The organism is Nocardia iowensis (assembly GCF_019222765.1).
In the GTDB taxonomy this organism is placed as follows: Bacteria; Actinomycetota; Actinomycetes; order Mycobacteriales; family Mycobacteriaceae; genus Nocardia; species Nocardia iowensis.
This window is the reverse complement of sequence record NZ_CP078145.1, coordinates 1,892,703-1,950,373: the sequence shown is the minus strand read 5'-3', so window position 1 is coordinate 1,950,373 and position 57,671 is coordinate 1,892,703. Positions and strand designations below refer to the sequence as shown.

The following is a 57,671-nucleotide window of genomic DNA, read 5'->3' as shown; positions in this document are numbered from 1 at the left end:
CCTCGAGATCGGCCGGGTACTCCGCGTTCGGCTTCAGGCTGAACGGCGGGTACTTGTCGGTGCCGAGTACGGCCAGCGCGTAGAACTCGACCCGCCAAGTCCAGCGCATGACACCGACATTGAAGTCGAACAACGCCCGTGGGTATTTGCCGGTGAACAGAATCGCGAAGAACGCTATCACCGTGAGGACGAAGTAGGCGATGTGCAAAAAGAACAGCACGATGTAATGCGGAATGGCCAGCAGCCACTTGACCAGCCACATCCATCGGGACAGCGCGGGATCCAGATCCCCTCGGACCCGAACAGGATTGACCGGATAGGCCAACTCGGCGGCTTTGTCAGGATTTTCGGGTTCCATGATCGATGCTCCTTTCAGATGCTTTCGATCCACGCCACAAACCAGGTGCGGAATATCCTGATTGTCGCGTACTCGGCCGCTCGCCGAGCCACGATCGGGCACCGACACGCCAAACGAATAGCGCCGCCGAAATGGCGTATCACAAACTCCACCGTCATCGTGTCCGGGCTCGGCGGCTACCTCGCCGCACCGGCGGCGCGACCGTGCGCGACCTCGGCGCGCCTGCCCGGCGATGCACACCGGTCCGGCGCTGCCGTCAGTTCAGCGGCCTGCTCAACGGCACGTTCACAAAACTCGGCGCGGCGGGATCGAGGACAAGGTGTTGCGGTGCAAGGGCATTCAGAATTCCGCCGTCGAACAGCATCGGCGGCGCGAGGAACCCGCGCGGGAAGTTGCTGGCGAAGACGTTGACGCGCAACCGATGTCCCGGTTGCAGCACCGCGTCGAGCGGATTGACGGCGACGTCGAGGGTGGTCGGCTGTCCCGGCACCAGGATCTGGCGATCGGCGAGGGTCAGCTTGTAGACGGTGTGCGTGTAGTCCCCATCGGCGTCCTTCGCGCTCCTGGCCTCGTCCACCGCGCGCAGTGAGGCGGCCAGCTGTCCACTGGCCAGCACCGTCGACTGTCCGTTCGGCGCAACATCATTCACGCTCACCGCCCAGTAACCCTCGATGTTGTCGTACATGGTGTTGAGGTGCACGGTGATCGGGCCCGACAGCACGGTGGGCTCATCGACCGGCGCCGCGGTGAAGGTGAGGCCACCCAGCTCGTGGATGCGGTCGTCGCGGCCGCAGAAATTGGCCAGGCCGATGACGCCGGCGGATTCGACCGCGGCGTCGCGGGAGCACAGCGAGGTGATCCCGGTGACCGGCGATACCGTCAATCGCGCCGCGCCGTCGGGGGTTCGCGCGGTGAGCGAGCCGTCGTAGACGCTGGTCGCGGTGCCGCTCGGGGTGGGCGAGAGGTACATGCGCTGGTAGTCCATGCCGGGACGCGGGAAGGCCGACGTGGTGGTCCAGCCGCCGCCCTGCTGCCACAGCGCGACCGGCCCGTACTCGTCGATGCCGTTATCGATGCCCTTGAGCCATTTGTCGAACCAGGCCTGCTGCAGCACGTCCAGCCGCGGCGGTCGGCCCGGACTACCCAGGCCGGAACCGGGATTGAAGTGGTAGGTGTCGCCCATGATCAGCTTTTTGCGGTCCGGCGGCAACGGAATGTCAGCGAACGAGCGAGCACTAGACGAGGCGAAGATGTCCTGCCAACCGCCGTAGACGAACGTTGGTACTCGAATCCGCTCCGGGTGGCTGTCGGTGAACGCCGAGCGCAGCGGGCTACCCGGCAGGAGCTGCTGCTTCAGCGGTTCCGGTACCGAATCCACGTTGAGCGCCAAGGCCATCAGGATGTAATCGAAGAATTCCAGCGGCGTGGCCACGCGGTCCAGCAGCCATTTCAGGTCCAGGTGGCCGAGCGCTATGCCGACTGGGTCGGGGAAATTGGAGATCAGGTCGACCGCCGCGATATAGAGCGGTCCGAACAAACCCAATCCACCGCCGGGGAAAGCGACATCGGTCAGCGTGTCGGTACTGCCCTCGACGGGGAAAATCGCCTTGAGCGCGGGCGGATTCTGTTCGGCCGCCTTGAATTGATTGATGCCCGAGTACGAGATGCCGGACATGCCGATATTGCCGTCCGACCACGGCTGCTTGCTCGCCCAGTCGATCATTTCCAGGGTGTCCTGGGTTTCCCTGCTCTGCAGGAACTGCCAGGCGCCGTGCGAATACCCGGTGCCGCGCACGTCGGCCACGATGTAGGTGTAGCCCTGCTGCACCAGCTTCCGGTCCGCGCCGAAGGTGCGCGCGGCGCCGCCGCTGAGCGCCTTGGTCAGATCGGTGATCGAGTCGAACGGCGTGCCCGCGAAGTCGAACCGGTCAACCAACTGGATCAGCGCGTCGGACAGCACCGGGATGTTGAGGGCCAGATCCGCCAGCAGCGACACGAATTTCGTGTACGGGGTCAGGTTGATGATGGTGGGCAGCGGTTCTGCCACTATCCGCCCCGCCGCGTCGACCGGACGATAGATGTTGGCTTTCAACACCGTTCCGTCGGTCATGGTGATCGGCACATCGAAGTCGATATGCACCGGACCGGGATACTTCGCCGGACCGTCGTGCGCGGCGGTCCACGCCTTGGCGAGTTCACCGCCATCCGGCGCCGACTCCGCCACGGCCGTGCTCGGCACGACCCACAACGCGGTCATGGCCGAGGCGACCACCAGCACCGCAACGCGACTCAGCTTCCGGCGCACTGTCCTCATCGACCTCGACCTCTCCTGCTGAACCACTTAAAAACACTGCCGTACCTATGGTGGATGCGAGAGTAACGGGGACCACAGCGGGCGGGCAAGTATGACCCTGGTCACTGCCGAGCGGTGGCTATCCTCGGGGAATGGGACTCGAAGCCGGTGTCGATCGCGGTCGCCTGCCACGCGGCACCCACGGCATGGCGCCGGAGGCGGTCGCTCATTCGCAGCGCATGCGGATGTATCTGGGGGTGTTGGAGGCGGTCGCCGAACGCGGTTACGCGGCAACGACGGTCGGCGATATCGTGGCCCGCGCCACCGTCTCGCGGCGCACCTTCTACGAGCTGTTCCGCGGCCGGGACGACTGCTTCGCCGAGGCCTTCGAAGCCGCGGTCGGACTGGTGCTCAGCGAGTTGGACACCAGCGTGCAGGCCACGCCGCGCGCCGAGTGGCGGGCACTCATTCGCACGACGCTGCAGACCTATCTGCAGGTGCTGGCCGACAACGGCATCTATGCCCGCGCGCTGCATATCGAATGCCTGGTGGCAGGCCCGATCGTCGCCGAACAGCGCCGTCAGATGAAAACGCTGCTGGCGAACCGGATGCGCGCGGCCTTCCGGATCGGCCGCGCCGCAGGCGATATTCCGGTGGACATTCCGGCGGACATCTTCGACGCGCTCATCGGCGCCGTGGACGATCGCATCCGCGATTGCCTGGAGGGTCCCGGACCACAGGCACTGCCGACGCTGAGTGGACATCTGTACCAGATCACCATGGCGCTCTTCGGTGTTCCGGAATGGCAGGACGACTAGCCCGGCCCGCTCCCCTGCGCCGAGTACAGGCTTACTTCGCCATCCTCGCTGAGGAACGCGTTGACCAGCATGATCCGTTGCGCCTGCAGCTCGTCGGTGTCGGGCACGGCGGTGGTGATCGAAATCTGGGGTATGGCGGCCCAGTTCACCACATAGCGCTCGGGCGGCCCGTCGTCGTCGGAGAGTCTGGCCAGACGGAAGACCGATACGGTCTTGCGCACGATGAGGGTGCGGACCACCTCGCCGATTCGCTCGGGGTCTTCTAGCGCGAACATGAACCCGAATGTCAGCTCGGGTGAAGACACGTAGGCGGGCACGAACATCGAGGTTAGCCTATCCAACGACGCCGCGCAGCCGCCGCGCCGAATCGGTTGCTGCCCATGCGCTCATGTCTTCATGTCGGCCTCGGCGACGGTGCACTGATGTGACCGATCCGTGACGGATCATAACAATTTACAAGCGGCTTTCGGATTCGTACACCATACTATTGCGCCGATTAGGCAACCGCGCTTTCCTGAAAGAGTCCCGATTTCTCGGGGCGTCTTCCTCATCGCATCGTCGCGGATTTCCCGGTTTCTTTGCCGTGCTGGTGGACTGTGGGGGGCGACGTCCGAGCTCGGGGCTGCGCCGGAGCCGAGGGGTGCCCCTCCCCGAAATCCCCCTCGGCCCTGGCGCATCCAATGGATCGTTACCGCAGGGGTGTGCGCATATGCCGACCGAATTCGCAGCAGTCCGTATCGGGACCGAAGAGCTGCCATCACCCATGGAACTATTGCGCGCCTTCCGCGACGATCCGAACCGGCACAAGCACATCGTGCTGCGGGCGGCGCGCGAACTCGTCGAATGCCATGAGCGACGGCACAAGACGGTCGAAGCGGCGCACGCACCGGACGCCGCCAGCGGGCGGGTCGCGGCGTGCAGCAAATTGGTCGAGGACATCGATCGAGATCGGGCCGAACTCATCGGACGGATCGACGCGTGGGTGGCCGACAATATCGAGCACCGCGGCGGCGCCTCGCTGCATACCGAGACGCTCGGCGCGGTGATCGACCGGCTGGCCGCGAAATGGGTTGCGGCACAACGGGCTTTGCGAAAGACACCGCGGCGGCAGGCACACACCGTGCAGGTGGACGGGGAAGCCCACCTGCAGTGGTGCAGGCTCGCCGAACTGACCGACGGATACCGGGACCTCATCACCGATGTCGCCGAGCACCGGCGCCGGCTGCCGGTGTGGTGATCAGCGGGTCTCGTCGACCCCCGGCTCGACCACCTCGGCGTCGACGAACGACGTCTCGGTGGTCACCGGATCGGCGACCGTCGGCTTCGGCGCCTGCGGTTCCTGATCGTCGTGCTCGAGATCTGCCTCCCGCCGCGCTTGGGCATCACGCCGGGCGGCCGCGGCGGCCTCGTTCATCTCGATCGCGTCGGTGAACCAATCACCGATCTCCTTGGTGACCTCCGCGACGGTGCCCGCGATGATACCGGCGATATTGCCGACATGCTTCGCGCCGGAAGACGTCAATTCCTGAATGAGGTCCTTGTTACTTTCGAATTTCCCGATCATTCACACGCCCACTTCGCTTGCCTTTCGCTGACGCATCACAATAACACCGGGAGACGATTCGCTCTTGACCAAGCTCGGCGGCAGTGCGAGCTTGCAAATCTTCCACCACACCGAGCCGATCTGCTTGCCCAACGGACCCGTGTTGTACGGCAGCCCGTACTTTTCACACAATGCCCGGACCTCCGGTGCGATCTCCGGGTAGCGGGCCGCCGGGATGTCCGGGAACAGGTGGTGTTCGATCTGGTGCGACAAATTGCCGGACATGATGTGGAACAGCCTGCTGCCGCTGATATTGGCCGAGCCGAGCATCTGCCGGATGTACCACTCGCCGCGGGTCTCGTCGGCGGTCTCCTCCTCGGTGAACGTCTGTACGCCGGTGGGGAAATGACCGCAGAAGATGATCGAGTAGGCCCACACGTTGCGGACCAGGTTGGCGGTGACATTGCCCGCGAGGGTGCTGAAGAACAGCGGGCCGGTCAGCGCCGGGAACACCAGGTAGTCCTTGAGCGCCTGCTTGCCCGCCTTGCGGAGCTGGCCGCGCAGCAATCGCTTGACGTCGGACCATTTCCGCTTGCCGCTCAGCACGTTCTCGACCTCGAGGTCGTGGCCCATCACGCCCCACTCGAACAGCATCATCAGCGCGAAGGCGTACAGCGGCTGGCCGAGGCGCAGCACGTTCCACGACTGGCTCTCGTCCATCCGCAGGATGCTGTAGCCGATGTCGCGGTCCTTGTTGTGGATGTTGGTGTAGGTGTGGTGCAAGTAGTTGTGCGAGTGCTTCCACTGGTCCGCCGGGCAGACCGTATCCCATTCGAAGACACGGGAATTCAGGCCGGGCTCACGCATCCAGTCGTACTGGCCGTGCATGACGTTGTGGCCGATCTCCATGTTGTCCAGGATCTTCGACACGCTCAGCGCGGCGACGGCGGCCAGCCAGACCGGCGGCAGGAAGCCGAGGTACATCAGGCCGCGCCCGGCGACCTCGAAACCACGCTGTGCCTTGATGATCGAGTACAGGTATTCGCGGTCGCGGTCGCCCAGGTCGGCGACGGTCTTGGCACGCAGCTCGTCGAGCGCCTTGCCTAGTTCTTCGATCTGGTCCGGGCTCAGTACCAGCGGGCCGTCTTTGGTTTCGGTCAGGATTGTCATTCGATTAATCCTTTGCTTGGTCAGATGTCGATGTCGACGTCGCCCACGGGCGCGTTGATGCAGAGCTGGATGGGCTGATCCGGGTCACTGTCGGTTTCCCCGGTCCGCAGGTTGCGGGTGCAACCGGTGCGGCGAACCGCGGTGCAGGAGAAGCAAATTCCCATCCGGCAGCCGTATTCCGGAGTGAGTCCGGCGGATTCGGCCTGTTCCAGCAGTGGTGCGCCGTTGTTGTCCGCGGCGACGCCGCTGGCCGAGAAGCGCACCGTGCCGAACGCCTCGTCGGCGTCGACGGGCGCGAGCGACAGGGTGAATTCCTCGGTGTGCAGCCGGTCGTCGAGCTGTTCGGCCTCGAAGATCTTGCGCACCGCGGCCATCAGCGACTGGGGGCCGCAGACGTAGGTGTGCGCGTCGGCGAACCACGGCGCCACCCGCTCCAGTTCGTCGTAGTCGAAGTACCCGCTGGTCTTCGCGGGCGCCACGTCGACCCACGGTGCGGTCGGGTCGACCCGGGTGGTGTCGGCCCGCCACGGGTGCCGCAGCTCGATACGAAAGTTCTTGTGCCGCTCGGCGATCGCGTCGAGTTCCGCACGGTGCGGAACCACCTCGGGCGATTTCGCGTAGTGCAGGAAGACGACATCACCCGGGTAGTCCTCGTCGGCCAGGGTGCGCAGCATCGACAGCACCGGCGTGATGCCGCTGCCGCCGCTGATCAACAGCACCCGCTCCGGGCGCGGGTCGGGCAGCCGGAATACCCCGGCGGCCGGCTCGAGGTCGACCACCATGCCGGGCTCGGCATTGCGGTAGAGGTACTGCGATACCAGACCGTCGGGGTGCGCCTTGACGGTGAGCTGGAGGTGCCTGCCTCGGCCAGCCGGACCGACCGGCGAATAGCAGCGGGCGTGCCGGACACCGTTGATAACCACGCCGATCTGGACGTACTGCCCGGCGGCGTGGCCTTTCCACTGTCGGGTCGGGCGCAAGGTGAGCGTCACCGATCCCGGCACCGAGCGGTCGACGTGGACGATCTCGGCGCGCATCTCCCGCGCGGTGAGGGTGGGGCGCACGAGTTCCAGATACCGATCCAGCGGATGCGGCGAGGTCAGGGTCTGCACCAGGTTGATGAGATCCACCATTCGTTACTCCGTGCCTCTTGTCGGGGCTGATCGACTTGCAGGAGCCGCGACGTTGCGTTCCAATTTCAGTGCACGTCTGTACACTCAACTAGTGTGACTGATAGCAGGGCCCCGGTGTCAACCGGCAAAACATGTGACGCGAACAACACATTGGGATTAGGCGAATGGTGAACGGATGTATGCTCACCGTGATGAGCGAGCAGGCGGCAACCCGAGGCGAGCGCAAGGAGCGCACGAGACAGGCGCTACTGGACGGCACCCTGGCGCTGGCCGCCGAGCGCGGTTTCGCCGCGCTGAGCCTGCGGGAAATCGCCCGCTCAGCGGGCATTGTGCCGACCGCCTTCTATCGGCACTTCGCCTCGCTGGACGACCTCGGCGCGACACTGGTCGACGACGGCATCACGGCGCTGCGGCTCGCGCTACGCGAGGTGCGCCGCAAACCGGACGCCGGCCTGTCCGACACGGTGCGTTTCGTGTTCGCGCAAGTCGGGCCGAAGCGGGAACTGTTCGGTTTCTTGACCCGGGAACGGCACGGCGGCTCGGCGGCGCTGCGGAAGTCGATCGCGCTGGAACTCCAGCTGATCGTTCGCGAGCTCGTCGCTGATCTTTCCCGCGTCCCCGCGCTGGACTCCTGGACGCCACCGGATCTGGAGATCGCCGCCGATCTGCTGGTCGCGACGGTCACCGACGGCATCGCCGCCTACATTTCGGCGCCGTCGCGCGAGCAGGACGTCATCATCGATCGCACGGTGCAACAGGTCAGACTGATCGCGCTGGGCATGGGCGCGTGGTGGCCGCAGAAGGAGCGTTGACGGTCAGGACTGTTCGTCCTGCACGGTCCGCGCTATCGCCACAGTGACAGTCGGCGGGTGTGCGCGTCGATGGTGTCTACCGGTCCGAACGCCGCGACGCACAGCGGGATGATGTCTTCCTCGGGAGTCGCCGCGACACGGGCGAGCTGTTCTTCGGTCGATCCGTCGAGCATGCCGTCACAGAAGTCGATCGAGTGGACATCCTGCTCGGCGAACGTGCGCCGAAGTGTCTTCAGCTGCCCGGTTTTGGCCGACAGCACGATCAGGCCGTGGGCGGATCACCTTGCGGCGCTAGCTGTCAAACGTGCTGCCGTGGGCGACGAACTCGCAGCGCCCCTGCAGATGAATACGATCGTTGTCGATGAGTACGGTTACGTCGCCACCTGGCATGGTAACCGTGACCGATCGGTCGACGTATCCAGCGCGGAAAGCACTGTACGCTGCCGCGCAGCTGCTGCTTCCCGATGCCAGCGTATAGCCAGCCCCACGTTCCCAAATCTGAAGTTTCAACGTTTGCCTGTCGACGGCAGTGCAGAGCTGAACGTTGGTGCCGTGCGGACCGAATACGGGGTGGTGTGCAGCCCAGGCACCGACACTTCGCGCCAATTCCTCGGTGGCGTCCGGAACGAAGGCGACGGCGTGCGGATTGCCGATGTCGACGCGATGGAAGGGGATAACCGTGCCCTCGGGGGTTTCCAATTCCATATCACCGAGGGACTCCGCCATCCCCATATCCACCGACACCTCCCACGGATCCGTGCTGATGATCTCGACCGGGCAGTCGCCCGCCAAGACCTCGAGCACGAATTTATCGGCGGGCAGGTAGTTGCGGCGCAGGTACGCGGCGAACATGCGCAAGCCGTTACCGCTCTTCTCGCACTCGGAGCCGTCGGAATTGAAGATCCGCAGACCGATCGTTGTTTCGGCGCCACTCTCGCCTATCCGTTCGGTCGGACCGAGGAGCACCCCGTCCGCCCCGATACCGAAATGCCGGTCGCACAACTGCCGGACGAGAGCGCCGTCGATCGGACGCTCGAGGTGGCCGGGTTCGACCACGAGGTAGTCGTTGCCGAGGGCCTGCATCTTGGTGAATCGAATCATTGGTCTGCACTTCCGGTCACGTCGTCGCCAACCAGCCGGCCAAGCAGAGAAATATCGCCCCGGCGGTGTTGTTGATTCTGCGACCGTAGCTGCTGCTGGTGTCTGCGATACGGTCACCGAACATGCCGGACAGGTAACCGATGGGGCCGTCGATCGCAAAATCGATCACGACGAGAACAAGGCCCAGAATGGTGAGCTGCTGTGGCACATTGCCCAGGTCGGGGTTGGTGAACTGGGGCAGGAACGCAAGGTTGAACAGAATCACTTTGGGATTCAATAAATTGGTAATGGTCGCACTTCGAAATGACGCCAGCACCGGCTTGGGCAGGATTTTCGAAGTGGATATCTCGCCGGTGGCCGGTGCGTGGTCGGCCCGAAACGACGAGATCGCAAGATAGACGAGGTAGATGACGCCGAGCCATTTCAACGCCTGGTACATGGCGGGGAATTTGTGCAGCAGGGCGGATAGTCCGAGCACCGTGATGGCGATATGGACGGTAAGCCCGATTGCCACTCCCGCAGCGGCCGCCACACCGGCGGTTTTACCGTGCCGAGTGCCGAGAGTGACGATCAGAATCATATCCGGACCGGGTACGACCACCAGCACGACCGCGGCGAGCACGAACGGCCAGAACAAATTCCAGTCAATCATCGGTATCCTGTCGGTCGAGCGGCTGAACGTCGACATTATTGTCGTGGAATACCGCTCCACCGCCCAGGTCGGCGTCGCGTTCCTCCACCGTTGCGTTCACCGTCGGGCCGCCGACGATCTTGATCCAGCTGCCCTTTGTCATCGCGACGACCCCCGGTGGGACCGTATCGCTGATCTCGGCATGGGTGCTGAATTCGCCTCGGCCGTTGAAAACCCTGACGCGGCAGCCGGTACCGATTCCACGAGCGTCGGCGTCCGTAGGGTTCAAGGTGACCGCGGTCCCGCTCGACTTGCGGGAAAGCAGCTCATTGTTGAGGAACGTCGAGTTGAGTGTGTAGTGCGCGGCGGTCGCCAGCAGGGTCAGCGGGTACCGCTCGTCCTTTCCTGGCTCCGCCGCGGTCTCCGCGCTGAAGTCGGTGTTTGTCGGGAACTCGAATTTCCCACTCGCGGTGTAAAAGCCATCGCCGAAGGGGATGAACTTGTCCGGGTAATTCAGGCGTTGCCATCCGTGCGAACGCAATGATTCCAGGGTGATGCCGTGTAGCGACGGGTGCGTGGAATTCATCAGCTGGCGAGCTATTTCGAGGTCACTGTCATAGAGGCACGGCTCGCTCAGCCGTAGTCCAGCGGCGATTCGACGGAAAATTTCGGTCGTAGACAGCGCCTGGCCCGCGGGAGCAACGGCGGGTTCGTTCCATGCGATGTACATATGGCCGTTTCCGTCGTGAATGTCGAGGTGCTCTGTTTGCATCGTCGCAGGCAGAATAAGATCGGCATAATCGCAGGTGTCGGTTTGGAAGTGGTCGACAACCACAGTGAACAGATCTTCGCGCGACAATCCGCGGATGATGTTGGCCTGGCCGGGCGAGCTTGCCACGGGGTTGGCGCCATAGACGAACAGAACCTTGACCGGCGGCGACAGGTCCGGATCGTTGAGTGTGTCGCCGAGCCGGGTCATGGACAGGCTTCGCGCCGGCTTCGCCCGTAGGTCGTTGCGCTCGAGGGCTTCCCGGTTGAGCCCGAAATAGCCGTCGGTCGAATAGGACACGCCACCGCCGTAGCGGCCCCAGTCGCCGGTTACCGCCGACAGGCATGCGAGCAATCGCAGCACGTTGCCGCCCCCGGCATGGCGTTGCAACCCCATCCCCGCACGGATGCCTACCGGTGGCGACGACGCGATCCTTGCGGCAAGGCGCGCGATCACCGATGCGGGTACGCCGGTTGTCTTTTCGACGGCTGCGGGGGCGAATTCGGGCAGCCGGTCGCGGAACTCAGGCCACCCATTGGTCATCGTCTCGATGTAGTCGACGTCGATCGCCTGGCGCGTGAGCAGCTCGTGGATCAGGGCCAGAATGAGCAGAGCGTCGGTGCCGGGACGGGGTGCGATGTGCTCATCGGCAAGTCTGGCCGTCCGGGTCCGGATCGGATCGATCGCGACGATCCACGCACCGTGCGTACGCGCCCGCTGCACGAATTTCCACAGATGATGCCCTGAACTGAGCGTGTTGACACCCCACATGAGCACAAGGCGAGACGCTGCCAACGATTCGGTGTCTATCCCCAACGAGATACCGGTGGACCGCGCAAGTCCTGCATGTCCGGCGATCGAGCAGATCGTCATGTCATGACGTGACGCGCCGATCGCGTTCCACAGCCTTTGGCCCGACTTGCCCTGCAGGCCTTGGATATAACCCAGGTTGCCGGTGCCTTGGTAGGGCCATATCGACTCCCCACCCCACCGATTGATCGCGTTCTCGAGCCGGTCGGTGATCATGTCGATCGCCGTCGCCCAATCGACATCCTCGAATTTCCCCGACCCCTTCGGACCCGCTCGACGTTTCGGATTCAGCAGCCGAGCGGGTGACCGGGTCTGTTCGAGGTATTGGCCGACCTTGACGCAGAGCGAACCCGCGGTGAATGGGTGATCTTTACGCCCGGCCAGTTTCACCGGCTCATCCCCGTCGACGGTGACTGTCCAACTGCACGCGTCGGGGCAATCCAATGGACAGGCACCGTTGACCAGCCTCACTGCGGAGAGCGCTGTGTCGCCGTCATCGGCGGGGCCGGGTTCAGACTGCATCGGAGAGGACCGCACGTTCGTGTTCCTCGCCATACCAGCGTTCGTCCCACGGGGAGAACGAGACGATGAGGATGTCGCGGGTGCCGGTCTCCGAACCGTGCGGTTCGATCGGCGTCACATCGTGAAAGACGCGTTTATCATCGAGGAGCACCGCCTCGCCCGCACCGAGCGTGCCGCGCCACATCGGCTCGGCGGCGTCTTTCGCGGGCCAGAGACGCATTTCGCCGCCCCGTACATTGTGCCTGTTCAGGACCCAGATGATCACGAACGTGCGACCGTCCTGATGAATCCCCTCCGGCGTGAGCTCTGCCGACTTGTCGAACGTCGCCTTGCTCCGGTTCTGGTGGACATTGATCTGCCAGTCGAAGGTCTCATCGAGGAAGCGCTCCTTGTCGACGACTGCCTTGATCGCGCTGACAAAATCAACGGCGATCGGCGTGTACTCGCGGAGGAAGCCGCCTGCGACGTTATTGAATTTCTTGTATGCCGCGTACGCACGGTGTGGCAGCAGTTCGAACTGCCATCCCGCGTCAGCCGAGAGGCTCAGTCGGTACTGTGAGAATCGTTTGTACCTGGTGCCATGTGCCATGTATGGGTCGAGCTCGAGGTCGTCGTAGCTGGACAGCACGTCATCATCGGCCGGCGGAAGGGTGACAAACGTGAATCCACGATCATGCAGTTCGGACACAGGTCTTCCTTTCAGTGTGCAGCCCGCTCATCGGGGCTGGTTATATGGCTCGGTCATCCGGAAATACGCACGGTGACGAAGTCGGTTTCGAGCGGTAGTTGGTTGATCAGTTGTGCACAGGACGGCGGGACGGTGATGGTGCACGGAACATCGAATACATCCGACAGTTCGGTAATGGCGACGACGAGTTCTCTTTCGTTCTCGTCGAGATCCGCCGCGGTAGCCGATACGCGTAGCTCGGTGGTCTGCATATTTAGGGACAGACACCATGCATGGAACGCGGCGGACTCGACGCTGGTCTCGCCTTTCCGGACCGCCAGCGCGTTGTCATCGACCTCGATCAGCATGCGACGAGCTCGTTCAGCAGCGCATCGAGATAGCGTTGCGAAGAGTTCATCCGGGCTATCGCTCCCCAGTAGATATCACCGGTGGCGCTCGGATCCTTGCGAATCTCGGGCTTGATGACGTTCCGGAAGAACCCGCTCGCATGCCGGGCGTCGATACCGATGTGCTCCTTGTGGTACTCGCCGTTGCGAACGGAGAGGTTGTTGCGCCGCCACGCCTCGAGGAGTTGAGCGCAGCGGCGGGGGAACAAGAACTCCGTCACCGCGAAGCTGCCGATGGAGCGGTAGTAGAACCGGGGATTCACCGCCAGCGTCGCCGAGAGGTTCCCGCAGATGAGCGTTTCCACCAGCCGATGCGTGCGGACGAACTCGGGATCCGCCCCCACCTCGCGCATCGCGTTCTCGAACATCGCCGTATGGACCTGAGCGGGGTTGCCGTTGCCCATCTCGTCCCAGTAGTTGCCGGCCAACTCCAGCTTCTGCTGGCTGTCGCAGCCCAATTGCATCAACGCGATGAAATCGTCGAACCGCGGATCCAGGGCGGTTTCCTGGGCAAGATAGTATCGAATATCGGCGACACCGGCTTTGAATGGCAGAAAGTCGATGTAGAAGGGATGCCGGTTGGCGGGGTGGGCGCGGACCGCTTCCTTCAATTGCTGGACGAACTGATCGGGATCGTCGGTGAAAGGAATCTCGCCCTCATCCATCCACTGGTCTTCGTACTCGATGACGAAATCTTCGAGGATCGCCTGCACCGGATCGAGAATCCCCTTCCGGTTGCACCATGACTCGTTGGGGCGCGGCTTGGCGAAATACGACCGGTGAATGGACTCGAGGGCAAGATGCAACTCGGTCAAGGCGTCGGTAGAACCTTTGCGTGCCCGCTCGACGGTCTCCTCGGCGGCTGATCTCAGCATGCTCGCCGACTCGGCCGCGGCATCGCCGCTGAACTGATCGTGAATGGCCCGTGCGGAACCGAATTGGATTTCTTGAACGATGGCCGATAGATTTTGGCCGATCGCTACCGACGTTGTCATACTACCCCCCATTGGGATGTCCAATTATGAATACTTGCTAACTCGACTTTATGCGCCGACTCGTGGCGAGGCTCAAATCGGCGTCGCGCTCAACTTTGTTGACCCAGTTGTCAACGACGTGTGTTTATACCCGCAATGGAGGGGGTATTGGTATCCCCACCGACCCTCCTGCGGCCGTATTAAGGCCGTGGGATGACCATACGACCGCACCCGCAGCCGAGTCAAGAGCGAGATGTCGATTATGGTGCGCCGCAACGGAAAACAAACCGAGGTGTCTTCGATCGCCGGGGGTTTGCGAGTTAGCGTATTTATGCGTTTAGCATGAATTCACCAAAGCGTCCGGCGGTACGGCGAATGCCGATTCAGCGCGGCGTTGTCGAGGAGGGAATCGCCTGCTTATCCGGGGCTTGTGTCTTCGTCCGGCAGCAGGGCACCGCCTGATACGACCTCTCGGTGCGGGCGAGCGCGGCAGCATCGCGGCAAGACCAAGGCACCGGACCAGCGCGCGGCCGATGATGCCTGCGCGGTCGCTGTCGAGACCCGGCCGAACAGGCCGAAGAGTTGGTTTCCGCAGGCGGATAGCATGATCCTGCTACTAGCGAGCCTCCGGATCGATCGCGAGCACCGAGCGGCCACCATCCACCGGCAGCACCGCGCCGTTGACGAAGCTCGCGTCCGCCGAGAGCAGATACGCCACCGCCGCCGCCACTTCGGCGGTGGTCGCCACCCGGCCGATCGGATGCAGATCCGCCATCTGCCGCTCGACTCGTTCCGCCACCGAAGGATCAAGGCTCGCAAGGAATTCGGCGTACCGCTCGGTAGCAACCGACCCGGGCGCGACGGCATTCACCCGGATATTCCGCGCGCCGTACTCCACCGTGAGCGCCCGCGTCAGGCCCTCGATCGCGGCTTTCGCGGTGCTGTAGGGCAGCGCACCGGGCACCGCTCGTTGCGCTTGGTGCGACGTAATATTGACGATCGCGCCAGTGGTTTCGGCACGCAAAAAGCGCCGGACCGCAGTGGTGCAGCCGACGACCGCTGGTGCCAGATTCGCGGTAATCATTTCGACGACCCGAGTTGCCGACGCGGAATGCACTGAGGCGTCCCGAAATACCGCCGCATTATTCACCCACCCCGCCAACGTGCCCGCCCGCTGCGCGAGATCAGCGGCCTCTTCGGCGATCTCCTCAGCGGCCGCATCACCGATCACCGGAATCACCCGGTCACCCGCCGACGCCAGCGCATCGGCGTCCCGTTCAACGGCTACAACAATATTCTCGTCGCCGAGCAACCGCTCCACGATCGCCCGCCCGATCCCCCGTCCGCTACCGGTTACCACATAGGAAAGCGTCATGAACCGATGCTAGACAGGCGCTTTCGTTGTGGACGCCGTTACTCGGTGGGCTTCGGGTGCGCCGAGACAACCTCCGTCGGATCAGGCGAGCGGACCGGAAGCAGGACGAGCAGCCCGATGGCCAGCACCACCAGGAGGCCGACAATACCGGCGCGGTCGGCGTCGAAGAGCCAGACGAAGAGACCGAAAAGAGTAGGGGCGAGGAAGGTTACGGCGCGTCCGGTGGTGGTGTAGAGGCCGAAGAATTGCCCTTCGCGGCCGGGTGGGGCCAGGCGGGTGAGGAACGAGCGGGCGGCGGACTGGGCCGGGCCGACGAATATGGTCAGCAGGAGGCCGAATATCCAGAACATCAACGGGCCGGATACCAGAAGCAACGCCACGCCGCAGACGATCATCGAGGCGAGCGAGACCACGATGACGATCTTGGGTCCACCGCGGTCGTCGAACCGACCCGCAACCACCGCGCCAAGGGCCGCAACGACATTGGCCGCGATACCGAAGAGCAACACGTCCGAGTCGGCGATGCCGTACACCCGGACCGCCAGCACGGCACCGAAGGTGAACACCCCCGCGAGCCCGTCGCGAAAGACCGCACTCGCCAACAGAAAACCGACGGCGCGCCGGTCGACGACCCAGAGCTCACGCAGGTCACGCCACAGCACCCGATACGACCCGAAGAACCCGGCGTTCGCCGCGCCGGGATCGGCGTCGGTGCGCGGCAATTCGGGCACCGCGAACAACACCGGCAACGCGAAGGTCGCGAACCATACCGCGGCGACCACCGCGACCAACCGTATGTTCAACCCGTCGTCGGTGGGCACACCGAGCAGGCCGCGATTGTCGCCGTCACCGGAGATGAAGCCGAAGTAGCAGATCAGCAGCAGGAATATGCCGCCGAAATATCCCATGGCCCAACCGAATCCGGAGACCCGGCCGACCGTGGCGGGGGTCGAGACCTGACGCAGCATGGCGTTGTACGGCACGTTGGCCAGCTCGAAGAACGCCGCACCCAGGGCCAGCAACACCAAGCCGAGCCACAGGTCCCGGTAGTCGTCGTGGACGAAGAACATCCCGGCCATCGACAGAATGGTGAGTCCGGTGAGCACGGCAAGGGAGCGTTTGCGTTTCGCGGTGGCGTCGAACCACTGCCCGAAGATCGGCGCGGTGACCGCGACCACCAGGCCACCGATGCCGAGCGACCAGCCGAGCCACGCACTCGCCGAGATCCCACCGGGCAGATCGTCACCGACTTTGTCGGTGAGATACACCGAGAACACGAAGGTCAGGATCACCGCGTGGAACGCCGCCGATCCCCAGTCCCAGAACCCCCACGCCAGCACTTGCCCGCGCCCGGCGGCCTGCCCGACGGTCGCCCGCGCGTCCACCTCGCTCATGCCGCGCAGCCTAACCGCCGAACCGCCACCGAGTGGGCCACACACGTACCGCACCGCTGATTCGGCCTGGGGTACCCGGGTAGTCGGCGAACATGGCTACTACTGCTCCATTACCGCAAGACCGGGCCGGCGCGCCGCTGCGCGCGGTGGTGACCGGTTCCGACTCCGGCATCGGCAAGGCGATAGCCGTGGCCTTGGCGGGCGGCGGCGTCGATATCGGTATCACTTTCCACAGCGATGAACAGGGCGCCGAGGACACGGCTCGGCAAGTGCGCGAGCGCGGTGCCCAAGCAGCGATCCGCCGACTGGATCTAGGTGATTTGCCGACTGCCACAGCGGCGGTCGATGAACTGGCCGACGAACTCGGCGGCATCGACGTCTTGGTCAATTGCGCGGGCGTCGGCTCCGCGCAGAAGGCCATGGACATGGATTTCGACACCTGGCGCCATGTCATCTCGGTCGATCTCGACGGCGCGTTCCTCTGCGCGCAGCGGGCCGCCAAGCGGATGATCGAGGCGGGCAGGGGCGGTCGGATCATCAATATCACCAGCGTGCACGAGCACGCGCCACGCGTCGGCTCAGCGCCGTACTGTGCCGCGAAGGCGGGCTTGGGCGCGTTGACCAAGGTGCTCGCGCTGGAGCTGGCCGAGCACGACATCACGGTGAATTCGGTGGCGCCCGGTGAGATCTCGACGCCGATCACCGGCCAGGAGGATGTCGACCCGCGCACGCAGCCCCGCCCCGGCTTCCCGCTTGGCCGCCCCGGACACGCGGGCGAAGTCGCCGCGGTGGTCGCCTTCCTGGCCACGCCGGCCGCCAGCTATGTGACCGGGGCGTCGTATGTCGTCGACGGCGGCATGCTGCTGATGGGCCCGCAGGCCAGCGGGATTCTCACCGACGAGAAGTGGCGTCAGGGCTGAGCGTATGCACCCAGTTGCATAGTACTGGGTGTTACGGTTAATCTTGCGGCATGGCCCTCGAGCATGCGCTGCTGGTATCGCTGACCGAGCGCGCCGGCTCCGGATATGAGCTGGCGCGCCGCTTCGACAAGTCCATCGGGTACTTCTGGAGCGCGACGCATCAGCAGATCTACCGCGTGCTCAAGCGGATGGAGGAATCCGGCTGGCTGAACAGCGAGTCGGTGACGCAGGATGGCAGGCCGGACAAGAAGGTGTACGCGGCGAGCGAGGCGGGGCGCGCCGAATTGGCCCGCTGGATCGCCGAGCCCTCGGACACCGGCACGCCGCGCAACGAGCTCGCGGTCAAGATCCGCGCCGCCGCCTATGGCGATATCAACGCGCTGCGCACCGAGGTCGCCCGGCATCGCGACGAACACGCCCAGCGCCTCGACGTCTATCGCCTCATCGAAAAACGCGACTTCCCGGCACCGGATCAGCTCTCCGGTACGGCTCTGCACCAATACCTCGTCTTGCGCGCGGGCGTCCGCGTGGAGTCGGGGTTCATCGAATGGTGCGACGAGGTTCTACACGCCCTGCACCCGCCTGCGACAGCCCCGCGCGCGGATTGAGTACCGGAGAAAGGTGAGACGCGCCCATGAGTGAGCGAATCATGTGCCAGCGTGCGGAACGCATGCCGAAGCCGAGCGTCAGCGAGGCACGGGCATGAGTTCCTTTCCCCATCTGTTCGAACCTCTTGATCTCGGCTTCACCACCTTGCGCAATCGCGTGGTGATGGGGTCGATGCACACCGGGCTGGAGGACCGCGCCTGGGACACCAACAAGCTGGCCGCATACTTCGCCGAACGTGCCCGTGGCGGCGTCGGACTGATCATCACCGGCGGCTACGCGCCCAACCGCACCGGCTGGCTGTTGCCGTTCGGCGCCAAGCTGACCAACAAGTCCGAGGCCTACCGGCACCGGGCGATCACCAAGGCGGTGCACAAGGAGGGCGGCAAGATCGCCATCCAGATACTGCACGCTGGCCGCTACTCCTACATGCCCGGCAGCGTTTCCGCGTCCTCGATCAAGGCGCCGATCAACCCGTTCCGGCCGCGCAAGCTCTCGGCCAAGGGCATCGAGCAGACCATCGATGACTACGCGCGCTGCGCGCGGCTGGCCCAGTTCGCCGGGTACGACGGCTGCGAAATCATGGGCGGTGAAGGTTATTTCATCAACCAGTTCCTCGCGCCGCGCACCAACAAGCGCACCGACAAGTGGGGTGGCTCGCCGGAGAACCGGCGCCGGATCGCGGTGGAGATCGTGCGTCGCACCCGCGCCGCGGTCGGCCCGAACTTCATCATCGTGTTCCGGCTGTCCATGGCCGAGCTGGTCGAGAAGGGCCAGACGTTCGACGAAATCGTCGCGCTGGCAAAGGAACTCGAAGCCGCCGGGGCGAACATCCTGAACACCGATATCGGCTGGCACGAGGCGCGCGTCCCGACCATTGTCACCTCGGTGCCGCGCGCGGCTTTCGTCGAGTTCACCGCGAAGATCACCAAGCAGGTGAACATTCCGGTGTGCGCGTCCAACCGGATCAACATGCCGGAGATCGCCGAGGAAATCCTGACTCGCGGCGACGCGCAATTGGTGTCGCTGGCCCGCCCGTTCCTCACCGACCCCGAGTGGGTGAACAAGGCCAAGCAGGACCGGGTCGACGAGATCAACACCTGCATCGCCTGCAACCAGGCCTGCCTGGACCACGCCTTCCAGCACAAGACCGTGTCCTGCCTGCTGAACCCGCGCGCCGGACACGAGACCGAGCTGAAGTTGCTGCCCACCCGGCGCACCAAGCGCGTCGCGGTGGTCGGCGCGGGACCGGCCGGGTTGTCCGCGGCGGTCAATCTCGCCGAACGCGGCCACCAGGTGGATTTGTTCGAGGCCGACAACAAGATCGGCGGCCAGTTCGACATCGCCCGCCGCATTCCGGGCAAGGAAGAATTCAACGAGTCCATCCGGTACTACCGCCGGATGCTCGAAATCACCGGCGTGACCGTGCATTTGAATAAACGCGTGACCGCCGCCGAACTCATCGAGGCCCGCTACGACGAGGTGGTGCTCGCCACCGGCGTGAAGCCGCGCATCCCGAACATCCCTGGCATCGACCACCCGATGGTGCTGTCCTATGCCGAGCTGGTTCGGGAGGAGCGACCGGTCGGCAAGCGCGTCGCGGTCATCGGCGCGGGCGGCATCGGCTACGACGTCAGCGAATTCCTCACCGTCGAGGGACATCCCACGCTGAAGCTCGACGAGTGGAAGGAAGAGTGGGGTGTCACCGCCGACGACGAGCAGGTTCGCGGCCAGCTCAGCACGCCGAAGCCATCGCCCGCCGCCCGCGAAGTCGTTCTGCTGCAACGCAAGACCAGCGCGTTCGGCAAGGATCTCGGCAAGACCACCGGCTGGGTGCACCGCGCCGCGCTGAAGGCCAAGGGCGTCGAGCACATCGGCGGCGTCAACTATGAACGCATCGACGACAACGGCCTGCACATCAGCTTCGGCGAGAAACGCCAACGCCCGCAATTGATCCCGGTCGACAACGTGATCATCTGCGCGGGCCAGGAATCCGTCCGCGACCTCGAGGACGAGCTGCGCGCCGCGGGTGTGAACCTGTACCTCATCGGCGGCGCCGAACTCGCCGCCGAGCTGGACGCCAAGCGCGCCATCGATCAGGGCACCCGCCTCGCGGCCCGGCTCTGAGCACGCGCCGGTGTCGTTGCCGCGCCCGGCAACGACACCGGCACCCTCCGGGTAGCCGCCTTCATGATCAACAGCACCTGGCTGCGGCATTTCGCGAGTGGCGCCGCCGTCATGTCCCGTCGGGAGCGCTGTCCGACCATCGTCAGCGGCCGTAGGACGGGTGATGGTGGTCGTCTGGACCGGCCATGCATCGCATAGGCTCCACTTGTGAGCTTGCCCTCCCCTACTTCTGAGAATCGCGCGGTGGTTACCGGCGCATCGTCCGGCATCGGCACCGCGCTGGCCGCTGAACTGGCCGCGCGCGGCTATTCGCTGATATTGGTTGCCCGGCGCGGTGCGGTGCTTTCCGAGCTCGCGGAGCGGTTGACGTTGGCGCACGGGGTTGCTGCCGAGGTGCGGGCGGTCGATTTGGCCGATCGGGACCAGCGCGGCGCATTGGTCGAGGAATTGTCGGCGCGCAATATCGCGATCCTGTGCAACAACGCCGGGATCGCGACGTTCGGGGCGGTGGCAGAGCTGGATCTGGCTTACGAACGCGCGCAGATGGAACTCAATGCTGTTGCGGTGCACGATCTCACGCTTGCCGTGCTGCCGGGAATGATTGCCCGCGGGGGTGGCGGGATCTTGATCAGCGGATCGGCGGCGGGGAACATGCCGATCCCGAACAACGCCACCTACGCGGCGAGCAAGGCGTTCGCCAATACGTTCTCCGAGTCGTTGCGCGGCGAGCTCAAGGGGTCCGGTGTCAATGTCACGCTGCTCGCGCCGGGGCCGGTCCGCACGGATGCGCCCGACCCGGCCGACGCGTCGATCGTCGACCGCCTGGTGCCCGGCTTCATGTGGGTGTCGTCCGAGTACACCGCGAAGGTCTCCATCGACGCGCTGGCCCGCAACAAGATGCGGGTGGTTCCGGGGCTGATCAGCAAGGGGATGAGCGTCGCGGGGCAGTACGGTCCGCGCGCCGTCACCGCGCCGATCGCGGGCGCCTTCTACAAGAAGCTGGGCGGCTGAACGTCGCGGAGACCCAGCTCACGGCCTGGTCAACGTTCCGTCAAGATCGGCCTTCCGTTCGTCAAGCAGTCGTAAGCTGGACGTTTGCCCAAGAGGAATCGGCGTAGTCCTGACATCGGCCCCGCATACGGAATAGCGGGGGCGCACACAGGAGACACCGTGACGCTGCTGGAAATCTTCCCGTCGCTGAAGTCGGGAATGCCCTCGCGCCTGGACTCGGCCGTATGGCCGCGCGACACGCATTACGACGACGCTGGGCGGATCACGATCGGCGGGGTGGCACTGGCCGACATCGCCGATCAGTACGGCACTCCGACCTATGTCCTCGACGAGCGCGAGGTCAGGGAGCGCTGCCGGGCCTACCGCAAGGCCTTCCCGGAGGCCGAGATCATCTACGCGGGCAAAGCACTGATGATCCGCGCGGTCGCCAACTGGGTCTCCCAGGAGGGGCTGTCGGTGGACGTCTGCTCGTCCGGCGAGCTGGCCATCGCACTGGCCGCCGGCGTCGCCCCGCGACGAATCATCATGCACGGCAACGGAAAATCGTTCGATGAACTGACCGCCGCGGTCAAGGCCGGTGTCGGCCGGATCGTGGTGGACTCGCTTGCCGAGATCACGCTGCTCTCGGCGTTGGTCACCGATTCCCAGAATGTGCTGCTTCGCCTGTCCCCCGGCATCGACGTGCACGGGCACCCGGCGGTGAAAACCGGTGTCACCGACCAGAAATTCGGCTTCCCGCTCGGCGGCGACACGGCCGCGGAGGCGGTCGCGCGGATTCTTCGGCAGCCGAAGCTCAACCTGATCGGCTTCCACTGCCACCTCGGTTCGCAGATCTGCGACCCGGACTACTACGGCGAGGCGGTGCGCCGGATGGTCGCGGAGATGGCGCGGGTCCGGCAAGAGCACGGCCACCTGCTCACCGAGCTCGACCTCGGCGGCGGGCACGCGGTCGCCTACCGCACCGGCGACGCCGAAATGAACCTTCCCGAGCTCGCCGCCATCATCGAGGACGCACTCGACGCGGCGTGCGCGCGGCAGCATTTCCCGCGCCCGCACATTTCGCTCGAACCCGGCCGGGCCATCGTCGCCCGCTCCGGGGTGACGCTGTACCGGGTGCTGTCGGTCAAGCATGTCGAGGGCGGGCACACCTACGTCACCGTCGACGGCGGGATGAGCGACAACCCACGCGTCGCGCTGTACGGCGCGCGCTACAGCGTCGTCGTCGCGAACCGGCACCCGATCTGCGCGAGCATGACCGCGACGGTGGCGGGCCGGTTCTGTGAGGCCGGGGACATCCTGGCCACCGACGTGCAACTGCCGGTCGACCTGCGGCCGGGCGAGGTGCTCGCGGTGCCATGCACCGGCGCGTACCACCACAGCCTCGCCTCGTCCTACAACAGCGTCGGCCGTCCCCCGATCGTCGCGGTGCGCCACGGCCAGTGCCGCGAACTGGTGCGCCGGGAAACCACCGCGGACCTGATGAGCCGCGACGTCGGCTGCTGAGCCACGGCCGGCCGCCGACGCTCCCGTCGCGCGGCCGGCCTGTCAGCGATCCGTCAAGATCCGGTCGGCGGCGGTCAATGTTGCGCTAAGCGACCTGCTTCCGCCCGCGCGCGGGCGTAGTTGTTGGGAGGCCCCGCAGACGGAGAAAACGGGGAGCGGATCAGGAGAGCACCCGTGACGCTAGTGGACTTCTTCTCGCCACCTCGGTTGGGAACGGCCGCGAACCTGGATTCCGCGGTATGGCCCGGCGACGCGCGGTATGACGTGGACGGCAGGATCGTGGTCGGTGACGTCGCACTCGCCGACATCGCCGATACCTACGGCACGGCGGTGCGGGTGCTCGACGAGCGTGAAGTCCGACAGCGCTGCCGCGCGTATCGCAAAACCTTTCCCGAGTTCGAGATCGGCTACGCCGCAGCGGCATTGCCGATCGGAGCGGTCGCGGACCTGGTCACCGGGGAAGGGCTCGCGCTGGTCGTGTGCTCGTCCGACGGGCTGGCCACCGCACTCACCGCCGGGGTCGATCCGAAGCGAATCATCCTGCACGGCACCGGGTTGTCTCGCGACACGCTGCAAGCCGCGGTCACTCGCGGGGTCGGCCGGATCGTGCTGGGTTCGCCCGCCGAGATCGACCTGCTCGCCACGGTTGCCACCCGTCCGCAACGGGTGCTGCTTCGGGTGTCGCCCGGCATCGAGCAGGACTTGCCCCGGCAAGCCATCGGTTTTCCGCTCGATGAAGTCGCCGCGGCTGTCGCGCGAGTGCTCGGCGCGCCGCTGCTGGAGCTGATCGGCTTCCACTGCCATCTCGGCTCACAGATCTACAACCCCGACCACTACGGCGAGGCGATCCGCCGGCTGGTCGCCGAGATGGCGCAGGTTCGCCGAGAGCACGACCGGATTCTGACCGATCTCGACCTCGGTGGCGGGCACGCGGTCGCCTACCGCAGCGGGGATGCCGAAATGAATCTTCCCGAGTTGTCCGCGATCACCGAGGACGCTCTCGACGCGGCTTGTGCCCGTCAGCATTTCCCCCGGCCGAACGTCGCCCTCGAACCGGGTCGCGGGATCGTCGCGCGGGCCGGAGTCACCCTGTATCGGGTGTTGTCGGTCAAGCAGAACGATGGCGGGCACGCCTCGGTCGTGATCGATAGCGCGGCTCGCGGCAGGACCGGTGACTGCGCGGGCATGGTCGTGGCGAATCGGCGGGCGACCGGCCCGCAGCTGAGCGCGACCGTCGCGGGGCGCGCGGGCGATGTCATCCTCGCCACCGACGTCCGGCTTCCCGCCGATCTGCGGGCGGGTGAACTGCTCGCCGTGCCGTGCACCGGCGCCTACCAGCCCGGCGCTACCCGCCCTCCGGTGATCGCCGTGCGCGACGGCCACTACACGCAGCTCGTGGCTCGCGAGCCCAATCTCCTTGACCGCGACGCGAGCTGAATACCTGGTGATTCCCGCACGCCCGATCGGGCGTGCGGGAATTCGGGGCGGGTCAGCGCTTCCTGGTCCCGAAGATGCTGCGGCTGATCTCGCGTCCAGCGGCGGTCGCGGCGGAACGCAAAAAGCTCTTCACCGCAGGGTTTTTCATAATGCGCTCGGCGGTGGAATCCTCTTCGGCCTTCGACGAGCGACCGGGCGCCGGAGCGGCCTCCGGGCCCTGTTCTGCCGCAGCGACTTTCGCGGCGAGGATTTCGTAGGCCGATTCGCGGTCAATGGTCTGGCCGTACTTGTTGTGCAGCCCGCTGGAGAGTGCGCACGACTTGATCGCGTCGTCGCCGATGGTGTCCATCAGCGAGCGGGGCGGCTGAATCCTGGTCCAGGCCACTGGAGTCGGCGCGCCCTTCTCCGAAAGCACCGTCACGACAGCCTCGCCGGTGCCCAGTGAGGTGAGGGCCTTCTCCAAGTCGTAGGTGCTGGTCTTGGGGTAGGTGCGCACGGTTTTGGACAGTGCCTTCTGATCGTCCGGGGTGAACGCGCGCAGCGCGTGCTGGATGCGCGCACCCAGTTGGGACAGCACCTGATTCGGAATGTCGGTGGGCAGCTGGGTGCAGAAGAACACGCCGACACCCTTGGACCGGATCAGCTTGACGGTCTGCTCGACCTGGTCCAGGAACGCCTTCGACGCGTCCGCGAACAGCAGGTGCGCCTCGTCGAAGATGAATACCAGCTTGGGCTTGTCCACGTCACCCACCTCCGGCAACGTCTGGAACAGGTCGGCGAGCACCCACATCAGGAAGGTGGAGAACATCACCGGCCGCGCCGCCTGCGCACCGAGCTCGAACAAGGTGATCACGCCCTGGCCACCCGCGACGCGCACCAGATCGCTCGGATCCAGTTCCGGCTCACCGAAGAACGTGTCGCCGCCGTCGGACTCCAGGTTCACCAGCGACCGCAGGATCACACCCGCGGTGGCCGCGGAGACGCCGCCGATGCCCTTGAGGTCTTCCTTGCCCTCGGGGCTGGTGAGGTGGGTGATGACGGCGCGCAGGTCCTTGAGGTCGAGCAGCGCAAGACCGTTCTTGTCTGCCCAGTGGAAGATCAGGCCAAGAGTGGATTCCTGAGTTTCGTTGAGTCCCAGCACCTTACTGAGCAATATTGGGCCGAACGACGTGATGGTGGCGCGGATCGGTACACCGATGCCATTGGTGCCGAGCGAGACGAATTCGGTCGGGTAGCCGGTCGGCGTCCAGTCGTCGGCGCCGGTTTCGGCGGCCCTCGTGCTCAGCTTGTCATTGGTCGCGCCCGGTTGTGACAGGCCCGACAGGTCGCCCTTGATATCGGCGAGCACAACGGGAACGCCTGCGCGCGAAAGCTGTTCGGCGATGCCCTGCAGCGTCTTCGTCTTACCGGTGCCGGTCGCACCGGCCACCAGCCCGTGCCGGTTCATCGTCCGCATCGGAATGCGCACGCGCGCAGCGGGATCCACCTCACCGTCGACCACCACGGTACCCAGTTCCAATGCCACCCCCTCGAACGCATAACCGGCGGCGATCTCCCGCGCCGCCGCGGACCCCGCGGGTGCGCCTGTCTGCTCCGCCTCACTCGCCGCGGCCGCGTCCGCCTTCTTCTGCTTGGCCTTGGTCGCGGCTTCGGCGGCGGCCGCCGCGGTCTGATCGGCCTTCGCCGCCGCGCTCTCCGCCTTCGCCGACGCGTGCGCCCCGCTTTCACCCGAACCCGCCGCCTGCTGCTCCGCCAGCTCGCGCTCCGCGGCCTCCGCGGCAGCCGCCGCCTCCGCCGCGACCTTCGCCGCCTCCTCGGCAGCCTTACGCGCCGCGGCCGCCTTCTCCTGGGGGGTTGTCATCGCACGTCCTCCGTCTGGTCTGACTCGAACTGCATCACGCAGTGTTGCTGTCGTACCGAAAACGCCTGTGCCGATCTGCCAGAAACTGTATCCCCGCAAGTGCCGCATGTGGGCTTCTCTCCCCGCGAGCCAGTGCTCTTCGCAAACACCGCCGCAGGCACCCCCAATTAGACCCAGCTAATGTTGCTCGCGTGTCGGATAAATACATGGTGTGGATGGACTGTGAGATGACGGGGCTGCGCCTGGACAGCGACAAGCTGATCGAGGTGGCCGCGCTGGTAACCGACAGCGACCTCAACATTCTGGGTGAGGGCGTAGACGTGGTGATCCACGCCGACGACGCGGCACTGGCCGCCATGCCCGCCGTGGTCGTCGACATGCACGCGCGTTCCGGGCTGACCGAAGAGGTTCGCCGTTCCACCGTCACCATGGCCGAGGCCGAACAGCAGGTGCTCGACTACATCCGCCAGTACGTGCCAACCCCGCGCACCGTGCCGCTGGCCGGCAACTCGATCGCCACCGACCGTGGTTTCATCGCCCGCGACATGCCGCTGCTCGACGCCCACCTGCACTACCGGATGATCGACGTGAGCTCGATCAAGGAGCTGTGCCGCCGCTGGTACCCGCGCATCTACTTCGGCCAGCCGGAGAAGGGCCTCAGCCACCGCGCGCTGGCCGATATCAAGGAATCCATCCGCGAGCTGGAGTACTACCGCCGGACCGCGTTCGTCGCGCCGCCCGGCCCGTCCACCACGGACATCGCCGAGATCGCCGCCGAGATCGGTGGCACCGCGGCACCCGGCGGCAGTGGCACCGCGACACCCCTCGAATCACCCCAGGTCAACGCCGTGTCGGAAACCGATTAGGGAGACGAAGGGGTAACACGCTAATATCGACGGCGCCGGTGTTCAGCCGGTGATGGTGACCGTAGTTCAGTTGGTAGAGCACCAGGTTGTGATCCTGGCTGTCGCGGGTTCGAGTCCCGTCGGTCACCCGGATAGCCCGGGAGGCTCCGAGAAATCGGACCTCCCGGGCTTTTTCTTTGCTCGAAGACAGCAAAACGGGCCACCAGTTCGCACTGGTGGCCCGTTTACCGTGCCGGTCAGCTCGGGTCGGCGTTGCCTGCCTTCCACACCGGCCACGGGATGTTCCAGTCACCCAGACCGTCGGTGCCCGACAGGGTTCCGCCCACGGTGTTCTTGATGATGGTGATGTCACCGCGCTTGGCGTTCTCGTAGACCCACCGCGCGTTCGCGGGGCTCAGGTTCAGGCAACCGTGGCTGGTGTTGCTGTAGCCCTGCTGCGCGACCGACCACGGCGCGGAGTGAAAGAAGATGCCGCTGTAGGAGATTCGGGTCGCGAAGTCGACCGGCGTCTTGTATCCGTCCGGCGAGTTCACCGCCACACCGTAGGTCGAGGAGTCCATGATGATCTTCTCGAGCCGGTCGCTGACGATGTAGATGCCGTTGTCGGTGGGTGTGCTGTTCTTGCCCATCGAGGTCGGCATGGTCTTGATGACCTCACCGTTGCGCTCCACCACCACCTGCTTGGTGTTGTCGTCGGCGGTGAAGATCACCGCGTCGCCGACGGTGAAGAACGAGTGGATGTTGTCCTGGCCGTAGAGACCGTTGCCGAGATCACGTCCATACACGTTCACGTCGATGGTGACCTTGGTGCCCGGTGCCCAGAAGTTCTCCGGGCGCCACCGGACTTCACGGTTGCTCACCCAGTAGAACGCGCCCTCCACGGCGGGCTCGGTGGTGATTTTGATCGCATCCTGAGCTGCCCTGCGGTCCGGAATGTTCTCGTCGAACTGGACCGCCACCGGCTGGCCGATACCGACCACCTCACCCTCGCCCGGCAGCAGATATGGCTTGGTCTGGCTGTCCGGGGAACTGGTGGTGAAGCTCAGCGTGGTGGTGTTGGCGCCGCCGAGGCCGATCGCGTCGGCCTTCAGCCGGTAGGTCTTGCCGTAACCGAGCACCTCGGTGGTCTCCCACGAGCGACCGTCGGCGGCCAGCCTGCCGCCCACCGGCTTGCCCTGGCCGTTCACCAGGGTCACGTTGGTGAGCTTGCCGTCCTCGACCTGGAATGCCAGCGGCACGCCCGGCGACACCCCCACGTCGCCATCCTTGATGGGGGACAACAACTTCGGCTTGATCAGCTCCAGGATCGGATTGCGGTCGATCGCAACCGATGCCGAGTCCGAACTCGACGAAGAGCACCCCGATAACGCCAGCGCGGCCACCGCTAACAAGACGACAGGTGCGGTGATATGTCGTATCCACCGACGTCGACCCTGACCAACGCTCATCTCAACCCCGTTTCAAGTCTCGGTGCATCAGAAGCACACCGATGGCTTCGGATCCCAACCGCTTACAGCTCAACCCGCCGTGCCTGCGGAGCGGTCGAGACCACGTTCCGTCATTCTGCCAGTACGAGGCGCTCGCACCAACGCGAATACCCCGTCGACACAGTCGTGTTACACGGGATAGATCCGAACTACCCCTCCCCTTGTTAACACCCCCGTCGATCCGCCCATCGCCCCCGCTCAGGACACGATTTCACATCTGCCGCCTCGGCCTGTTAAGGTTTGTCCCGCACCGGAACACGGAGCAAGCGCCATTAGCTCAATTGGCAGAGCAGCTGACTCTTAATCAGCGGGTTCGGGGTTCGAGTCCCTGATGGCGCACCGCAACTCGTGCAATCGCACCATGTCGCACTCGGCGGCATCCAGCTCGGGTGGCTGAGAATCTATTCGTCCAGCAATTCCTCGAACCTGGATATGTGCCGTCTACCTCGGCGAATGGGGCGACGGCTGAGTGTTTCACTGGTCGCTTCCGGTGTTCGAGTGCACTGCGACACCAGCGATATCGCGGTGCTAATCCTGCTAATCCGAGCTCCCACCCACAGTGTCGGGCCGGAGTGGTTCCGGGTGCCCTGGCCAGGGTCCAACCCGATCGCGCCGCCTGCACTGAGGTGCTCAACGCTACATTGCCCGAATTGAGTGCGTTGGTGGGCTGAGGCTAACAACCAAGACCGAAGCGGGAAGGTCGGCCGGAAGGATCCTTGTTCGTACGGGTCGGGCTGGCCAGGCAACTCGGCCGGAAGCCTGACCCTGGTTGATTTGCCGGTCACAGGGCTGTCGGCATCGGCAGCGGGCCCGGTGATGGACACAGACGGAGACCGAGCTCGGTGGTCATGTATAACACGTTGCGTACGGCTCGTTCCCGCGCGAGGAGTCCGGTCTCGCGCAGCACCCGAAGATATTGCAACACTGCGCTGGGAGTGAGGACGAAGGCTCGAGCCAAGTTGGTTGTCGTCGCGGGGGAACGCAGTGCCTCGAGCAATTCGGCGCGCGCCCGACCGAGCAACCGGACCAGGCTGTCTGCGGGTGCTCGAGTCCCTGCGGCCCACAATGCCCCGACGCCTCGTGCCGGGTAGCACACCGTGGTTTGGGTCGTGGTGTTCTTGATCAGCACGTGCTTCGAGCTGAGCACGACGGGGATCCGACCAGCCCACCTGGCCCCTGGTTCACCACGCGCTCGGTCTGCCAACCCGTTCCTGTGACGGCTATCCCGCCCTCGCTACAATTCAGGTCCGGGTGCAGGGTGGTGAACAAGTTCTCGGCACCGCCCATGGGCTAACTGTTTGGCGCGATAGCCGACGTCTGCATCGAGTACCGCCCGGATACGAGCCCAGTGCGGCGCGAACAACCGATCGTGCGCTGCCTGCAGCTCTGCGATCACCCGCAAACCCGTGGCCAGCTGCCTGGGTAACGCGCCAGCGACGACATTTGCGAGTGGTGTCTGAGCCACGCCAGAAGACCGACCAGCGCGAACGGGTTGGTCTCGGTCAATTCTCGGTCTTCCGAAACGCACCGCTCATCGTGGTCTGTTGGGCAGGATAGTCTTTCGGCGGACACGAGTTCGACGGGACGCCGGACATTGCATGACGACGGGGTGGAGCGGGAGCGAAGGGGTGACGCTGATGCAGGGCGACCGGTGGGTTGAGGAAAGTCCCTCGCGGTTCCCGCACGAACGCGAAGGTTTGCAGATTGTCAGGGACCTACTCCCCGATGCGCCGCCCTATCGGGCCTGGTCGAATTTTGAGTTCCGGGATCAAGATGGGCGTTGGCACGAAGTCGATCTCCTGGTACTGACCCGCGGTGGCATGTACCTGCTAGAACTCAAACATTTCTACGGCACGATCGGTGGCGACGACAAGCGTTGGAAACGCAGTCACGGCAAGAATGTGCCCTCACCTCTGTTGCTCGCCCGGCGCAAGGCGCAGTATCTCGCCAGCCAGTTGAAGAACGAACTGCACAAGGTGTCCAAGGGCAAGGCCCCCTCTCAGACTGTGCCTCATATCCAAGAATTGGTGTTCCTGCATCACGAGCACACCCGCTGCGAGCTGCCGCTCGCCTCGCGCATCAACCTGTACGGTCTCGACAACCACGACCAAACATCCGGCCTGTCCGGAATATCGAGCGTCCTGCTCGCCCCACCTCAGGACCAGCCGATCTCCGAAAAGCAGTCCGACCTGCTTGCCGGCCTCATCCACTCCTTCGGCATTCGCGCGCAACGTTCCCGCGAGGTCGGCAACTGGCTCATCACCGACGACACCCTGGGCGACGGCAATGGCTGGCAGGACTGGCCCGCAACCCACTACGTCGACGACACCCGCAAAGCCCGCATCCGGTTCTACCCACCGGTCCCCGGTGTCCCCGATGCCGAGATCCACAAACGCAAGCGTGCTGTCACACACGGCTTCCGACTGCTGAACCGATTGCGGCACGATGGTCTCCAGGTACCGGTCGAACTGTGCGAGGACGCCGAGCTCGGCGTCGGCTGGGTCTTCGACGACCCGAAAGACTATGCGCGCCTGGATCTCTGGCTGCTCGATAAACAAGCCGGGCTGAGCCTGGACCGACAATTGGAGCTGCTGAACCGGATCGCTACCGTCGTGCAGTACGCCCATCGGCACCGCGTCGTGCACCGCGGGCTGAATCCGCAGGCCATATTGATCAAGGAGCGCGGCGACCTATTACTACCGCTGGTCTCCGACTGGGATACAGCCGGCGTCCTGCCCGCAGGGACGCTAGACACCGGTCTGCGAGGACTACCGTCCAGCCCGCTGTCCGGGCTAGCTGGCGACCGTCTCGACATCGTGAAGCTCTACGCTTGCCCGGAGGGTCGTACGAGCTCCGACCCTGCGCGCATGGACGTCTTCGGCCTCGGCATGCTGGCGTTCTACCTGATCACCGGCGGCGCGGCCCCGGCAGCAGAACGTGGCGAGTTGATGGCGCGGCTGCGGCGCGGCAGCGGACTGGACGTGTCGGCGGAGCTGCCCCAAGCGCCGTCGCCGTTGCGCAAACTCATCCTGAACGCCACGCATCCCAGCCCGAGCGAGCGACTGGGCACCGTCGCCGAATTCCTGAAACAGCTCGACGCGGTACGCGCTGAACTAGTCGGGGTACCAGGGCGGACTGATCCGCTGGAGGCCGGTCCGGGCGATACCCTCGACGGCCGGTTCGTCTACAAGCAACGGCTGGGCTCCGGATCGACGGCGGTGGGTCTGCTCGTCACGGACGAGGATGCAGCAAGCGTCCCACGAGTGCTGAAAGTGGCCAAGGACGACGCCGCGGCGGTGCGATTACAGGCAGAGGCTCAGCTGCTCGCCAAACTCGAGCATGGTCACGAACGCATCGTGCAGTTCATACAGAACATCGATGTGGGTGGCCGCTCGACCCTTGTACTGGGCTTCGCCGGCGCGACAACGCTGGCCGAAGAGCTGTCGGCCAAGGGACGACTGTCGATCAACTTGCTGGAACGGTGGGGCACCGACCTGCTGTCCGCGGTGCGCGGACTCGAGCAGGCCGGCCTCGTCCACCGCGACATCAAACCGGCGAATCTCGGTGTGTCCAGCCACAAATCGGAATCCCACCTGACCCTGTTCGACTTCTCCATGGCTGCAGTCGACGCCCGCAACGTGGAAGCAGGCACCCCGCCATACTTGGATCCGTTCCTCGGCACATCCGACCGTAGGCAGTACGACAGCGCGGCCGAACGCTATGGCGCCGCGGTCGTGCTGTACGAGATGGCTACCGGTTCTCTGCCTCAGTACGGTGCGGATCCGGACGCGAATCCGGCCGCAGTCCAGCACGATGTCACGATCGACCCGGAACGATTCGAACCGGCCGTTGCACCGAGCCTGGCTGAATTCTTCGCAACCGCTTTGTCCCGGGAAACCTCCCGCCGTCCGGGCACCGCTGAGGAGATGCTGCGGGCGTGGCGCCAGGTGTTCAGCGAACTCGGCACCGCGCCGAAGATCGTGGACGCCGATCAGCACGTCGGTGAAACGACATCGCTTGCCGATTCCGGCTTGAGTGTGCGCGCGGCATCCGCACTGGCGACCCTGCAGGTAGCGACGATCGGCGAGTTGCTAGCTCTGGACTCCACCAAACTGAACCGACTGCTGTCCAAAGAGTCCGCCGCCACCCGTAAGGAGATCGCAGCCCGCTACAAGCAGTGGAAACAGCAGCTGGGCACCAGGAAACCCCCGGCCCGCACCGAACTTCCCGGTCTGTCGGAGGCGGTCGATCTACTGTTGGCCGCGGTCGGCACCGGCAAGCGCACTCGACGCAAGGCGCAATCGGCGGAATCCGATGCCGAGCAGAAGTCGACCCGGCAGCAAGCCGCCGAACTGATCCTCGGCAGGTCAGGCCGCCTGGACGCCTTCGCCAGTGCCGGGGAGCTCGGTAAGACTCTGGGGATGAAGGAGTCGTCGCCTCGTGGCCATCAACTGCTCAAGGAGCTACAAGTCGATTGGGGCGCCGTCCCCGAGACTGCGGCCCTGCTCGACGACGTGGCGACCGTGGTGACCCGGGTGATCAACGATTTCGGTGGGGTTGCAGCGGTCGACATGCTCAGTGCCGAGGTTCGGGCGTTGGCACCCGAGCCGACGGATACTCACGAATACGTGGCCAGGCGGGCCGCCGAGGGCCTCGTGCGAGTCGCGTTCGATCGACTCAGCGAACACGAGCAACTCGACGGCGCCCGTAAACTCCTACGTCGTCGGCACGGTGGCCGCCTCACACTGGTCGCGGGTGATGAGAAACTACTGGCCGCAGCCGAACGCGCGGGACGGCGCGCCGACGACCTGGTACGCGACGTCCCGGAGGGCGTCGTCGCGCCCACGGTCGGGGCCCGGGAGGTGCGTGAGGCGTACCTGCAGGGGTACCGCAGTGCCGCACCGGGTGTGCTCGTGTCACCACCCCCGGACGAGCGGCTGATCCGCCTTGCGGCCGCTGCCTCCCGCCAGGCCGTCGTCTCGGGGCGCGGCGAATTGCACTGCAGACACATCGCGCCGGCGGCGATGATCCGTATCGCCCTGGCCGGGCTGTCACAGTCGGAATCCCTCAGCACGACCGAGTTGCGCCAGCGTGTGGCCGCGCGGTTCCCGGTGCCAGACAAACTGCCGATGCGCCCGGCCCTGGATGTCATCGTCACCAATGCCGAACTCGGCCTGGGCTACGACGAATCCGCCAAGGTGTACCGGTTCCTGGACGTTGAGCCACCCGGTGGCACAGGATTGCCCACCCGGAAGTCCACCACCGGCGCGTCCGTGCCCGCCTCCGATATCGAACGCGTGTGGACCGGGTACGCGAACAGTACTCGCGCCACGGTCCTGCGCCGCTCGATCGACGGTTACGGATTCCTGGCCATCGGCGTGCCTATCGGTCGCGCGGACGATCACACCCGCGCTGCTGAGCAGCTGGCCGACCATTACTGCGGCGACATCCTCGACGTCGCCGGCGCGATGGTGGCCGAAATCCGGGGGTTCACCGACGGCCGAGTACCGTGGCCCGACGTGCTGACCGCCGACGCCGCCAATGCCGTACCTCGCGACGCGCGCGGCTTGCGCACGGTCGTGGACCGTGTCACCCCGGTAATTTTGGACCGCATCGACGCGAAGGTCTTCACCGAACCAGCGTCCGCAAGGCCGCTGATCCTCACCGAACTAGGCCCCTTGGCCCGATACGGATTCCTGCAGCGAGTGGGCCGCTGGAGCGATCTGACTGCGCCGCGCCGCCGCCCGATCTGGGTGATCTTGCCCGAACTGCACCAGATCCGCGGCGCACAGGTGGATGGACTACCTATCCAACTTGGTTCTCCCACTGGCCAATTCGTCGAGTACCGGCCCGGTGCCGACGCCCCCGACCCGGAAAGGGTGATGAGGTAGATGACCGGCATCGTCGGCCTGGTTCCCGCGCTGCGCAAACTGGTGCTCACGCTGGAGAACGATCTACGCGCGCGGATCGACGGGCCGGAAGTGGCGGCGCGGCAGGGCGGTGCGTACACAGCGTGGCGCGGAGAGTACGACGAGGCGTCCGCGGCCCGTCGCACAGCCGCGTCCTGGGAAGCGTGGCGCGACGAGCGAGTATCCCAGTCGGCCGTTGCCTGGGTTCTGCTGACTGTCTTCGCTCGGTATGTGGAGGACAACGCGCTGGTCACCCCACGTTGGATCGCCGGTGCGACCCCCGACGAACGCCGCAACGCCCTCGACGCACGGCAGGCGTACTTCGCCGAGCAGACCACTCCGGAGTTCATTCCGTCGGACCGGGAATGGCTCGAGCAGATCGTCACTCATTTCGCCCGTTACGACGCCACCCGCGCATTGGTCGACGAGTATTCGCCGCTGCACCGCGTCGCCCCCTCCGGTGACGCCGCCCGAGCGATCCTCGAATTCTGGTGGTATACCGATGAATCTGGGGAAACACAATGGAGCTTCACCGGCATAGATTCCCGGTTCCTCGGCGACGTGTACCAGGATCTGTCCGAATATGCGAAGAAGACCTACGCCCTGCTGCAGACCCCGGAGTTCGTGGAGGAGTTCATCCTTGACCAGACCTTGACTCCCGCTTTGGCAGAGCGGCAGTTGGAGGGGTTCACCGTCATCGACCCGACGTGCGGGTCGGGACATTTCCTGTTGGGCGCGTTCCGGCGGGTGCTGCGGGAATGGGAGCGGCAGGCGCCAGCCCTGCCGGTGCGGGTGCTCGTGGGGCGAGCGATCGCGAGTGTGTACGGCGTAGACATCAACGCGGCGGCTGTGGCGATCGCGCGGTTCCGGCTGCTACTCGCGGCGCTCGAAAAAAGCGGAGAGCAGCGGATCGAACAGGCAGTTGACTTCGAGCTGAATCTAGCAACCGGGGATTCGCTGTTGTGGGGCGCCCGGCAGCAGGCACTGGGCGGCATGACCACTTTTGGACTCACGCAATTCACGTATTCGATTGAGAATGCCAAAATGTTGGCACATATCCTGCAACGAGAACACGATGTCGTAGTGGGCAATCCACCATATATCACCGTCAAAGATTCGGCGTTGAACTCCACGTACCGCTTGTTGTATTCGTCGTGTCACCGCCAGTATGCACTGACTGTGCCGTTCATAGAATTATTTTTCGATCTTGGGTACACCGATCAGTCCACTCGAAAGGCCGGGTGGGTCGGCCAGATAACCTCAAATTCATTCATGAAACGCGAGTTCGGATCAAAACTGATCGAGAACTTTCTGCCCACACGCGATCTAAGGCAGGTGATAGATACCTCCGGCGCTTACATCCCAGGCCACGGAACACCTACCGTAATCGCAACAGGACGAAATCGACCGCCGACCAGCGACCACTTACGAGCCATCCTCGGCATTCGTGGTGAGTCAGGACGTCCTGACGATCCCGCCAATGCTGAAGTCTGGTCATCAATTCGAGACAATATTGATAACCCCGGATTCGAGAATACCTGGATTAGCGTCGTAGAGTTGCCCAGAGACACCATGGACACCCACCCATGGAGCCTAACCGGCGGAGGTGCAGTCGATACGCAGGCCGCTATCGAGAACGGCGCATCGAATGCTCTGTCCAGTCTCGCGAACGCCGTTGGCCTCGTGGCCATACCGGGCGAAGATTCCGCGTTTCTACTGCCCAATATGCTAACAGCTAGGCGAATTCGCACATCGGCCATCAGTATAATAGAAGGCGATCAGGTACGCGACTACACAACGAACCTGCGCAGCGTATCCATATGGCCATACAATAACGCCATTGAACCCTCGATCGAGAAGGAGACGCTGAGATCACTGTGGCCAAATCGAAGAATTCTGCAACGACGCAAGCGTTTCGGCGTGCCGATTGAAGATATCCATACCATGCATTGGTGGGAGATTCGAGAATTATATAAGGATAAACTGAAGCGCCCGCTGACCATTACATTCCCACTGGTATCTACTCATAATCATTTCGCGATCGATCGCGGCGGAAGTATTTTTCACCATTCCGCGCCAGTGATCAAGCTTCCAGAAAGGGCCACACTGGAAGATCACATTAGTCTGGCGGCGACACTAAATAGCTCTGCCGCGTGCTTTTGGCTGAAACAGAACAGCCACGATAAAGGCAATGGTGGATATGGTGGAGGAATTGCAGATCAGGAATGGGAGCGGTTCTATGAACTTACCGGAGCCACCCTTAAGAACTTCCCCCTCCCGCCATCACTCCCCCTCGACCGTGGCCGCATTCTTGATCAACTTGCGCAGGAACTCAAATGTTATGTGCCCCATTACATAGTCACTTGTGGAGGGCCAACAGCAGATTCACTGAACACGGCATCTCAGAAGTACACTCGCCTCATCCGCCAAATGATCGCCCACCAAGAAGAACTCGACTGGGAGTGCTACCGCCTCTATGGCCTGACCGACGAAGACCTCACCTACCCCGGCGACGTCCCGGAAATCTCTCTCGGCCAACGGGTGTTCGAAATCCTTCTGGCGCGTCGGATGAAAGGTGGCGAGCAGACCTCCTGGTTCGAACGGCACCGGTCGACACCCATCACCGAGATCCCGCAGCATCTCCCCGACGACTACCGGCAACTCCTGCAGCGCCGTCTGGATGCTATTGCCGATAACCCGCACCTGCGCCTGCTGGAGAAGCCGGAGTACAAGCGTCGTTGGGCGACCGAGCCGTGGGACAAACGGGTTACCGAGGCGCTGCGGGACTGGCTGCTGGACAAGGTGGAGGATCACGGCATCTGGTTCGATCGCGACGATCGGCCCACCCCGAAGAGTGTGGCCACCCTCGCTGATGAGTTGGACCGTGACGCCGATTTCGCCCGTGTCCTCCGCATGTGGGCCCAGTCCCCGGAAGCTTCCACCAGCGCCGCGCTCAAGAGACTTCTCACCGAGGAAGGTGTGCCGTTCCTTGCCGCCTATCGGTATAAGCCATCGGGTTTGGAGAAGCGTAAGGCATGGGAGCACACCTGGGCCGAACAGCGCCGCGAGGATGCCGGCGAATCACTGGACAAGCCGATTCCGGTGCCGCCCAAGTACAAGCCGACCGATTTCACCAAGCCCTCCTACTGGTCCCGCCGCGGAAAACTCGACGTCCCGAAGGAGCGTTTCATCTCCTACCCGAACGCCAACAGCCCTAACGACAAGTCCGAACTTCTCGGCTGGGCTGGTTGGAATCACGCGGAACAGGCTCTCGCTCTGGCAGGGATCATCGGCAACCGAATCCAAGACGGTGCCGCCGAGGCCACACTCACTCCCCTGGTCGCGGGCCTTATGGAGCTGTCTCCATGGGTGCGGCAGTGGCACAGCGAGATCGACCTCGAGTACGGCATCAGCATGGCCGATCTGATCGAGGAGGAGATCCGTACCCACTGCGTCGAACTCGGTATCGCCCCAGAGGATGCGGCAGCATGGCGGCCGGAGCCGGCCGGACGAGGCCGCCGGACCACCGCGCGCTCTGAGGAAGCCGAGACCCTGCTATGAACATCGTGCGCCACAAGGCAACCCACGTCACCGCTGAGAGGGAGGGCCCAGCATGAGTACGTTCCTCCGGGACGTCATCGACATTCCAGCACGCGCTGGCACCGACGATTACGTGCTGAAACTGACCGAGGGCACCAGCGCCGAACATCTGCGACAGACCCTCGCCGAGTACGTGCTCACCGACTCTCTGAGGCAGAATTTCGAGCAGGCGCTCGGCCTGATCGCCGATGCGATCGGTCAGCGGCAGTCCCGGGCGGCATTCCTCAACGGTTCGTTCGGTTCCGGTAAAAGCCATTTCATGGCCGTGCTGTATGCCCTGCTCGGCAACGCTCCGGTGCTGCGCGATGACCCAGAGCTGCGCACGACCTTCACGCCTCTAGTCGGCATGTACGACGATCTCCTGCCGGGGCGCAAGATCCTGCGCCTCACGTACCATATGGTCGGCACGGATTCACTGGAAGAGATGCTGTTCCGCAAGTATGTGGAGCAGATCCAGCGCCTGCACCCGGACACGACCCTGCCACCGCTGTATCTGAGCGACGAGCTGCTTGCCGATGCCGAGGTCGCCCGCGCCACAATGGGTGACGACTCGTTCTTTGCGATGCTCGGCGGCCCCGGGAATCAGCCCACCAGCGTCTGGGACAACGTCGACAAGCAGGGAACCTGGACTGCCGACAGTTATCACCGCGCCCGCGCCGCCGCCCCGGAGTCGGAAGACCGCGCGAATCTTGTTACGGCGCTGGTCAATTCGATGTGGGGATCGTTCACATCTCAGGCGCAGTTCGTGGATCTGGACAAGGGCCTGCGGATTATCTCCGAACACGCGAAATCCCTTGGCTACGAGGCAGTCGTGCTGTTCGTCGACGAGTTGGTGTTGTGGCTGACCTTCCATGTCCGCAACCACGAGTTCTTCGCTCGGGAGAGCCAGAAGTTGTCGAAGCTGGTGGAAGCGTCCAGTGCTCGGGCGATTCCGCTGATTTCGTTCATCCCTCGACAGCACGATCTGCGCAAATGGCTGGCCAACGCAGGGGCGTCGGGCGCCGAGCAGGAGGCACTGGATCGTGCCTTTCATTTTCAGGAAGGCCGTTTCCTGCCGATCCGACTCGGCGACGACAATCTCGTCGAGGTGGCGCACGCGCGCGTGCTGAAGCCGAAACCCGGTATGCAGCCGGTCCTCGATCAGGCGTTCCGCAACGTCACCCGAGATCCACAGATCTGGGACACGTTGCGCGACAGCATGAACACCGACGACGAGCATCGCGGTGCGTCGGAGGCCGAGTTCGCCAAAACCTATCCGTTCTCCCCTGCTCTGGTCTCGACGCTGCGCAATCTGGCCGGGGTGATGCAGCGTGAACGCACCGCGCTCAAGGTCATGCAGAAGATGCTGTCCGATCGGCGGAACACCCTGACCGTGGACGACCTCATCCCGGTCGGTGACGCGTTCGACGACATCGTGGTCGGCAATACGCCGTTGGACGCTGGTACCGCAGCCATGTTTCGTTCCGCGGTCGAACTGTACCGGGGCAAGCTGCGCCCGTATCTGCTGCAGCTGGCCGGTATCACTGAGGAGCAGCTGCTGAGCGATCCGGCCTCACAGCAAGCACGCCTGTTTCTGGGCCGGGACCGACTCGCGAAAACCCTGCTGCTGTCGGCGATCGCGCCGAAGGTACCAGCCCTACGTGACATCACCGCCAGCCGGCTGACGGCGCTCAATCACGGTTCCATCAAAAGTCCCCTGCCGAACGGCGAACAGCGGATCGCGCTGTCTGCGGTCCGTGACTGGAGCCGCACCGTCGCCCCGGAGATCAAGGTCCGCGAAGGCAACGATCCGATCATCGATGTCACTCTCGCCGACGTCGACTACAAATCGGTCCTGGACCGCATCAAGGGAGAGGACAATGCCGGCCGCCGCCGGGCGCTCATCCGCCGCCTCGTGCATCGGGCCATGGGCATCGTCAGCGATCAGGACGATCTCACCGGCGCCGCCACCAAGACCGTGGTCTGGCGCGGCAGCCGGCGTGAGGTGGACATCGTGTTCGGCAACGTCCGCGACGCCGCCTCCCTCAACGACGACGCCTTCGAAGCGCGCCCCGGCACGTGGCGATTCATCATCGACTACCCGTTCGACGAGCACCCGTACTCCTACGCCGACGATTTGCGCCGCATCGACAGGTTGCGCAACAGTGGCGGCGACCGCGACACCATCGTGTGGCTGCCGCAGTTCTTCACCGACCGGATCAACGAAGAGCTCGCTCAGCTGGTGATATTGGACTGGCTATTCACCGGTAGCGGCGACCGCTGGCGCACCAACTCCGACAACCTCTCCGAAACCGAACGCGCGCAGGCCCGCGGAATCCTGGAGAATCTGCGGCACGGGTCGCAGAATCGCATCGAGCAGATGCTCCGTATGGCTTACGGCCTGGATCCGGCGGACCCGCGGTTCGTGACGCCGGTCGGCGATGGTGAATTGCTGCTCTCGCTGACCAGGGATTTCCAGCCGAAGGATCCGGTCGCGGTAACTATGGGCGATGCCCTTGACCGAATGATCGATCAGGCGTTTGCGGCAAGCCATCCGGCGCATCCGGAATTCGTGCCAGCTGATGAGGAGATCCGGCCACCCATCCTCGAGTTGGTGCGTACCGCCGTCGCCGAGGCGGTCGCCGACCCGCATGGTCGGGTGGTGATCGAAGCCGGTCCCGCACGCAAGGCGGTGCAGAAGATCGCCGATAAGCTACGGGTCGGCCGGGCTACGGGCGATGGCGTCTTCTTGTTCGGTGAGCAGACCTTCGCGTTCTGGGCCACGGAATTGGACCGCGCCCCTGCTCGGCCCGATGCCGCCGTCACAGTCCGTGAACTACAAGGGCGCATCAAGTCCGTGACCCCGTCGTGGGGTCTGCGAGACGAGGTCCGGGACCTGATCATCGCGGCCTGGGCAATGCTGCGGCGTCGCGCCTGGTACGAGGCGGGTACCGCGATAAACCCACCTCCGTTGGGTCGGCTGCGTGAACATCTCGAATTGCGGCCACAGCGCCTACCCACGGCCACTGCGTGGGACCGCGCTCGCACTCTGGGCTCGGAGTTGTTCGGTTATACCTCCGCACGCACTCATCTGACCCCCGACAACGTCGCCGAGCTGTCCCAGCAGTTGCGCACTCGTGCCACCGCCGCAGAATCAGCGCTGCGCGCGGAATTGGATCAGTTGCAGGCGGCCTACGCCCGCCTGGGCATTCAGCCCGACAGCGGCGATCGGCTGACCATCGGGCAGCGTTTGCTCGAGTTCCTCGCTCAACTCGCCGCCACCGGCGACAACGTGTCAGTGATCGACACCGCGGCCGCCGCGGACCTTCCGATCGCACGGGCTACTCTCGCTCGGCTGCTGGCCCATGGCAACGAGGACACCGCGGCGTTGAAAGGCTTCGACTGGCCGTTGTTGAACAACGTCTCCGCCGGAACCGAGGGTTTCGGTGTGCGAAAGGAGGAAGCCCGGGCCATCCTCAACCAGCTGCGCTCTGTCCTCTGTGCCACCGATCCCGACCTGGCCGCGCGGCTCGCCACAGTCAAGGCCCGCATTATCGAATGGGTGTCGACCACCCCGGCGGATCCTCGACCTCCGATCACGCCGGAGCCGACCGATCCGACCGTCCCGCCGCCGGGTCCTGTTACCTCTGCGACGCAGAACCGCGGCGCCGTGCGCAAGGCGGTAGCGGAAACGCTCACAGACCCTGAGACCGTCACCCTGTCCGGTGCCGACGACATCAACTCCGTCACCACCCGCCTGCACAGCGCCTACGAGCAGGCAGATGCCTCGGGTAAACGGCTGCGTGTCAGCTGGTGGATCGAATGACCTTGCTCGTTGCGACGCGCCCGATCATCACCGCCAAACTCGAATCCGCGATTCGCAAGCGCTACCGACCCGGTGTGCTGGGCCTGCACGCCCAGCCAGTCTGGCGCGGCGACGGTTTCAGTCATCACGGGGTGCCGGTCACGGTGGCGGCCTGTCCTTCGGTGCTGGCGGTGTGGGAGGCGATCGGGCAGCGTAAGCCGGGCGAGTGGCTGGTCATTCTTACCTCCGCAGAACAGGATGAACTCGGCATCGGCCTGCTCGCGCATCTTCACGGCGCAAAATTGGAGACCCCGCTGCAGTGGGATGCGGTGCGCGACAACTTCTCAGCCGCCACACTGGAGCCCGCGCTATACCGAGTCCGCGAGAATGGCAATGACCGGGCACTGGCAGATGGCCTGCTCGCGGTCATCGACGAGTACCGGCCCGCACCCGGCGGCGTGCTCACCCGTGACCACGCCTTCACTACGGTTGCACAGCGCGTGCTGCACATCACCGACGAGTATGACACCGAGATCGACGCCTTCACCGTGCTCGAGTGGAGTCTGCGCCCCGGCGCCGACCACGGCTTGCGGATCCTGGACACCGTGGGTGGCGCGGAGCTCTCCGCGGCGGTCACCGGATGGCTTGCTCAGCGTTGTGGCCGCGTACGCCGTCCAGTGGCAGCTCTGTTGACCCCAGATCTGGTCGCCGATCTGCTGCCGCTGGGATTGATCGCCGGACTGTTCGACGGCAGTAGCGGTGCCGACCGGTCCCTTGGGCATTTCGAGAGCACCTACCGGCTGCGCGGCATCACCCTTGAGGAGCTGCGCGCCTGGTACGACGACACCACTGCGGTGCTGACCGGCGTTGTCCATCCGAGTCACCGCGACCAGATCTTCGCCCGCGCTGAAAAGCTGGTAGACAACCTCGGATTGAACGATCTGGCAACCGGTTCGGAACAGCTGCGGCCCGGTTTGGAGGCTCGCCTGCACGTCCTTTCCGCCGCCATCGACGTCGTCATGGAGTCCGGACGTGAAGTGACCGCCGCAGCCCTCGACACAATGGAAACCGCCTGGCAGGACGTGCAGCGGCATCTTCTCGCCGACACCGATCCGACCTGCACCGCCTACCGTGCCGCCGTGCGTCTGGTCCGCTGGTTGCATACGGACGCGCAGACCCCGGCGGGAATCACCCGTCTAACCCATCGCCACGTGAATGCCGACGCGTGGGCCGACGCTGCTATCGCCGCGGCGTACCGGGGCGCCGATACTGCTCGCGCTGCAGAGACACTGCGCCGTGTCATCGAGGCTGCACAGACCCGCCGCCGCGACCACGACCGGCAGTTCGCCTCCGCACTTGCTGCCACCAGTGAACCGGAAGTGCTCGGCGTCGAGCACCTGGTACGCCGCGTCGTCGTGCCGATCGTCAAGCGCGGCAGGCAGAAACAGCCCGTCCTGTTGCTGGTGCTGGACGGGCTGTCGATGGCGATGGCCACCGAATTGGCCGCTGATGCCATGGATCACGGCTGGTCGGAGGCGGCAGTTCCCGGAGTCACCACGCGCACTGGCGCGCTGGCCGTGCTGCCCAGCCTGACACACCGCAGTCGTGGATCGCTGCTGTGCGGGCAGCTGACCGAAGTGAATTCCGAGGGTGAACGAGCAGGATTCCGCGCTTTGCTGGCCGAGCACTCGTTGTCGGCACCGTCCGATACGGCCCCGCCGATCTTCCACAAGGGCCAGCTCGACGCAGTGATCCCAGGACAGCAGCTGGCCACCGAGGTCCGCAACGCAATCGCCGACACACAGGAGCGACCACTTGTGGCGGCAGTCCTCAACTACATCGACACCATGCTGCACAAAGTCGGCGTGGGTGATGCCGATTGGAACGTGCGCGCCATCCCGCATCTGCGGCACCTGCTCGCCGCCGCACGCACCGCAGGCCGGATCGTGGTGATCACTGCCGATCACGGGCACGTCGTCGACCGCCGTAACGGCATCGTGCGGCATCCCCGCGTCACCTACAACCATCAGCGCGCGCACGGCGACCTGGACGCTGTCGGCGAAGGTGAAGTCCTGGTCGCGGGCTCACGGGTACTCACCGATTCGAGTTCGGCCGTACTGGCAGTAGACGACCGGATCCATTACGGCCCAGTCAATGCCGGTTACCACGGGGGCGGTTCACCCGCCGAAGTAGTGGTGCCGGTCCTCGTGCTGTGTCCGGGCGACCGGCCGACCGAGCTGGCACCACTGAACCAGGTCGAGCCGAGCTGGTGGAGTATCCCGCTGTCCGCCGCCACGTCCCCCGCGACGGAACCGCCCACCACCACCAGACGGACACGCAGCCCCGCCAATGAGACGCCGACCCTATTCGAACCCGAACTGGTCGCCCCCGCGACAAGGACCCGCCCGGCACTGCTGGATGAGTTACTGGCCACACCCGTGTTCGCGAGCCAACTCCAGCTGGCGGGTCGCCTCGCCGTCACCACCGAACAGATCGCCGATCTACTCACAGCCCTGCTGGCCGCATCCGCACACGAGATCACCAGTGTGCAGGCCGCGACCGTGCTGAGCGTCGCGACCGCCCGCGTGAATGGTGCGCTTCTGCAGGTCAAGCGCGTCCTCGATGTGGAAGGCTATGAGGTACTGCTGATAGACCGTGATCAGGTGCGTCTGGAGGTACCGGTGCTGCGCGAACAGTTCGGGCTGACCTCATGACGGCCGTGTCCCCCCGGCGGCGTCGCGAGATCCTCGACGCGCTGCGGCGTGGCACCGTGCCGTCGAACGGACTCGATCAGCTCGCAGTGGGCCTGGGCCGATTCGAATCGGAACTCACCGCCGAATTGGAAGTGGTTGCGGGCGGCGGCGGTGTGTTCAAAGCCGTACGCGGCGAGTACGGCGCAGGTAAGACCTTCTTCGCGCGATGGCTGGCCGATCGGGCAATGAATCGCGGGTTCGCCGTCGCCGAGGTCCAGATCAACGAGATCGACACTCCGCTACACAAGTTGGAGACCGTATACCGGCGCAGCATCGAATCGCTGCGAACCCGTTCAATTCCGCCGAGTGCGCTGCGGCCGATTGTCGATTCCTGGCTCTACACCGTCGAATCCGATGCCGACAAACAGCAGACCACCGCTGACGAACTGCTGGAGCGACGGCTGGCGGCGGTCGGCCGTCAGGCCCCGATCTTCCCGCAGGCCATTCGCGCATACCATCGGATGCAGAACACTGGCGAACATGACACCGCCGACGGTCTGATCGCCTGGCTCGCCGGGCAACCGCATGTCGCCGCTGCGGTCAAGCGCGCGGCCGGTATCAAGGGTGATCTGGATCATTTCCTGGCCATGGGGTTTCTGCGCGGGCTGCTGGCCGTCCTCGCCGATGCCGGGAACAGCGGCCTGGTCCTCGTTCTCGACGAGGTGGAGACGCTGCAGCGCATCCGCAGCGACGCCCGGTCGAAGGCGCTCAACGCCTTGCGGCAGCTGATCGACGAGGTGCACGACGGACACTATCCCGGCTTGTATCTGCTGATTACCGGCACGCCTGCCTTCTTCGAGGGCCGCCAAGGCGTCCAGCTGCTTCCCCCATTGGCGGACCGGTTGCACACCGACTTCTCCCGAGACCCGAAATTCGACAATCCGCGTGCCCCGCAGCTGCGGCTGACCGGATTCGACCTGGACAAACTGACCGAGCTCGGCGGCCGAGTCCGAGAGCTGTACTGTGCGGGCTCCGGCAATGCCGAGCGGATCGTCGGGATCGCTGACGACGAGTTCCTGCACCGCTTCGCGGCCGCCGTCGCCGGTCAGCTCGGAGGCCGGGTCGGCATCGCTCCCCGTCTGTTCCTGCGCAAACTAGTCGATCTGCTCGACACCATCGACATTCATCCTGATTTCGATCCCTACCGCGACTACGAGATCACCATCACCGAGGCCGAACGCAACGACACCGAACGTGAGGCCTTGGCCGCCAACGATGTGGTACTGGATCTGCCGTGACCGAGCACACTGAGGGAATCCGGGGCACCGCTGATCCGGTGACGCTACTGCACCCGGGCATTCAGTACCACCTGGCGAACACATTGCGCTGGAACGGTTTACGCCCCACCCAGGCCGCCGCGATGGCCCCACTGCTACGCGGCGACGATGCGATCGTGCTCGCACCCACCGCGGGCGGCAAGACCGAGGCCGCAGTCCTGCCGCTGCTGTCGGCAATGGCCGAGCAGAACTGGCGCGGCACCTCGGTCCTGTACCTATGCCCGCTACGGGCCCTGCTGAACAATCTCGGACCGCGGATCCACCGCTATGCACAGTGGCTCGGCCGTTCCGCGGCGGTATGGCACGGCGATGTGGGGCCTGTGGATCGGCGTCGGATCCTGTCCGAACGTCCCGACTTCCTGCTGACGACACCGGAATCCCTCGAGGCGATGCTGGTATCGACCAAAGTCGACGCCCGGCTGTACTTTGCGGACCTGCGGGCCGTTGTCATAGACGAAGTACACGCTTTTGCCGGTGACGACAGAGGCTGGCATCTGCTTGCTGTGCTCGAGCGGCTCGCCCGCCTCAGCGGCCGGCCCCTACAGCGCATCGGACTGTCGGCGACTATCGGCAATCCGGCGGCTCTGCTGCGGTGGCTCCAAGGCGGTTTCACCGAGCGCCCCGGCGAGGTCGTCGCTCCCGCGGCCGAAACATCTACCGCAGTACCGGATCTCACCGTCGACTATGTAGGGTCGCTCCCGAATGCGGCAAAACTGGTAGCCGCCCTGCACGCCGGTGAGAAACGCCTGGTCTTCGTCAACTCCCGACGCGAAGCCGAGGAACTCGGAGCTCAGCTGCAGCAGCTCGATGTCACCACATTCCTGTCCCACGGCTCTCTGTCGGCGGCCGAGCGCCGGCGCGCAGAAGCGGCGTTCTCCGACGCCCGCGACACAGTCATCGTCGCCACGTCCACTCTGGAACTCGGCATCGATGTCGGTGATCTCGACCGCGTCATCCAGATCGGGCCAACCCGTACTGTCGCCTCTTTCCTGCAACGGCTGGGCCGCACGGGCCGTCGGGCCGGCACCGCACGCAACTGCCTGTTCTTGTGCACCGACCATGATCAGCTGCTGCAAACCCTCGGTATGCTGGCGTGCTGGGCGGACGGCTGGGTCGAGCCGATCACCGCGCCGCCCGCACCCCGGCACATCGCGGCCCAGCAATTCATGGCGCTGTGCCTACAAGAGCATCGGATCGGACGCCACCGCTGGCGAGATTGGTGGGGCACGCTGCCGATCTTCGACGACACCGCCGACGATATCCTGGAACACCTTGCCACCGAAGGGTTTTTCGAGGCCGACGGCGACTTCCTGCACATCGGCCCGGAAGCCGAGCGCCGTTACGGACGCAGATACTTCTCCGACCTCACCGCTGTATTCAGCGCACCCCCGGAGTTCCTCGTTCTGGCAGGACGCACAGAAATCGGCACCATCGGCACCGATCTGCTCACCGAAGAGGTCAACGGGCCGCGTGTGCTGTTACTCGGCGGCCGGTCATGGCGGGTCACCTACATCGACTGGAACCGTCGGCGGTGTTTCGTCGAGGCAACCGACAATGGCGGAAAGGCCAAATGGTCCGGTCTGTCGGCAGGCTGGTCCCACCCGATCACCCGCGGTATGCGGGCGATTCTGCTGAGAAACGACCCTCCGAAGGTCGACCTCACTCACCGCGCGCAGTCCGCACTCGCCGATATACGCGAGACCTACACCGACGTAACAGATCCGGATCGGCTCGTGGTCGTCCTCCCCGATGACAGCGCTGGACGGTGGTGGACCTGGGCGGGCACGGCTGCCAACCGCACCCTGCATGCGTCGCTACCCGGCCTGGTCGACCCTCGTCAGCGGATCGACGAGCAATCACTGCGACTGTTGCCCGGCACTACCGCTGCCGATCTGTCAGCAGCCCTTGCTGATCCGAAACTCGCCCTGCCACAAGTGGATTTGAAGGCACTTGCAGGCCTGAAGTTTTCCGGCTCCCTCCCGCCGGATCTGGCCCGTGACACCCTCGCCAGGCGCCTGGCAGACACCGAATCTGCCGTCAGCGTGATAGCCGAGCCGCGCGTCATCCGGCGCGTGTGATCTTCACCGCCCGTGGACTGAGCGTGTCACGGCCAGCGCCGAACCTGCTGCTGTCGGTGATGGGTGCCTTCGCCGAGTTCGAGCCGTCCCTAATCCTCGAACGTCAGGGTAAGGGCATCGCGATGGCGTGAACATTGCGGTATGAAACCACTGTCTGCAGCATCTGCTGTTGTTGATGTGATCCCTGCATTGGTGCCCGGTGTGGTGCCGCGGTCGCAGGTTGTGTTGGCGGCGTTGCCTGTTCTGGCGGATGAGTCCGTGGTGCCGGATCCGGTCACCGATCTTTGGCTGTTGGCCGCGGCCAGGCTCGATGGGTCCGGCCGGTTCCGTGCTCGAGCGTTGCTGCAGGCGTTGGATTGGGTGCCGGGGCAGCGGCTTAAGCTGCGCCAGGCCCCGACGATCCTGTTCGTTCATGCCGACCCCGTCGGCGCCGGGATGGTCACCACGCGTGGTCTGCTGGCCTTACCGGTGGCGACGCGTCGCTGGCTCGGTGTGGAGGTGGGGGCCATGGTCGTCGCGGTCGCAGTTCCGACCCGCGGGTTGATGGTCGTCGCCGCACCGGACCGGTTGATCTCGCTGTTGTTGGAGGGGTCGGGGGTCGGTGATGTCTGCTGACCCGGACCGGGTCGCCGAAGCTCGCCGCGTGTTGGCCGCTTTGGGCGTGACCGCGGCTGATCTGGAGGAACGGCCGCCGGTGCCGACGCTGGACGAGTACCTGCCGCGGATTATGGGTGCTGTCGGACCCGGCATGCTGCGGACCTACCGCCCCTATTGGAACCATTTGTCGGTGGCGTTCGGAACCCGGCGTCTGGACGCGATCACGGCGACCGAGATCGAGGAACTCGAGTATCGCGTCGCGGCGAATGCCGCCCAACGCAGCAGCAGTCGATACGGGCGATCCGCGCGCGAGTCGTTCATCGCCGCAGCCCGCGCCATCTACAGCCGCGCCATCGCCGACGACCTGATGCCGGTCGGGTCGTCGCCCGCGCACCGGGTCGCCAAACCGCGCCGTCTGCCCAGCACGCGGCGCGCGTTGACCGCCGCCGAGCTCGAACAGATCAACACGATCGTGAGGAGTTCGGGCAACGACCCGGTCCTGGACGCGTTGCTGCTTCGGCTGCACACCGAAACCGCGTGCCGCCGCGGCGGCGCTCTCGGGTTACGTGTGTGCGATCTGGACGCCGAGGAGTGCCTGGTGCGCTTGCGGGAGAAGGGGCAGACAGTGCGGTGGCAGCCGATCAGCCCACCATTGACCCAAGCGCTGGTCCGCCTCGCCGAGGTGCGGGGCGCCGGGCAGCCGGGCGCGAACCTATTGCGCTACCGCGACGGTCGGCCGCTGACCTACCGTCGCTACGACAACCTGTGGAGCCGTGTGCGTGGCGAGCTGCCCTGGGCCGCTGCGCAGGGGGTGTCGACGCACTGGCTGCGCCACACAACCTTGACCTGGGTCGAACGCAACTTCGGCTATGGCGTGGCCCGTGCCTATGCCGGACACACCGACCGGGCAGGCGCTGCCACCACCACCTACATCAAAGCCGACGTCCAAGCCGTCGCGGGGGCATTGGCCGCGATGACAGGTCACCGACACCCGCTGGCTATCAACCTCGACGACTACGGCGGTGCCGTGCGCGTCGTCACCGATCGGCCGAACGGACCGCACCCGCTGTCCTGACAGGTCCGTCTCCAACCCGAGCCGGACTCGCCGAGTCGCTCTGTGATCGTCTTGACGAGTCCGGATCCGGTCTGCCCAAGCTTAGCCCGATGGGCGACCTTCCCAAACGTCCGATATGCCGGTTGGTCAGTGTTTGACGAGGTCAAGTGCTGAGGGTTAACCTCATTCGCATGGACACATCTTCAGTGTCCAGAGGTACCAAGAGTGTGACCCTGTCCCTGATGGCGCACCCAAAGTCTGTCCGCGAAACAGAATCCATGTTTCACGTGCTCTAGTGCACTGGAGCACGCTCCAGATAGCCCTTTATCAGCGGTTATCTCTCCCTCCCCCGGGTCACGCCTTCCGCGTCGTCCGTCTCCGATACGTTGTCATCGGTGGAGCCTCGGCGTCTGCGCGGCGGGCGACTGGCGGCGATGCCTTCAACCTCCTGCGACCGAATCCGCGTGGTACTCGGCTCGGTGCTGTCAACCACAACGGGCGGATAGCGGAGCGGTCCGTGCTCGGCTCGCTGGGATGGGCGCCCGGCGTCCGGATCAACATCCGCCCGGTCGTCGAGGGTGTGCTGCTGGCGGCCCACCCTGATCGAAACCGGTTGATGGAAATTTCCGGTCGTAGCGGCGATATGAACGATTTCGGCGAGTTGGTCGTGGGAGAGCGCTCGTCTGGTGCTGGCCAGGCGGCGCGGCTTGGCTACCCGGCGCGCCGGTGGGTCCTCGGGGCGGACGTAGCGGTCTTCCTCGGCATGGCGATAGACGTAGCGCGCTGGGTGGCACCCGCCGCGCGAACGGATGCCACCCGGTCACCGTGTGGCCTGGATCAGTTGAACGCCACCTGCGCCTGCACAGACAAGGTCGACAGACCCTCGGTGTCGCAACCGGGGTTGGAAGTGCCACCGGGCTCGACCAGCGTGACCGCATCACCGTTCAGCTCGCCGCCGGTGACGTTGGCGCTGAACTCGATTCCGCCGCTGTGCGGGTCGTGAGTGATCTTCCAGTCGAAGGTGCTCGTGCCGTTGGGCGCCCAGCCGATGGTGCCGTCTCCCTGCACGCTGATCAACAACCGGCACGGGTTGAGGCCGCCTGCCGTCGCGGTCGCCGAACCCGTGCCCTGCAACCTGCCCGAGCCGAGGTCGGCGTGCTTGCCGTTGGGTGAGGAGCAAGCCGTGAGGTCGCCGCTGATCGTGACCTTCGAAGAGCCGTTCGCCCGCAACGCCGGATCGAAGGTGAACTCGAGCGTCGCCGAGCAGCTCAGATCGCCCTCGGCGGCCTGAGCGGGTGCCGCGGGAAGGAAAATCATGGCTGTGGCGAGCGGTGCCACCGCCGCCAGAATGGTCGCGGTTCTGCTGCGTCGTGCCATCGTCGTACCTCCTGCTACTGTGCTGTTCGCACGCTGCTTCAGCGGCAAGCCGACCCGATGAAAGGTTTGTCCGCCGAGCGGCGCGATCACGATACGACCCACCCCCACCTGGGCACCCAAACCCGCTGCCCCCCAATGCTTGACGTGCGGCAATACCCAACTGGGGATCGCCAGAGACCTCAATGCCGCCATTCGGGGTTCCGGACTGCCGAAAAATCAACGGATATGGCGTAGTCGTGCGGTTACCAGGGCTCGTTCGATGGGTTCTCGGGGAGGGTCCACTCCTCCCAGTCCCAGTCCCAGTCCAAATAGATCTTCTCGATGAGGTTCGACTCCCGCAAGCCGGGGGTCTGGTCGTGAAAAGGGGGTGCGGGTGTCGACGGAGTGAGTGAGGGTCGACGGCTCACCACCCCGCCCAGCGCTACCCCCCGCTTCCCCCACGATCATCCCGCTGCTGCCGGACGCTGGACTGCTACGTGAGGTCCGGGGCCGGGGGCAGCCGACCGTCGCCCGGGTTGCCGCCGGAGTCCAATTCGGCGTCCTATGCGGCGTATGGAGGCAGATCCTGGCCGTGACGCCGGAAATCCTGGGTGGAGACGGGTGCCTATCCAACGCCGTGCGGTAACGCAGAATTCAAACGAGAGTGGGCCAACCGTCCACGGCAGCGCCGACCGTGGGGGGTATGCCATAACCGACAAATTTCGTGCATTCAGCTGAAAACGATCCTGCCCGATGCCGTAATCACGGGTGATCACCCTCGCAGCGGTTTGCGGAACGGCTTCGGTGTCACCCAGATGAAGTTCTCGCCGCGCTGTTTCCCTTGACACGCCCTCCCTTAGCCCAGGGATGGCAAGTATGAGGGCACAGCGGGAAGGAAGCCCCCAGGGCCGGGGAAGTGAGGACCGAATATGACGATCAACCAGCTGACGACCGCCACCACGGCCAGCACCAGGAACGACCACTTCGGCCACACCGACACGACACGCCGACGCCGCCAGCTCCACACCATCAGCACCAGGACGACGAGCTCGACAATGTACGTCGCGTAAGTCATCAGACCAATGCCTGCGTAAAGGTAGGTGCCGCACCTGCCCGTACAGTCTTTGGAAGCGAACAAGACGATCATGAACGCCAGGTACATTCCGAAGACGAATGCCCCCGCGAACAGGAACACCGCACCGACGAGATCAGCAACCCGACCCGGCTTGGATTGCGGCTTCAGGAACACTTCGGCGGACGGGTCAACAGCACGCAGGAACGGCTTTTGCCGCGACTTCATGAAACCTCCTCGTACACAGGAGAATAACGCAAGACACGTCCGCTTCGACCGCACCTGCGCTGGCCCGGATCGCGCCCGCGCCTGGCCGAAATACTCGAGTTCCGTCGGCGATCGGGATGGTCTGCGAGCGACGTTCCGCCGTCAACATGCGGTCGCGGCAGGTGAGTGCCTCCGCGGAAGGCGTCCACCGGGTGCTCGATTTGCCCCGTCGTCGGTTGATGTGCCTGTCAGATGGGGCTCGCACCGGCTCTACGCACGTGTCGGTGCCCCTCGCCAGGGAACCTGGGTGGTGCTGCGGGGAGCAGGTCCTGCAGGGTGTATCCGCACTTGTTCGCCACCCGACAGGAGGCATGGTTGTCCCGTGCGTGCAGTAGCTCCAGCTGGTTCAGTTGAACCAGGTCCTGTTCAGCCAGCGCCCACCGGGAGGCAGTCTCGAGAGCACGGGCGGCGACACCTCGGCCGCGGGCATGGGCCGCGGTCCAATACCCGACTTCGGCCACCCCGGCCATGGCCATTTTCACCACTACATGGCCGACGAGCGAATGATCGTCGTCGTCGACGACCACAGCGAAACTGAACCGTGTGGCATCAGCCCAACCGGTGACTTGAGCAGCCACCCAGTTCCGGGCATCGGTTTCGTCGGCCAGGCGGCTGGCGAGCCAGCGATGCAAACCCGGATCGCGATGTGCCGCAACCAAGAATGACAGGTCGTCGAAGCGCCATGGGCGCAGCCGCAACGCGGACGCGCCCTCGGTCTGCGGCACAGAGAGGGTGATCGTCACGGACGCCCATTATCGACTACCGGGGGTACTCGGTGCCGCTGGTCGGGACTGCGTCGCGGCAGCGGCGGTAAGGGACGCGGTGATCTTGTCTGCGGGCCGAGGCTGCGCATACGGTTGCCACCGTGACTTGGGATAGCTACGGGCCATACCTCGTATTCGTCGTGTTGCTGGTGCTGGCGCCGGGCCCGGATACCGCGGTCATTCTGAAGAATTCATTGATCGGCGGCCGGCGCGGTGGAGTGAGTACCTCTGCCGGAATCGCCGTGGGCAACCTCGTGCAGGGCACCGCCGCCGCGCTCGGGGTCGGTGCAGTGATCACACGGTCGCAGCTGGTGTTCGACGTTGTCCGCATCGTCGGTGCCGTATATCTGTGCTGGCTGGGTATTCAAGCATTTCGCTCGGCACGTCGGGGCGGCAGCGCGCTCGGCGTCGACACCCCAGACGGCGATGCGGCTGTCGGTGTGCATGGACACGGATTCCGTTGGTGGCGGCAGGGTTTCCTGTCCAATGTCACCAATCCCAAGATCATGGCGTTGTATCTGTCGGTGCTGCCGCAGTTCCTGCACGATGGTCACGCCTCGACGCAGACGGCTCTTTTACTCGCCTACACGGTGGTGGTCCTTGGGCTGGCATGGCAGCTAATTGTGGTGGCAATGGTGAACCGAGCTCGCCGCTGGTTACGGCGCCGACGGGTTCGCACCGCGCTGGAGGCAATCACCGGTACCGCACTCGTCGGCTTCGGCATCGGCCTGGCTACCGAAAGCGCATGACGCAGGCTAGCTCTCCCATGCCGACTCCCGCAGATCGCAGTGGTGTGTGGTCCGCATATCGAACGGTTGTATGGCGTCACGAGTGAGGGCCAGTGCGAGGTCTGACTCGCCGAGCTGGGGCCAGGCGGGAGCGTGGCCGCCGTTCGGGTTGCCGGTCCGGACGAATCGTGTCCAATAGCCGACGAGTCGATCGGCCAGCGAGCGCTGGGCGGTGGTGAGTGGCGGGCCATCCGGGAAGTCGAACAGGGAGTACATGTCTGAGCCATGCACAGTTGCGGGTTGCACGAGCGTGGGGACGGGATTTCCGCCGGGGGTGGGGGCGGTGGGATCGGTGAAGGTATAGGCGTAGGTGGGGGCCCGGACGGCGTGGTCACGGCCGGATTTCCAGGAAGCGCAGATCCAGTCACGGTCGCTGAACACTCGGCTCGTCGCCGCGGTCGGCGAGGTGAATTCGTGCGCGGGGTATCGCTGTTCGACGAGGGGGGCCGCTTCGCCGAATGCGGTGTCCCCGAGCGCCCCGGCCGGATGACTGGTCAGGCATGAGCCACTCTGAATGATCGCGCGGTGGAACAGGTTTCGGGCTTGCGGTGTGGTCATGAGGGTGCATGCGCTCATCGCGCCTGCCGACGCGCCGGCCAGCGTGACCTGCGTCGGATCGCCGCCGAACTCGGCGATATTCGTTCGGACCCAGCGCAGCGCCGCCACTTGGTCTTGCAGTCCGAAGTTGCTGTCACCGAGTTCCGGGTGGGCGAAGAAGCCGTACACGCCCAGGCGATAGTTGACGGTGACCACCACGATGTCGCCGGTCTGCGCCAGTCGGGTCGGGTCATAGATCGATCCGGCGCCGGTGATGAAGCCACCGCCCGGAATCCACACCATGACCGGGCGATTCTTACCGGAACCCGCCGGGGCGGTCACGTCGACGGTCAAGCAATCCTCACTCTGCGGCACGCTCGACGGCATATCGGGTGCTTCCGGCTGCGTGCAGGCGGGACCGGGGTTCGTCGCGTCGCGCGTGCCGGTCCAGGGGTGCACGGGTTGCGGTGACACCCAACGCTTCTCGTTTACCGGCGCGGCCGCGTACGGAATACCCACTGCGGAGGCCGTGCTCCTGCTGGCGGGCACTGAAGGTTTGCAGACCCGAGTGCTTCTGGGGCAGTTGTCCGCGGAACGTGCTGTCGCGCTTGTCGACTTGCAATTGGACCGCGTGTTCCTCAGCGAGTCTCGAGCCGCAGCAGGTCTCGGCCGGTGCGAAGAGGGATCGGCTACCACGGAACCGGGCCGTCCTCGCTGACGAATCCAGCGGTTGTTCCGTCCGCGCCGAGTGTGGCCATCCGCACCAGCATCGCGGCCCACTGCTCGAACACGTGAGTCGCACCGAGATGAAGCTGCCAGGTAGCGTCGCTGCGCCGGGATCAGCGTAGGCGGCGGGCAAGCGATATCAGGATCTCGACCACCGGCTGCGGGTCCTGCGGACCGAGATGTGGTGCGTCGAGAGTGTGGACGTCGAATATGTTTGCGGGCGTCGCGGCGTCCGCCTCCGCGATCATCCGGTCCTGTAGCGCGAGCGGCAGCATCCGGTCGCGGCTACAGCGGATGTAGCTGCGTGGGATCCGTCCCCACGTCGCTGGTTTGCCGCGGGCGTCAGCGACGGTCACTTCCCACGTCTCGTCCGGCTCCATGCCGTTCAATGCTGTTCGAAAAGCGGCGTCGTCGTAGTCGTCGGCCAGCGCGAGCTTGGCGGCCGCGAGAAAGGCGGGATCGGCCGAGCGCCAGTTGGTTCGGGTCGCCCTGGCCTGTTCGGGATCGCCGAGACTCGGGATCGACGCCGCCAGTGTCGCCGCCGCTTCGGGCACGGTGAAACACTCGAGCACACTGCGTAGCCGGACACAGCAGAACGCCGTGAAGTAGACCAGTCGATCGATCAGATCCGGAATCTCGTTGCCGACGCGGGTGATGGTCGCCCCACCCATACTGTGACCGAGCAGCACAACGGGTCCGTGCTCCGCGACCTGTCGCACCACACGCACCACATGTTCGACATTGTCCTCGAGCCGGACGCGCGCCAGTGGCGACGGCTCGCTCGCCAGCGCTGCGAGATCCTGCGGCGCCTGGTAGGACAGCGGAAAGTGCGCGGCAGGCCCGTGCCCGGGCAGATCGACGGCCAATGCGCGGTACCCCGCTGCCGTCAACGCGGCAACCAGCGGGGCGTAGGAAGCCCCATTGCCGTTGGCGCCGTGCACGATCACGAACGTCGGCGCGTTACCCCTGGCGGCGGGACCGGCTCCGGCCGCGCACCCACTTGCCAGTACACCGGCGCTCGCCACACCCGCGCCGAGCAGCGCCCTGCGTGAGAGTTCAGGCATGTTCGACCGCTCCGGCACGTCGGTCCATTCCGACATGTTTGTCTCCGATCAGTTTTTCTGATGCAACTGCATCGGAACGCTAACACGTTTCCGATGCGCTTGCATCGGTATGCTGTTGCGGTGCCGAAAAGGGTGGACCATGAGACCCGGCGCCGTCGGATCGCGGACGCGGTGTGCGATCTCATCGGCCGGGCCGGAATCGAGGCGGCCACTCTGCGCCAGGTGGCCGCGGTGGCGGGCGTCTCGATGGGTGCCGTCCAGCGATGTTTCAGCACTCGCCAGCAGATGCTGATATTCGCCCAGGACCACGTGAATCGCCGGGTGACCGAGCGCGCACAGGAACGCATCGCGGCATCGGCGGACCCGGAGTCGGTCGTCACGATGCTGGAACAGACGTTGCGGGCCATGCTCGTCGTCGACGATCCAGAGCTCGTCGAAGCGCGCGTCTGGATCGCGTTCAGCGCCCAGGCGGCGGTGGATCCGGTAGTGGCGGCCGCGCAGCGCGAGCAGCAACGCGGACTGGCCGAACTGCTCGAACTCCTGGTGCGGCTGGGTCAGGAGGGTGGGCGCATTGCCCCGGAAGTAGTACCGGCGCAGGTCGTCGAAGAACTCATCGCCCTCGTCGATGGATTGACCTTGCAGGTCATCATCGGCCGCCAAACCCCGGAATCGGCGCTGACCGTCCTGCGCCGAAGCACGGCAGGGCTCTGGAGGTAGGGTGTTCCGCCTCCGGCGTCGTCGCGGTCACCTACCGGGAAGGGAAATAACCCCCTGTCCGATGACGGTCGTATGGCCGCCGATTGTGACGTGCGAGAACTGGCCGCTACGGCGGTGGGCACTGGCGTCGATCCGGCTTGGGCGACCCATCCGGATCCCTTGATCGATGCGGAGATGGAAGTCCGTATCGTCGTGCGTGGGATGCTGAACGAGGCTCGCGACGAGGGCCGCCGCAGCCGAGCCGGTGGCGGGATCTTCCTCGATCCCGAGGGCCGGTGCGAACATTCGGGCGTGCAGCGTACTGCCGTTACCGAGGTCGCCGGCGAACACGAACAAGTGGGGAGACCAGCCGTCGGCCATTCGGGCCGACCATTCGGCACGATCGATTACAGCTCGATCGACGGCCTCGCTACTGGCAAGATGCACCAGACAGAACGCCACGCCGACGCTCCCGTACCAGCAATCGCGGACGGCGTCCCCGGGAAGCGACAATGCTGCGGCAACGGCCCTTGGCGTCGGCCGCTCCGCCGGCCGCCGGAATGCTGCGTTGGAAATGAGACGGCTGTATGTCCCGTTTATCTGGACGGCAATCGGCCCCACGTTCTCTTCGAGTATCAGGGTGGTTTCGGACGCCGTCATTTCGACAAATCCGCCGGCGGCCAGCACCGATGCGGTACCTACCGTGGGATGCCCTGCGAACGGCAGTTCGTTGGATGGGGTGAAGATTCGCAAG

At 64.9% G+C, this 57,671-nt stretch carries 45 protein-coding genes and 2 tRNA genes (2 of these 47 cut by a window edge); 23 read left to right on the top strand and 24 right to left on the bottom strand.

All coding sequences use genetic code 11. The features are described 5' to 3' along the window. Together KV110_RS08775 and KV110_RS08770 are read right to left on the bottom strand one after the other, a co-directional pair. Nucleotides 1-358, bottom strand: the 5' portion of a protein-coding gene (locus KV110_RS08775) for a DUF4389 domain-containing protein (protein WP_218474992.1). Its footprint begins 347 nt before the window's first position; only the first 358 of its 705 coding nucleotides appear in the window; the start codon lies at nucleotides 356-358; the stop codon falls past the left edge of the window. Between the two features lie 256 nt (nucleotides 359-614). Then, on the bottom strand, nucleotides 615-2,672 hold the full coding sequence (locus KV110_RS08770) for a CocE/NonD family hydrolase (RefSeq protein ID WP_218474990.1): 2,058 nt from the start codon (nucleotides 2,670-2,672) through the stop codon (nucleotides 615-617). Nucleotides 2,673-2,803: 131 nt separating this feature from the next. Here KV110_RS08770 and KV110_RS08765 point away from each other — a divergent pair, with 131 nt between their 5' ends. Then, nucleotides 2,804-3,469, top strand: coding sequence for a TetR/AcrR family transcriptional regulator (locus KV110_RS08765; protein WP_218474989.1), 666 nt, complete (start codon nucleotides 2,804-2,806; stop codon nucleotides 3,467-3,469). Here the strand turns inward: KV110_RS08765 and KV110_RS08760 are convergent. Then, nucleotides 3,466-3,792: a hypothetical protein gene (locus KV110_RS08760; RefSeq protein ID WP_246634416.1), complete on the bottom strand. Its 327-nt coding sequence runs from the start codon at nucleotides 3,790-3,792 to the stop codon at nucleotides 3,466-3,468. The genes KV110_RS08765 and KV110_RS08760 overlap by 4 nt on opposite strands. Nucleotides 3,793-4,178: 386 nt before the next feature. Here KV110_RS08760 and KV110_RS08755 point away from each other — a divergent pair, with 386 nt between their 5' ends. Further along, on the top strand, nucleotides 4,179-4,706 hold the full coding sequence (locus KV110_RS08755; RefSeq protein WP_218474987.1) for a DUF4254 domain-containing protein: 528 nt from the start codon (nucleotides 4,179-4,181) through the stop codon (nucleotides 4,704-4,706). On the opposite strand, the gene KV110_RS08750 is transcribed toward KV110_RS08755, so the two are convergent. From KV110_RS08750 to KV110_RS08740, 3 genes are read right to left on the bottom strand one after another with little or no spacing between them, the layout of a single operon-like run. Beyond that, nucleotides 4,707-5,033 (bottom strand): hypothetical protein, encoded by a 327-nt coding sequence (locus tag KV110_RS08750; RefSeq protein WP_218474986.1) that lies wholly within the window; start codon nucleotides 5,031-5,033, stop codon nucleotides 4,707-4,709. Further along, nucleotides 5,034-6,182, bottom strand: a complete 1,149-nt coding sequence (locus tag KV110_RS08745) for a fatty acid desaturase family protein (RefSeq protein WP_218474984.1) — start codon at nucleotides 6,180-6,182, stop codon at nucleotides 5,034-5,036. It abuts the gene before it with no gap. Nucleotides 6,183-6,202: 20 nt separating this feature from the next. Next, nucleotides 6,203-7,315 (bottom strand): ferredoxin reductase, encoded by a 1,113-nt coding sequence (locus KV110_RS08740; RefSeq protein WP_218474982.1) that lies wholly within the window; start codon nucleotides 7,313-7,315, stop codon nucleotides 6,203-6,205. Between the two features lie 191 nt (nucleotides 7,316-7,506). Between KV110_RS08740 and KV110_RS08735 the strand changes: the two genes are divergently transcribed. Next, nucleotides 7,507-8,127, top strand: coding sequence for a TetR family transcriptional regulator (locus KV110_RS08735; RefSeq protein WP_246634415.1), 621 nt, complete (start codon nucleotides 7,507-7,509; stop codon nucleotides 8,125-8,127). Nucleotides 8,128-8,159: 32 nt separating this feature from the next. Here the strand turns inward: KV110_RS08735 and KV110_RS08730 are convergent, their stop codons facing one another. The 9 genes from KV110_RS08730 to KV110_RS08690 all read right to left on the bottom strand — a co-directional run bounded on the left by KV110_RS08730 (nucleotide 8,160) and on the right by KV110_RS08690 (nucleotide 16,777). Continuing rightward, complete coding sequence (locus KV110_RS08730; protein WP_343224196.1) at nucleotides 8,160-8,390, bottom strand: DUF2000 family protein; 231 nt, start codon at nucleotides 8,388-8,390, stop codon at nucleotides 8,160-8,162. 28 nt (nucleotides 8,391-8,418) lie between these two features. Further along, nucleotides 8,419-9,228, bottom strand: coding sequence for a diaminopimelate epimerase (dapF, locus tag KV110_RS08725; protein ID WP_281427817.1), 810 nt, complete (start codon nucleotides 9,226-9,228; stop codon nucleotides 8,419-8,421). A gap of 16 nt (nucleotides 9,229-9,244) precedes the next feature. Further along, nucleotides 9,245-9,880, bottom strand: coding sequence for a LysE family translocator (locus tag KV110_RS08720; RefSeq protein ID WP_218474974.1), 636 nt, complete (start codon nucleotides 9,878-9,880; stop codon nucleotides 9,245-9,247). Next, on the bottom strand, nucleotides 9,873-11,960 hold the full coding sequence (locus tag KV110_RS08715; RefSeq protein WP_218474972.1) for a molybdopterin-containing oxidoreductase family protein: 2,088 nt from the start codon (nucleotides 11,958-11,960) through the stop codon (nucleotides 9,873-9,875). Before KV110_RS08715 ends, KV110_RS08720 begins: the two co-directional genes overlap by 8 nt. Beyond that, the gene (locus KV110_RS08710) at nucleotides 11,950-12,648 is read right to left on the bottom strand and encodes a 2OG-Fe dioxygenase family protein (RefSeq protein ID WP_246634414.1); all 699 of its coding nucleotides are present in this window, start codon (nucleotides 12,646-12,648) and stop codon (nucleotides 11,950-11,952) included. The genes KV110_RS08715 and KV110_RS08710 overlap by 11 nt, the downstream gene beginning before the upstream one ends. A gap of 53 nt (nucleotides 12,649-12,701) precedes the next feature. Next, nucleotides 12,702-12,995, bottom strand: coding sequence for a hypothetical protein (locus KV110_RS08705; RefSeq protein WP_218474970.1), 294 nt, complete (start codon nucleotides 12,993-12,995; stop codon nucleotides 12,702-12,704). Further along, on the bottom strand, nucleotides 12,989-13,747 hold the full coding sequence (locus KV110_RS08700; protein ID WP_246634413.1) for an iron-containing redox enzyme family protein: 759 nt from the start codon (nucleotides 13,745-13,747) through the stop codon (nucleotides 12,989-12,991). The genes KV110_RS08705 and KV110_RS08700 overlap by 7 nt, the downstream gene beginning before the upstream one ends. 877 nt (nucleotides 13,748-14,624) lie before the next feature. Then, nucleotides 14,625-15,383 (bottom strand): SDR family NAD(P)-dependent oxidoreductase, encoded by a 759-nt coding sequence (locus KV110_RS08695; RefSeq protein WP_218474968.1) that lies wholly within the window; start codon nucleotides 15,381-15,383, stop codon nucleotides 14,625-14,627. Nucleotides 15,384-15,421: 38 nt separating this feature from the next. After that, nucleotides 15,422-16,777, bottom strand: a complete 1,356-nt coding sequence (locus tag KV110_RS08690) for an MFS transporter (protein ID WP_218474967.1) — start codon at nucleotides 16,775-16,777, stop codon at nucleotides 15,422-15,424. A 92-nt stretch (nucleotides 16,778-16,869) separates the two neighbouring features. On the opposite strand from KV110_RS08690, the gene KV110_RS08685 reads away from it, so the two are divergent. From KV110_RS08685 to KV110_RS08660, 6 genes are all read left to right on the top strand, one after another. Then, nucleotides 16,870-17,697, top strand: coding sequence for an SDR family oxidoreductase (locus KV110_RS08685; RefSeq protein ID WP_218474965.1), 828 nt, complete (start codon nucleotides 16,870-16,872; stop codon nucleotides 17,695-17,697). Nucleotides 17,698-17,747: 50 nt separating this feature from the next. Next, nucleotides 17,748-18,305 carry a PadR family transcriptional regulator gene (locus tag KV110_RS08680; RefSeq protein ID WP_218474963.1) on the top strand — a complete coding sequence of 186 codons (558 nt, stop codon included), beginning with the start codon at nucleotides 17,748-17,750 and terminating at the stop codon, nucleotides 18,303-18,305. Nucleotides 18,306-18,399: 94 nt separating this feature from the next. After that, a complete protein-coding gene (locus KV110_RS08675; RefSeq protein WP_218474962.1) occupies nucleotides 18,400-20,430 on the top strand; it encodes an NADPH-dependent 2,4-dienoyl-CoA reductase in 2,031 nt (676 codons plus the stop codon). Nucleotides 20,431-20,637: 207 nt separating this feature from the next. Then, entirely contained in the window at nucleotides 20,638-21,441 is an 804-nt protein-coding gene (gene cmrA, locus KV110_RS08670; protein ID WP_218474960.1) for a mycolate reductase, read from the top strand. Between the two features lie 159 nt (nucleotides 21,442-21,600). Continuing rightward, nucleotides 21,601-22,944 (top strand): diaminopimelate decarboxylase, encoded by a 1,344-nt coding sequence (gene lysA / locus KV110_RS08665; RefSeq protein WP_218474959.1) that lies wholly within the window; start codon nucleotides 21,601-21,603, stop codon nucleotides 22,942-22,944. Between the two features lie 174 nt (nucleotides 22,945-23,118). Continuing rightward, the gene (locus KV110_RS08660) at nucleotides 23,119-24,381 is read left to right on the top strand and encodes a diaminopimelate decarboxylase family protein (RefSeq protein ID WP_218474957.1); all 1,263 of its coding nucleotides are present in this window, start codon (nucleotides 23,119-23,121) and stop codon (nucleotides 24,379-24,381) included. Nucleotides 24,382-24,433: 52 nt separating this feature from the next. Here the strand turns inward: KV110_RS08660 and KV110_RS08655 are convergent, their stop codons facing one another. After that, entirely contained in the window at nucleotides 24,434-26,242 is a 1,809-nt protein-coding gene (locus KV110_RS08655; RefSeq protein WP_246634412.1) for a helicase HerA-like domain-containing protein, read from the bottom strand. A gap of 191 nt (nucleotides 26,243-26,433) precedes the next feature. On the opposite strand from KV110_RS08655, the gene orn reads away from it, so the two are divergent. Further along, nucleotides 26,434-27,108 (top strand): oligoribonuclease, encoded by a 675-nt coding sequence (gene orn, locus KV110_RS08650; RefSeq protein WP_218474955.1) that lies wholly within the window; start codon nucleotides 26,434-26,436, stop codon nucleotides 27,106-27,108. A gap of 55 nt (nucleotides 27,109-27,163) precedes the next feature. Further along, nucleotides 27,164-27,236 (top strand) — tRNA-His (locus tag KV110_RS08645). Between the two features lie 108 nt (nucleotides 27,237-27,344). Here KV110_RS08645 and KV110_RS08640 read toward each other — a convergent pair. Continuing rightward, nucleotides 27,345-28,556 carry a L,D-transpeptidase gene (locus tag KV110_RS08640; protein WP_218474953.1) on the bottom strand — a complete coding sequence of 404 codons (1,212 nt, stop codon included), beginning with the start codon at nucleotides 28,554-28,556 and terminating at the stop codon, nucleotides 27,345-27,347. 305 nt (nucleotides 28,557-28,861) lie between these two features. Between KV110_RS08640 and KV110_RS08635 the strand changes: the two genes are divergently transcribed. Then, a tRNA-Lys gene (locus KV110_RS08635) sits at nucleotides 28,862-28,934 on the top strand. 442 nt (nucleotides 28,935-29,376) lie between these two features. Here the strand turns inward: KV110_RS08635 and KV110_RS08630 are convergent. Beyond that, nucleotides 29,377-29,742, bottom strand: a complete 366-nt coding sequence (locus KV110_RS08630; protein ID WP_218474951.1) for a winged helix-turn-helix domain-containing protein — start codon at nucleotides 29,740-29,742, stop codon at nucleotides 29,377-29,379. A gap of 451 nt (nucleotides 29,743-30,193) precedes the next feature. Here KV110_RS08630 and pglW point away from each other — a divergent pair, with 451 nt between their 5' ends. From pglW to KV110_RS08585, 9 genes are read left to right on the top strand one after another with little or no spacing between them, the layout of a single operon-like run. Then, entirely contained in the window at nucleotides 30,194-34,486 is a 4,293-nt protein-coding gene (gene pglW / locus KV110_RS08625; RefSeq protein ID WP_343224170.1) for a BREX system serine/threonine kinase PglW, read from the top strand. Then, nucleotides 34,487-38,065, top strand: a complete 3,579-nt coding sequence (gene pglX, locus KV110_RS08620; protein ID WP_218474949.1) for a BREX-2 system adenine-specific DNA-methyltransferase PglX — start codon at nucleotides 34,487-34,489, stop codon at nucleotides 38,063-38,065. It begins immediately after the preceding gene. A gap of 52 nt (nucleotides 38,066-38,117) precedes the next feature. After that, nucleotides 38,118-41,909, top strand: a complete 3,792-nt coding sequence (locus tag KV110_RS08615; RefSeq protein ID WP_218474947.1) for a BREX-2 system ATPase PglY family protein — start codon at nucleotides 38,118-38,120, stop codon at nucleotides 41,907-41,909. Continuing rightward, complete coding sequence (gene pglZ, locus KV110_RS08610; RefSeq protein ID WP_218474945.1) at nucleotides 41,906-44,602, top strand: BREX-2 system phosphatase PglZ; 2,697 nt, start codon at nucleotides 41,906-41,908, stop codon at nucleotides 44,600-44,602. The genes KV110_RS08615 and pglZ overlap by 4 nt, the downstream gene beginning before the upstream one ends. Then, the gene (brxD, locus tag KV110_RS08605) at nucleotides 44,599-45,879 is read left to right on the top strand and encodes a BREX system ATP-binding protein BrxD (RefSeq protein WP_218474944.1); all 1,281 of its coding nucleotides are present in this window, start codon (nucleotides 44,599-44,601) and stop codon (nucleotides 45,877-45,879) included. Before pglZ ends, brxD begins: the two co-directional genes overlap by 4 nt. Next, nucleotides 45,876-47,996, top strand: a complete 2,121-nt coding sequence (locus KV110_RS08600) for a DEAD/DEAH box helicase (protein WP_246634411.1) — start codon at nucleotides 45,876-45,878, stop codon at nucleotides 47,994-47,996. Before brxD ends, KV110_RS08600 begins: the two co-directional genes overlap by 4 nt. A 23-nt stretch (nucleotides 47,997-48,019) precedes the next feature. Next, complete coding sequence (locus KV110_RS08595; RefSeq protein ID WP_246634410.1) at nucleotides 48,020-48,127, top strand: recombinase family protein; 108 nt, start codon at nucleotides 48,020-48,022, stop codon at nucleotides 48,125-48,127. Nucleotides 48,128-48,173: 46 nt separating this feature from the next. After that, nucleotides 48,174-48,611: a hypothetical protein gene (locus KV110_RS08590; RefSeq protein ID WP_218474943.1), complete on the top strand. Its 438-nt coding sequence runs from the start codon at nucleotides 48,174-48,176 to the stop codon at nucleotides 48,609-48,611. Beyond that, nucleotides 48,601-49,668 carry a tyrosine-type recombinase/integrase gene (locus tag KV110_RS08585; RefSeq protein WP_218474941.1) on the top strand — a complete coding sequence of 356 codons (1,068 nt, stop codon included), beginning with the start codon at nucleotides 48,601-48,603 and terminating at the stop codon, nucleotides 49,666-49,668. The genes KV110_RS08590 and KV110_RS08585 overlap by 11 nt, the downstream gene beginning before the upstream one ends. 816 nt (nucleotides 49,669-50,484) lie before the next feature. On the opposite strand, the gene KV110_RS08580 is transcribed toward KV110_RS08585, so the two are convergent. From KV110_RS08580 to KV110_RS08570, 3 genes are all read right to left on the bottom strand, one after another. Then, complete coding sequence (locus KV110_RS08580) at nucleotides 50,485-51,024, bottom strand: hypothetical protein (RefSeq protein ID WP_218474939.1); 540 nt, start codon at nucleotides 51,022-51,024, stop codon at nucleotides 50,485-50,487. Between the two features lie 835 nt (nucleotides 51,025-51,859). Next, a complete protein-coding gene (locus KV110_RS08575) occupies nucleotides 51,860-52,303 on the bottom strand; it encodes a hypothetical protein (RefSeq protein ID WP_218474937.1) in 444 nt (147 codons plus the stop codon). A gap of 227 nt (nucleotides 52,304-52,530) precedes the next feature. After that, complete coding sequence (locus tag KV110_RS08570; RefSeq protein WP_218474936.1) at nucleotides 52,531-53,085, bottom strand: GNAT family N-acetyltransferase; 555 nt, start codon at nucleotides 53,083-53,085, stop codon at nucleotides 52,531-52,533. Nucleotides 53,086-53,255: 170 nt separating this feature from the next. Between KV110_RS08570 and KV110_RS08565 the strand changes: the two genes are divergently transcribed. Further along, a complete protein-coding gene (locus tag KV110_RS08565) occupies nucleotides 53,256-53,855 on the top strand; it encodes a LysE family translocator (RefSeq protein ID WP_246634705.1) in 600 nt (199 codons plus the stop codon). A 6-nt stretch (nucleotides 53,856-53,861) separates the two neighbouring features. On the opposite strand, the gene KV110_RS08560 is transcribed toward KV110_RS08565, so the two are convergent. Continuing rightward, nucleotides 53,862-54,950: a carboxylesterase family protein gene (locus KV110_RS08560; RefSeq protein ID WP_218474932.1), complete on the bottom strand. Its 1,089-nt coding sequence runs from the start codon at nucleotides 54,948-54,950 to the stop codon at nucleotides 53,862-53,864. A gap of 320 nt (nucleotides 54,951-55,270) precedes the next feature. Next, nucleotides 55,271-56,257 carry an alpha/beta hydrolase gene (locus tag KV110_RS08555; protein ID WP_246634408.1) on the bottom strand — a complete coding sequence of 329 codons (987 nt, stop codon included), beginning with the start codon at nucleotides 56,255-56,257 and terminating at the stop codon, nucleotides 55,271-55,273. A gap of 84 nt (nucleotides 56,258-56,341) precedes the next feature. On the opposite strand from KV110_RS08555, the gene KV110_RS08550 reads away from it, so the two are divergent. Beyond that, nucleotides 56,342-56,938, top strand: coding sequence for a TetR/AcrR family transcriptional regulator (locus KV110_RS08550; RefSeq protein WP_218474930.1), 597 nt, complete (start codon nucleotides 56,342-56,344; stop codon nucleotides 56,936-56,938). 27 nt (nucleotides 56,939-56,965) lie between these two features. Here the strand turns inward: KV110_RS08550 and KV110_RS08545 are convergent, their stop codons facing one another. Beyond that, on the bottom strand, nucleotides 56,966-57,671 hold the 3' portion of the coding sequence (locus KV110_RS08545; RefSeq protein WP_218474929.1) for a PhzF family phenazine biosynthesis protein. It continues 182 nt past the right edge of the window; 706 of the gene's 888 nt are visible here — the last part of the coding sequence; its start codon lies off the right edge, out of view — the gene reads right to left on this strand; its stop codon occupies nucleotides 56,966-56,968.

Coding starts and splice junctions, on each gene's coding strand:
- KV110_RS08770 (WP_218474990.1), bottom strand. CDS start 2,672: ATGAGGACAGTGCGCCGGAAGCTGAGTCGCGTTGCGGTGCTGGTGGTC.
- KV110_RS08765 (WP_218474989.1), top strand. CDS start 2,804: ATGGGACTCGAAGCCGGTGTCGATCGCGGTCGCCTGCCACGCGGCACC.
- KV110_RS08760 (WP_246634416.1), bottom strand. CDS start 3,792: ATGTTCGTGCCCGCCTACGTGTCTTCACCCGAGCTGACATTCGGGTTC.
- KV110_RS08755 (WP_218474987.1), top strand. CDS start 4,179: ATGCCGACCGAATTCGCAGCAGTCCGTATCGGGACCGAAGAGCTGCCA.
- KV110_RS08750 (WP_218474986.1), bottom strand. CDS start 5,033: ATGATCGGGAAATTCGAAAGTAACAAGGACCTCATTCAGGAATTGACG.
- KV110_RS08745 (WP_218474984.1), bottom strand. CDS start 6,182: ATGACAATCCTGACCGAAACCAAAGACGGCCCGCTGGTACTGAGCCCG.
- KV110_RS08740 (WP_218474982.1), bottom strand. CDS start 7,315: ATGGTGGATCTCATCAACCTGGTGCAGACCCTGACCTCGCCGCATCCG.
- KV110_RS08735 (WP_246634415.1), top strand. CDS start 7,507: ATGAGCGAGCAGGCGGCAACCCGAGGCGAGCGCAAGGAGCGCACGAGA.
- dapF (WP_281427817.1), bottom strand. CDS start 9,228: ATGATTCGATTCACCAAGATGCAGGCCCTCGGCAACGACTACCTCGTG.
- KV110_RS08720 (WP_218474974.1), bottom strand. CDS start 9,880: ATGATTGACTGGAATTTGTTCTGGCCGTTCGTGCTCGCCGCGGTCGTG.
- KV110_RS08715 (WP_218474972.1), bottom strand. CDS start 11,960: ATGCAGTCTGAACCCGGCCCCGCCGATGACGGCGACACAGCGCTCTCC.
- KV110_RS08705 (WP_218474970.1), bottom strand. CDS start 12,995: ATGCTGATCGAGGTCGATGACAACGCGCTGGCGGTCCGGAAAGGCGAG.
- KV110_RS08695 (WP_218474968.1), bottom strand. CDS start 15,383: ATGACGCTTTCCTATGTGGTAACCGGTAGCGGACGGGGGATCGGGCGG.
- KV110_RS08690 (WP_218474967.1), bottom strand. CDS start 16,777: ATGAGCGAGGTGGACGCGCGGGCGACCGTCGGGCAGGCCGCCGGGCGC.
- KV110_RS08685 (WP_218474965.1), top strand. CDS start 16,870: ATGGCTACTACTGCTCCATTACCGCAAGACCGGGCCGGCGCGCCGCTG.
- KV110_RS08680 (WP_218474963.1), top strand. CDS start 17,748: ATGGCCCTCGAGCATGCGCTGCTGGTATCGCTGACCGAGCGCGCCGGC.
- KV110_RS08675 (WP_218474962.1), top strand. CDS start 18,400: ATGAGTTCCTTTCCCCATCTGTTCGAACCTCTTGATCTCGGCTTCACC.
- KV110_RS08655 (WP_246634412.1), bottom strand. CDS start 26,242: ATGACAACCCCCCAGGAGAAGGCGGCCGCGGCGCGTAAGGCTGCCGAG.
- KV110_RS08640 (WP_218474953.1), bottom strand. CDS start 28,556: ATGAGCGTTGGTCAGGGTCGACGTCGGTGGATACGACATATCACCGCA.
- pglW (WP_343224170.1), top strand. CDS start 30,194: ATGACGACGGGGTGGAGCGGGAGCGAAGGGGTGACGCTGATGCAGGGC.
- pglX (WP_218474949.1), top strand. CDS start 34,487: ATGACCGGCATCGTCGGCCTGGTTCCCGCGCTGCGCAAACTGGTGCTC.
- KV110_RS08615 (WP_218474947.1), top strand. CDS start 38,118: ATGAGTACGTTCCTCCGGGACGTCATCGACATTCCAGCACGCGCTGGC.
- pglZ (WP_218474945.1), top strand. CDS start 41,906: ATGACCTTGCTCGTTGCGACGCGCCCGATCATCACCGCCAAACTCGAA.
- brxD (WP_218474944.1), top strand. CDS start 44,599: ATGACGGCCGTGTCCCCCCGGCGGCGTCGCGAGATCCTCGACGCGCTG.
- KV110_RS08585 (WP_218474941.1), top strand. CDS start 48,601: ATGTCTGCTGACCCGGACCGGGTCGCCGAAGCTCGCCGCGTGTTGGCC.
- KV110_RS08580 (WP_218474939.1), bottom strand. CDS start 51,024: ATGGCACGACGCAGCAGAACCGCGACCATTCTGGCGGCGGTGGCACCG.
- KV110_RS08575 (WP_218474937.1), bottom strand. CDS start 52,303: ATGAAGTCGCGGCAAAAGCCGTTCCTGCGTGCTGTTGACCCGTCCGCC.
- KV110_RS08555 (WP_246634408.1), bottom strand. CDS start 56,257: ATGTCGGAATGGACCGACGTGCCGGAGCGGTCGAACATGCCTGAACTC.